This window comes from Alsobacter soli, assembly GCF_003004785.1.
GTDB lineage: Bacteria > Pseudomonadota > Alphaproteobacteria > Rhizobiales > Beijerinckiaceae > Alsobacter > Alsobacter soli.
Genome location: NZ_PVZS01000003.1, coordinates 55,706 through 110,937, shown reverse-complemented (window position 1 = coordinate 110,937; position 55,232 = coordinate 55,706). Strand labels below are relative to the sequence as shown.

At 68.9% G+C, this 55,232-nt stretch carries 53 protein-coding genes (1 of these 53 cut by a window edge); 41 read left to right on the top strand and 12 right to left on the bottom strand.

The genetic code is table 11. The annotated features are described in order from the left end of the window. The first annotated feature begins 50 nt into the window (after window positions 1-50). From SLNSH_RS03530 to kdsA, 4 genes are all read left to right on the top strand, one after another. A complete protein-coding gene (locus SLNSH_RS03530) occupies window positions 51-713 on the top strand; it encodes a tetratricopeptide repeat protein (RefSeq protein ID WP_106335282.1) in 663 nt (220 codons plus the stop codon). A 54-nt stretch (window positions 714-767) separates the two neighbouring features. Continuing rightward, on the top strand, window positions 768-2,147 hold the full coding sequence (gene der / locus SLNSH_RS03525) for a ribosome biogenesis GTPase Der (RefSeq protein ID WP_106335281.1): 1,380 nt from the start codon (window positions 768-770) through the stop codon (window positions 2,145-2,147). Then, entirely contained in the window at window positions 2,148-2,447 is a 300-nt protein-coding gene (locus SLNSH_RS03520; RefSeq protein ID WP_106335280.1) for a c-type cytochrome, read from the top strand. A gap of 111 nt (window positions 2,448-2,558) precedes the next feature. Then, complete coding sequence (kdsA, locus tag SLNSH_RS03515) at window positions 2,559-3,398, top strand: 3-deoxy-8-phosphooctulonate synthase (protein WP_106335279.1); 840 nt, start codon at window positions 2,559-2,561, stop codon at window positions 3,396-3,398. 1,254 nt (window positions 3,399-4,652) lie between these two features. Here the strand turns inward: kdsA and queF are convergent. Beyond that, window positions 4,653-5,102, bottom strand: a complete 450-nt coding sequence (gene queF / locus SLNSH_RS03510; protein WP_106335278.1) for a preQ(1) synthase — start codon at window positions 5,100-5,102, stop codon at window positions 4,653-4,655. Window positions 5,103-5,276: 174 nt separating this feature from the next. Here queF and eno point away from each other — a divergent pair, with 174 nt between their 5' ends. The 11 genes from eno to SLNSH_RS03460 all read left to right on the top strand — a co-directional run bounded on the left by eno (window position 5,277) and on the right by SLNSH_RS03460 (window position 15,798). Continuing rightward, a complete protein-coding gene (eno, locus tag SLNSH_RS03505) occupies window positions 5,277-6,560 on the top strand; it encodes a phosphopyruvate hydratase (RefSeq protein ID WP_106335277.1) in 1,284 nt (427 codons plus the stop codon). A gap of 117 nt (window positions 6,561-6,677) precedes the next feature. Continuing rightward, entirely contained in the window at window positions 6,678-7,610 is a 933-nt protein-coding gene (locus tag SLNSH_RS03500; protein ID WP_106335276.1) for a DMT family transporter, read from the top strand. A 36-nt stretch (window positions 7,611-7,646) separates the two neighbouring features. Further along, the gene (locus tag SLNSH_RS03495; protein WP_106335275.1) at window positions 7,647-7,979 is read left to right on the top strand and encodes an FtsB family cell division protein; all 333 of its coding nucleotides are present in this window, start codon (window positions 7,647-7,649) and stop codon (window positions 7,977-7,979) included. Beyond that, window positions 7,976-8,149, top strand: a complete 174-nt coding sequence (locus SLNSH_RS25200) for a hypothetical protein (protein ID WP_210202475.1) — start codon at window positions 7,976-7,978, stop codon at window positions 8,147-8,149. Before SLNSH_RS03495 ends, SLNSH_RS25200 begins: the two co-directional genes overlap by 4 nt. A gap of 29 nt (window positions 8,150-8,178) precedes the next feature. Beyond that, window positions 8,179-9,240 carry a pyruvate dehydrogenase (acetyl-transferring) E1 component subunit alpha gene (gene pdhA, locus SLNSH_RS03490; RefSeq protein ID WP_106335274.1) on the top strand — a complete coding sequence of 354 codons (1,062 nt, stop codon included), beginning with the start codon at window positions 8,179-8,181 and terminating at the stop codon, window positions 9,238-9,240. Window positions 9,241-9,308: 68 nt separating this feature from the next. Further along, window positions 9,309-10,760 (top strand): pyruvate dehydrogenase complex E1 component subunit beta, encoded by a 1,452-nt coding sequence (locus SLNSH_RS03485; RefSeq protein ID WP_106335273.1) that lies wholly within the window; start codon window positions 9,309-9,311, stop codon window positions 10,758-10,760. Between the two features lie 13 nt (window positions 10,761-10,773). Further along, complete coding sequence (locus SLNSH_RS03480; protein WP_106335272.1) at window positions 10,774-12,210, top strand: pyruvate dehydrogenase complex dihydrolipoamide acetyltransferase; 1,437 nt, start codon at window positions 10,774-10,776, stop codon at window positions 12,208-12,210. A 103-nt stretch (window positions 12,211-12,313) separates the two neighbouring features. Then, window positions 12,314-13,756, top strand: coding sequence for a dihydrolipoyl dehydrogenase (gene lpdA, locus SLNSH_RS03475; protein ID WP_106335271.1), 1,443 nt, complete (start codon window positions 12,314-12,316; stop codon window positions 13,754-13,756). Between the two features lie 27 nt (window positions 13,757-13,783). Further along, a complete protein-coding gene (locus tag SLNSH_RS03470) occupies window positions 13,784-14,074 on the top strand; it encodes a GlsB/YeaQ/YmgE family stress response membrane protein (RefSeq protein ID WP_106335270.1) in 291 nt (96 codons plus the stop codon). Window positions 14,075-14,346: 272 nt separating this feature from the next. Next, window positions 14,347-15,306: a lipoyl synthase gene (gene lipA / locus SLNSH_RS03465; RefSeq protein ID WP_106335269.1), complete on the top strand. Its 960-nt coding sequence runs from the start codon at window positions 14,347-14,349 to the stop codon at window positions 15,304-15,306. A 6-nt stretch (window positions 15,307-15,312) separates the two neighbouring features. Further along, entirely contained in the window at window positions 15,313-15,798 is a 486-nt protein-coding gene (locus SLNSH_RS03460) for a type II toxin-antitoxin system RatA family toxin (RefSeq protein ID WP_106335268.1), read from the top strand. Window positions 15,799-15,945: 147 nt separating this feature from the next. Here SLNSH_RS03460 and SLNSH_RS03455 read toward each other — a convergent pair whose 3' ends face one another. Then, a complete protein-coding gene (locus tag SLNSH_RS03455) occupies window positions 15,946-16,437 on the bottom strand; it encodes a CinA family protein (RefSeq protein WP_106335267.1) in 492 nt (163 codons plus the stop codon). After that, window positions 16,434-17,642, bottom strand: coding sequence for a bifunctional 2-C-methyl-D-erythritol 4-phosphate cytidylyltransferase/2-C-methyl-D-erythritol 2,4-cyclodiphosphate synthase (locus SLNSH_RS03450; RefSeq protein ID WP_106335266.1), 1,209 nt, complete (start codon window positions 17,640-17,642; stop codon window positions 16,434-16,436). The genes SLNSH_RS03455 and SLNSH_RS03450 overlap by 4 nt, the downstream gene beginning before the upstream one ends. Window positions 17,643-17,770: 128 nt before the next feature. On the opposite strand from SLNSH_RS03450, the gene dusB reads away from it, so the two are divergent. From dusB to ntrC, 3 genes are read left to right on the top strand one after another with little or no spacing between them, the layout of a single operon-like run. After that, the gene (gene dusB, locus SLNSH_RS03445; protein WP_106335265.1) at window positions 17,771-18,802 is read left to right on the top strand and encodes a tRNA dihydrouridine synthase DusB; all 1,032 of its coding nucleotides are present in this window, start codon (window positions 17,771-17,773) and stop codon (window positions 18,800-18,802) included. Next, the gene (locus SLNSH_RS03440) at window positions 18,799-19,935 is read left to right on the top strand and encodes a two-component system sensor histidine kinase NtrB (protein WP_106335264.1); all 1,137 of its coding nucleotides are present in this window, start codon (window positions 18,799-18,801) and stop codon (window positions 19,933-19,935) included. The genes dusB and SLNSH_RS03440 overlap by 4 nt, the downstream gene beginning before the upstream one ends. A 19-nt stretch (window positions 19,936-19,954) precedes the next feature. Further along, on the top strand, window positions 19,955-21,412 hold the full coding sequence (gene ntrC / locus SLNSH_RS03435) for a nitrogen regulation protein NR(I) (protein WP_106335263.1): 1,458 nt from the start codon (window positions 19,955-19,957) through the stop codon (window positions 21,410-21,412). A gap of 153 nt (window positions 21,413-21,565) precedes the next feature. On the opposite strand, the gene SLNSH_RS03430 is transcribed toward ntrC, so the two are convergent. Then, the gene (locus SLNSH_RS03430) at window positions 21,566-22,399 is read right to left on the bottom strand and encodes an aldo/keto reductase (RefSeq protein WP_106335262.1); all 834 of its coding nucleotides are present in this window, start codon (window positions 22,397-22,399) and stop codon (window positions 21,566-21,568) included. A 221-nt stretch (window positions 22,400-22,620) separates the two neighbouring features. Between SLNSH_RS03430 and SLNSH_RS03425 the strand changes: the two genes are divergently transcribed. The 4 genes from SLNSH_RS03425 to SLNSH_RS03410 all read left to right on the top strand — a co-directional run bounded on the left by SLNSH_RS03425 (window position 22,621) and on the right by SLNSH_RS03410 (window position 26,998). Further along, a complete protein-coding gene (locus tag SLNSH_RS03425) occupies window positions 22,621-22,878 on the top strand; it encodes a YgaP family membrane protein (RefSeq protein WP_106335261.1) in 258 nt (85 codons plus the stop codon). Window positions 22,879-22,888: 10 nt separating this feature from the next. Next, a complete protein-coding gene (locus SLNSH_RS03420) occupies window positions 22,889-23,353 on the top strand; it encodes a YbhB/YbcL family Raf kinase inhibitor-like protein (protein ID WP_158266661.1) in 465 nt (154 codons plus the stop codon). A gap of 99 nt (window positions 23,354-23,452) precedes the next feature. Next, window positions 23,453-24,436 carry a TAXI family TRAP transporter solute-binding subunit gene (locus SLNSH_RS03415; RefSeq protein ID WP_425352968.1) on the top strand — a complete coding sequence of 328 codons (984 nt, stop codon included), beginning with the start codon at window positions 23,453-23,455 and terminating at the stop codon, window positions 24,434-24,436. A 360-nt stretch (window positions 24,437-24,796) separates the two neighbouring features. Next, window positions 24,797-26,998: a TRAP transporter permease gene (locus SLNSH_RS03410; RefSeq protein WP_425352970.1), complete on the top strand. Its 2,202-nt coding sequence runs from the start codon at window positions 24,797-24,799 to the stop codon at window positions 26,996-26,998. Window positions 26,999-27,069: 71 nt separating this feature from the next. On the opposite strand, the gene SLNSH_RS03405 is transcribed toward SLNSH_RS03410, so the two are convergent. After that, entirely contained in the window at window positions 27,070-27,918 is an 849-nt protein-coding gene (locus SLNSH_RS03405) for a fumarylacetoacetate hydrolase family protein (protein WP_106335257.1), read from the bottom strand. 433 nt (window positions 27,919-28,351) lie between these two features. On the opposite strand from SLNSH_RS03405, the gene SLNSH_RS03400 reads away from it, so the two are divergent. Further along, on the top strand, window positions 28,352-29,728 hold the full coding sequence (locus tag SLNSH_RS03400) for an OmpP1/FadL family transporter (protein ID WP_245422017.1): 1,377 nt from the start codon (window positions 28,352-28,354) through the stop codon (window positions 29,726-29,728). Between the two features lie 102 nt (window positions 29,729-29,830). On the opposite strand, the gene SLNSH_RS03395 is transcribed toward SLNSH_RS03400, so the two are convergent. After that, complete coding sequence (locus SLNSH_RS03395; RefSeq protein WP_106335256.1) at window positions 29,831-31,636, bottom strand: PHA/PHB synthase family protein; 1,806 nt, start codon at window positions 31,634-31,636, stop codon at window positions 29,831-29,833. Window positions 31,637-31,780: 144 nt separating this feature from the next. On the opposite strand from SLNSH_RS03395, the gene SLNSH_RS03390 reads away from it, so the two are divergent. The 7 genes from SLNSH_RS03390 to SLNSH_RS03360 all read left to right on the top strand — a co-directional run bounded on the left by SLNSH_RS03390 (window position 31,781) and on the right by SLNSH_RS03360 (window position 38,416). Next, window positions 31,781-32,206 (top strand): hypothetical protein, encoded by a 426-nt coding sequence (locus tag SLNSH_RS03390; protein ID WP_158266660.1) that lies wholly within the window; start codon window positions 31,781-31,783, stop codon window positions 32,204-32,206. 163 nt (window positions 32,207-32,369) lie between these two features. Continuing rightward, window positions 32,370-33,593 (top strand): LL-diaminopimelate aminotransferase, encoded by a 1,224-nt coding sequence (locus SLNSH_RS03385; RefSeq protein WP_106335254.1) that lies wholly within the window; start codon window positions 32,370-32,372, stop codon window positions 33,591-33,593. Between the two features lie 31 nt (window positions 33,594-33,624). Next, window positions 33,625-34,944 (top strand): homoserine dehydrogenase, encoded by a 1,320-nt coding sequence (locus SLNSH_RS03380; protein WP_106335253.1) that lies wholly within the window; start codon window positions 33,625-33,627, stop codon window positions 34,942-34,944. Window positions 34,945-35,087: 143 nt separating this feature from the next. After that, window positions 35,088-36,095: a class II fructose-bisphosphatase gene (gene glpX, locus SLNSH_RS03375; protein ID WP_280954449.1), complete on the top strand. Its 1,008-nt coding sequence runs from the start codon at window positions 35,088-35,090 to the stop codon at window positions 36,093-36,095. A gap of 30 nt (window positions 36,096-36,125) precedes the next feature. After that, complete coding sequence (locus tag SLNSH_RS03370) at window positions 36,126-37,394, top strand: winged helix-turn-helix domain-containing protein (protein WP_280954448.1); 1,269 nt, start codon at window positions 36,126-36,128, stop codon at window positions 37,392-37,394. A gap of 53 nt (window positions 37,395-37,447) precedes the next feature. Continuing rightward, window positions 37,448-37,945: an MgtC/SapB family protein gene (locus SLNSH_RS03365; RefSeq protein ID WP_106335252.1), complete on the top strand. Its 498-nt coding sequence runs from the start codon at window positions 37,448-37,450 to the stop codon at window positions 37,943-37,945. Between the two features lie 66 nt (window positions 37,946-38,011). Next, window positions 38,012-38,416: an acyl-CoA thioesterase gene (locus SLNSH_RS03360; protein ID WP_106335251.1), complete on the top strand. Its 405-nt coding sequence runs from the start codon at window positions 38,012-38,014 to the stop codon at window positions 38,414-38,416. A gap of 11 nt (window positions 38,417-38,427) precedes the next feature. On the opposite strand, the gene SLNSH_RS03355 is transcribed toward SLNSH_RS03360, so the two are convergent. The 3 genes from SLNSH_RS03355 to SLNSH_RS03345 form a co-directional block, all read right to left on the bottom strand. After that, window positions 38,428-39,135 carry a DsbA family oxidoreductase gene (locus SLNSH_RS03355; RefSeq protein WP_106335250.1) on the bottom strand — a complete coding sequence of 236 codons (708 nt, stop codon included), beginning with the start codon at window positions 39,133-39,135 and terminating at the stop codon, window positions 38,428-38,430. 64 nt (window positions 39,136-39,199) lie between these two features. Then, window positions 39,200-40,465: an AMP-binding protein gene (locus SLNSH_RS03350; protein ID WP_158266659.1), complete on the bottom strand. Its 1,266-nt coding sequence runs from the start codon at window positions 40,463-40,465 to the stop codon at window positions 39,200-39,202. 45 nt (window positions 40,466-40,510) lie between these two features. Beyond that, on the bottom strand, window positions 40,511-42,325 hold the full coding sequence (locus SLNSH_RS03345; RefSeq protein WP_245422015.1) for an extracellular solute-binding protein: 1,815 nt from the start codon (window positions 42,323-42,325) through the stop codon (window positions 40,511-40,513). A gap of 349 nt (window positions 42,326-42,674) precedes the next feature. On the opposite strand from SLNSH_RS03345, the gene SLNSH_RS03340 reads away from it, so the two are divergent. From SLNSH_RS03340 to SLNSH_RS03325, 4 genes are all read left to right on the top strand, one after another. Further along, complete coding sequence (locus SLNSH_RS03340) at window positions 42,675-43,442, top strand: invasion associated locus B family protein (RefSeq protein WP_106335248.1); 768 nt, start codon at window positions 42,675-42,677, stop codon at window positions 43,440-43,442. Window positions 43,443-43,514: 72 nt separating this feature from the next. After that, window positions 43,515-43,931, top strand: a complete 417-nt coding sequence (arsC, locus tag SLNSH_RS03335; protein ID WP_106335247.1) for an arsenate reductase (glutaredoxin) — start codon at window positions 43,515-43,517, stop codon at window positions 43,929-43,931. Window positions 43,932-44,002: 71 nt separating this feature from the next. Then, window positions 44,003-44,626 (top strand): YidB family protein, encoded by a 624-nt coding sequence (locus tag SLNSH_RS03330; protein WP_106335246.1) that lies wholly within the window; start codon window positions 44,003-44,005, stop codon window positions 44,624-44,626. A gap of 35 nt (window positions 44,627-44,661) precedes the next feature. After that, window positions 44,662-44,928, top strand: coding sequence for a GlsB/YeaQ/YmgE family stress response membrane protein (locus tag SLNSH_RS03325; RefSeq protein WP_106335245.1), 267 nt, complete (start codon window positions 44,662-44,664; stop codon window positions 44,926-44,928). Window positions 44,929-44,980: 52 nt separating this feature from the next. On the opposite strand, the gene SLNSH_RS03320 is transcribed toward SLNSH_RS03325, so the two are convergent. Next, on the bottom strand, window positions 44,981-45,346 hold the full coding sequence (locus SLNSH_RS03320) for an antibiotic biosynthesis monooxygenase family protein (RefSeq protein ID WP_106335244.1): 366 nt from the start codon (window positions 45,344-45,346) through the stop codon (window positions 44,981-44,983). 263 nt (window positions 45,347-45,609) lie between these two features. Here SLNSH_RS03320 and SLNSH_RS03315 point away from each other — a divergent pair, with 263 nt between their 5' ends. Then, window positions 45,610-46,071 (top strand): YbhB/YbcL family Raf kinase inhibitor-like protein, encoded by a 462-nt coding sequence (locus SLNSH_RS03315; RefSeq protein ID WP_245422013.1) that lies wholly within the window; start codon window positions 45,610-45,612, stop codon window positions 46,069-46,071. A gap of 27 nt (window positions 46,072-46,098) precedes the next feature. Then, window positions 46,099-47,778 carry an AMP-binding protein gene (locus SLNSH_RS03310; RefSeq protein ID WP_106335243.1) on the top strand — a complete coding sequence of 560 codons (1,680 nt, stop codon included), beginning with the start codon at window positions 46,099-46,101 and terminating at the stop codon, window positions 47,776-47,778. A 22-nt stretch (window positions 47,779-47,800) separates the two neighbouring features. Here SLNSH_RS03310 and SLNSH_RS03305 read toward each other — a convergent pair whose 3' ends face one another. After that, complete coding sequence (locus tag SLNSH_RS03305; RefSeq protein ID WP_106335242.1) at window positions 47,801-48,838, bottom strand: SDR family oxidoreductase; 1,038 nt, start codon at window positions 48,836-48,838, stop codon at window positions 47,801-47,803. Between the two features lie 200 nt (window positions 48,839-49,038). Here SLNSH_RS03305 and SLNSH_RS03300 point away from each other — a divergent pair, with 200 nt between their 5' ends. From SLNSH_RS03300 to SLNSH_RS03280, 5 genes are read left to right on the top strand one after another with little or no spacing between them, the layout of a single operon-like run. Further along, on the top strand, window positions 49,039-50,829 hold the full coding sequence (locus SLNSH_RS03300) for a thiamine pyrophosphate-requiring protein (RefSeq protein WP_106335241.1): 1,791 nt from the start codon (window positions 49,039-49,041) through the stop codon (window positions 50,827-50,829). Continuing rightward, window positions 50,826-51,932 (top strand): enolase C-terminal domain-like protein, encoded by a 1,107-nt coding sequence (locus tag SLNSH_RS03295; RefSeq protein ID WP_106335240.1) that lies wholly within the window; start codon window positions 50,826-50,828, stop codon window positions 51,930-51,932. The genes SLNSH_RS03300 and SLNSH_RS03295 overlap by 4 nt, the downstream gene beginning before the upstream one ends. Then, entirely contained in the window at window positions 51,922-52,890 is a 969-nt protein-coding gene (locus tag SLNSH_RS03290) for a hypothetical protein (RefSeq protein ID WP_245422012.1), read from the top strand. The genes SLNSH_RS03295 and SLNSH_RS03290 overlap by 11 nt, the downstream gene beginning before the upstream one ends. Next, window positions 52,883-53,530 carry a gluconate 2-dehydrogenase subunit 3 family protein gene (locus SLNSH_RS03285; RefSeq protein WP_106335239.1) on the top strand — a complete coding sequence of 216 codons (648 nt, stop codon included), beginning with the start codon at window positions 52,883-52,885 and terminating at the stop codon, window positions 53,528-53,530. Before SLNSH_RS03290 ends, SLNSH_RS03285 begins: the two co-directional genes overlap by 8 nt. 34 nt (window positions 53,531-53,564) lie before the next feature. Further along, window positions 53,565-55,196 carry a GMC family oxidoreductase gene (locus SLNSH_RS03280; RefSeq protein ID WP_106335428.1) on the top strand — a complete coding sequence of 544 codons (1,632 nt, stop codon included), beginning with the start codon at window positions 53,565-53,567 and terminating at the stop codon, window positions 55,194-55,196. 15 nt (window positions 55,197-55,211) lie between these two features. On the opposite strand, the gene SLNSH_RS03275 is transcribed toward SLNSH_RS03280, so the two are convergent. Beyond that, window positions 55,212-55,232 carry the 3' end of a c-type cytochrome gene (locus tag SLNSH_RS03275; RefSeq protein WP_106335238.1) on the bottom strand. Its footprint extends 792 nt past the window's final position, so 21 of the gene's 813 nt are visible here — the last part of the coding sequence; the start codon falls outside the window, past its right edge; it ends in the stop codon at window positions 55,212-55,214.

Genomic DNA, 55,232 nt, shown 5'->3' with positions numbered 1-55,232 from the left:
CGCCATGCGGGCGCATGGGCCGCGCGGCCCCGAGAGGAACGAAGCCGGCCATGGCCGACATTTTCCGCGAGATCGACGAAGACGTCCGGCGCGACAGGGCGATCGAGTTCTGGAAGAAGCACGGCAACAAGCTGATCGGCCTGGCCTTCCTGGCCGTCGCGGCGACCGCCGGCTGGCGCATCTACGACTACAACCAGACCCAGCGCGCGGAGGCCGCCGGAGCCCGCTTCGAGCATGCGATCGAGCTGTCTCGGGCTGGCGATACGGACGAGGCCGAGAAGGAATTCGCGGCCATTGCGAAGGATTCGACGGCTGGCTATGAGAAGCTCGCGCGCTTCCGGGAGGCCGCCGAGCAGGCGAAGCAGTCGCCGGCCGAGGGCATCAAGACCTATGACGCCCTCGCGGGCGATTCCAGCGTGGCGCCGGTGCTCCGCGACCTGGCGCGGCTGCGCGCCGCCATGCTGGCCGTCGACACGAGTTCGATGGATGAGCTCAAGTCCCGCCTGCAGCCGCTTCTCGCCTCGGGCAGCGCCTGGGGCGCGAACGCCCGCGAGTTGCTCGGGCTCGCCGCCCTGAAGGCGGGAGACTACGACGCAGCCGGCAAGGCGTTCGACGAGATCATCACCGACCGCACAGCGCCGCCATCCCTGAAGCAGCGGGCGGACCTGCTGCTCGGCATCGTGCGTTCCGGTCCCATCAAGCCGGCCTCGTAAGCCGGTCCACCGTTTTGCGCGCCGTCGGTGCGGCGCGCCCCTGAGAGGCCTGTCATGACCTTCACGGTCGCCATCATCGGTCGGCCGAACGTCGGCAAGTCGACCCTGTTCAACCGCCTCGTCGGCAAGAAGCTCGCGCTGGTCGACGACCAGCCTGGCGTGACCCGCGACCGGCGCGAGGGCGAAGCGCACCTCGGCGACCTCACCTTCACGGCCATCGATACGGCCGGCCTGGAGGAGGCGGACGACGCCTCGCTTGCCGGCCGCATGCGCCAGCAGACCGAAGCGGCGATCCAGGACGCTGACGCCATCCTTTTCGTGATCGACGCCCGGGCCGGCGTCACCCCCATCGACCGCCACTTCGCCGGCCTGGTGCGCCGCGCCAGCAAGCCCGTTGTGCTGCTCGCCAACAAGGCCGAGAGCAGGGCCGTGGGCCTGCAGACCTACGAGGCCTTCGGCCTGGGCCTGGGCGACCCGGTGCCGATCTCCGCTGAGCACGGCGAGGGACTCTCGGACCTCTACGACGCCCTGCGCGAGGCGCTGCCGGAACATACCGCTGCGCCCGAAGAGGACGAGTTCGAGGAGCCTGAGGGCGAGGAGCGGGACGAGAACGCCGTGCGCCCGCTGCGCATCGCCATCGTCGGCCGGCCCAACGCGGGCAAGTCCACCCTGATCAATCGCATGATCGGCGAGGACCGCCTGCTCACGGGGCCCGAGGCCGGCATCACCCGCGATTCCATCGGCATCGAGTGGGAATGGCGCGGCAAGCCCGTGAAGCTGTTCGACACCGCCGGCATGCGCAAGCGCGCCAAGGTGGAGGACAAGCTGGAGAAGCTGTCCGTCGCCGACGGCCTGCGCGCCGTGCGCTTCGCCGAGGTCGTGGTGCTGCTGCTGGACGCCACCATCCCGTTCGAGAAGCAGGACCTCGCCATCCTGGGGCTGGTCGAGAAGGAGGGCCGCGCCCTGGTGGTGGCGGTCAACAAGTGGGACCTTGTGGCCGGCGAGCCCGGCAAGCTGAAGAAGCTGGTCGAGGACAGCGAGCACCTGCTCTCCAACGTGAAGGGCGCCAAGATCGTGCCCGTCTCGGCGCTCACGGGCGATGGCCTCGACAAGCTGCTGGAGGCCTGCTTCGAGGCCTCGGAGGTCTGGTCCAAGCGGGTCTCCACCGCGGCGCTCAACCGCTGGCTGACCCGGATCGTCGACAATCATCCGCCGCCCGCCGTTTCGGGCCGCCGGATCAAGATCCGCTACATGACCCAGGTCAAGGCGCGGCCGCCGCATTTCGCGATCTTCGGAAACCAGCTCAACGAGCTGCCGGACAGCTACACGCGCTATCTGGTCAATGGACTGCGCGAGACCTTCGAGTTGCCGGGCACGCCCATCCGCCTCAGCCTGCGGACGCCGGAGAACCCGTACGACAAGGACCGCAAATAGATGCGTCGCCTCGGCCTCGCCGTCGCCGTGTTCCTCTCCGCCGGGGCAGCCGCCGCCCAGACCGCGCGGCGGCCGGTGCAACTCGACGCCTGCGCGCCGTGTCATGGCTATGATGGAATAGCGAAGGATGTGGAGGTGCCGCATCTGGCCGGGCAGAACGTGGTCTACCTGCTCAACCAGCTGAAGGCGTTCCGGACAGGCAAGCGCCCCCACAAGGAGATGCGCTACATGTCCCGGCACATGACCGAGCAGGAATTCGAGGCGCTGGCCGAGTACTACGCCGCGTTGCCGCGGTCGTAAGGTCAATGACCGCTGGGCGCCCTGCCGGCCTGTTCCGGCCGTCCCCGGGTTTGCGGCCGTCGGCGTTCCGGGACCCTCGCGAAGCCGCATCCCACGCGTTAAGAGGCAGGCATGACTGACACCCGTCCCAACACGACCGTCTCGGTCGGATCCGTCCGCTTCGGCAACGACCTGCCGCTGGCCCTCATCGCCGGCCCCTGCGCCATGGAGAGCCGGCAGCACGCGCTCGAGATGGCTTCGGCCCTCAAGGAGATCACCGGCAAGCTCGGCCTTCCGTTCGTCTTCAAGACGTCCTTCGACAAGGCGAACCGGACATCGCTGTCGGGAGCCCGGGGCGTCGGCCTGGACGCCGCCCTCAAGGTCTTCGCCGAGATCAAGGAGAGCCTCGGCCTGCCCGTCCTGACCGATGTGCACGACGCGGCCCAGTGCGCCCCAGTGGCCGAGGTCGTCGACGTCCTGCAGATTCCGGCCTTCCTGTGCCGCCAAACGGATCTGCTGGTCGCTGCGGCGCAGACCGGGGCGGTCGTGAACGTGAAGAAAGGCCAGTTCCTGGCGCCCTGGGACATGGCGAACGTGGTCGCCAAGGTGACCGGGGCTGGCAACGCCAACGTCATGGTCACCGAGCGCGGCGTGTCCTTCGGCTACAACACGCTGGTCACCGACATGCGGGCGCTGCCGATCATGGCCCGCACCGGCGCGCCGGTGATCTTTGACGCGACCCATTCGGTGCAGCAGCCGGGAGGGCAGGGGACGTCCTCGGGCGGCCAGCGCGAGTTCGTGCCCGTCCTGTCGCGCGCCGCGGTCGCGGTGGGCGTCGCCGGCGTGTTCATCGAGACCCATGAGAAACCGGAGAACGCCCTGTCGGACGGGCCCAACATGGTTCCGCTGAAGGAGATGCCGGCGCTGCTGGAGACGCTGATGGCGTTCGACCGGCTCGCCAAGGGGCGCTGATCGGGGTTTCAAAGAGCAGCCCCGGAGCGCCCAGGCTTCCGTCCTTGCGAGGAGCGAAGCGACGAAGCAATCCAGGGGCAAGGCGCGCGTGTGTCTCCGTTGGTGATGAGGATGGCGCCCTGTCCCCCTGGATTGCTTCGTCGCCCTTTGGGCTCCTCGCAATGACGGTGGTGGACAATGGGTCGCTTTCTCTCCGTCCTTGCGAGGAGCGCAGCGAAGAAGGAATCCAGGGGCCAGGCGGTGTGTCTCCGTTGATGATGAGGATGGCGCCCAGTCCCCCTGGGTTGCTTCGTCGCCCTTTGGGCTCCTCGCAATGACGGTGGTGGACAATGGGTCGCCTTCTCTCCGTCCTTGCGAGGAGCGCAGCGACGAAGCAACCCAGGGGCAAGGCGCGTGTGTCTCTCCGTTGCTGATGAGGATGGCGCCCAGTCCCCCTGGATTGGTTCGTCGCCCTGCGGGCTCCTCGCAATGACGGGGGAGGCCTTCAGGCATGGGCGATCGTTCTCCGGCTGGCGCGCGGAGGTAAGGCGGAGGGGACGCCGGGGGGCGCCGGTCCATCAATGCTTTTACGCGTGAGATTCGGATGGACCGACGCCCCGCGACCGGCGATTTTTCGACCCTTCCCGACCCACTCTCCGGCCCCCGCCGCCCTATCCCTCATCGGGCCTCGGACGGCGCGAGCCTTACGGTGTCCTCAAGTCCACGGCCCCGCCGTAGTACGGGGCGGGCGGGATTGCGCTGCGCCGGCGGGGCTTCCGGGGCTCACGCCCCCTGGTCCCCGACATCGCCGCTCCGGGAAGGCCTCCCGGGAGGATCGTTCCGGTGCACGATCCCCGCAGGCGCCGCGCCTCGACCCCGCAACGGACCGCTCCGGATGCGCTCCCCTCCCGGGTCGAGAGTGGGGACCATGGTGCACACAATAGGAATAATGTCAAGTTCCACTGAAGCGCCTCCGCCGTCATCCCCGGCGCGCCGCAGGCGCGGGAAGGGGATCCAGGGGCCACGGAACACCTCCCCTCCCACTCGCGTCGCGTGGGGGCGCCACGGCTGGGCGGCTTCCCACCCTCCCCTGGACGGGGAGGGTCGGCCCGCAAGGCCGGGGTGGGGTGAAGGGCCGGGCGTATCGCGCGTTGGCCCCGGATCGCCTTCCCGGCCTGCTTGCGAAGGCCGCCGGGGATGACGCCGGGAAGGACGCGTTGGGTGCGCTGACGAATTCGGGGCGTGGCCCCGGATCCATGCTGGCCTTGGAAAGGCTTACCGCGCCCGGTAGGGCGGAACGCCCTGGTCGGGGAGCCACAGGCTCTTCGGGGGCTCGCCGGTCTGCCAGAAAACGTCGATCGGGATGCCGCCGCGGGGAAACCAGTAGCCGCCGATGCGCAGCCATTGCGGCTCGAGCAACTCCACCAGGCGCTTGCCGATGCCGACGGTGCAGTCCTCGTGAAAGGCGCCGTGGTTGCGGAAGCTGTTGAGGTAGAGCTTCAGCGACTTCGATTCCACCAGCCAGCCCTTGGGCGCGTAGTCGATCACCAGGATGCCGAAATCGGGCTGTCCGGTCACCGGGCAGATCGAAGTGAATTCCGGCGCCGTGAAGCGGGCGAGGTAGAGGGTGTCCGGGTGCGGGTTCGGCACCCGGTCGAGGACGGCTTCCTCCGGCGAGGCGGGGAGGGCGCTCGGCTTGCCGAGCTGGGTGGTTTCGATGGCCATGGGGCCTCCGTCAGGGGGAGCGCAGGGCGCGTTTGGGCGTGGGCTTACCCGTTTTCATCCGAAGGGTCGAGGCGAGCGTCGCCGCAGCTTCTTGCTTCGCGGCGATGATGGCTTAAAAGCCGCGGCGAGCCCTCAAGCCTGCCAGGCTCGGGACCGGACTTCAGGAGGACCCAAATGACCGCCATCATTGACATCACCGCGCGAGAAATCCTGGACAGCCGCGGGAATCCGACGGTCGAGGTGGATGTCATCCTCGAAGACGGGTCCATGGGTCGCGCCGCGGTCCCGTCCGGGGCATCGACAGGCGCCCACGAGGCCGTCGAGCTGCGCGACGGCGACAAGAGCCGCTACCTCGGCAAGGGCGTGCGCAAGGCCGTGGACGCCGTCAACACGGAGATCTTCGACGCCATCGGCGGCATGGACGCCGAGGACCAGGTGAAGATCGACGAGATCATGATCGACCTCGACGGCACGCCCAACAAGGCCCGTCTCGGCGCCAACGCCATCCTGGGCGTTTCGCTCGCGGTGGCCAAGGCGGCCGCGGACGCCAGCGCGCTGCCGCTGTATCGTTATGTCGGCGGCACGTCGGCCCGCGTCCTGCCGGTGCCGATGATGAACATCGTCAATGGCGGCGCCCACGCGGACAACCCGATCGACTTCCAGGAATTCATGGTGATGCCGGTCGGCGCCTCCTCCCTGGCCGAGGCGGTTCGCATGGGCGCGGAGGTATTCCACACCCTCAAGGGCGCGCTCAAGAAAGCCGGCCACAACACCAACGTCGGCGACGAGGGCGGCTTCGCGCCGAACCTGCCGTCGGCGGAAGCCGCGCTCGACTTCGTGATGAAGTCCATCGAGCAGGCGGGCTTCAAGCCCGGCCAGGACATGTTCATCGCCCTGGACTGCGCCTCGACCGAGTTCTTCAAGAACGGCGCCTACCACTACGAGGGCGAGGGCAAGACCCGCTCCATCCAGGAGCAGGCCGAGTACCTGGCCAAGCTCGTCGGCGCCTACCCTATCGTCTCCATCGAGGACGGCATGTCCGAGGACGACTGGGAGGGCTGGAAGATCGTCACCGACCTGATCGGCTCCAAGTGCCAGCTGGTGGGCGACGACCTGTTCGTCACCAATGTGAAGCGCCTGTCGGATGGCATCGCCAGGGGCGTGGCCAACTCCATCCTGGTCAAGGTGAACCAGATCGGCTCGCTGACCGAGACGCTGGCCGCCGTCGAGATGGCGCAGCGCGCCGGCTACACGGCCGTGATGTCCCACCGCTCGGGCGAGACGGAGGACGCCACCATCGCGGACCTGGCGGTCGCCACCAACTGCGGGCAGATCAAGACCGGCTCGCTCGCCCGTTCCGACCGGTTGGCGAAGTACAACCAGCTCATTCGCATCGAGGAGGAGCTCGGCGCCCAGGCCCGCTACGCCGGCCGCAGCGCGCTCAAGGCGCTTCGCTGAGCCTCTTCCGGCTGAGCTGTCTTCCAGGGGGAGCCTCGCGGCTCCCCCTTTTTCGTGCAGCCCTGCCGCGCGGCGGCGCCAGTGGACCCGACCCGCCCGCGCCGCGAAGCTGCGACCATGGTCGAATCCTCGCTGCCGGCCGCAGGCCGCTCCCCCGCGTCACTCGCCGACAGCAAGAACCTCGCGCTGGCTGCGCTGGGCTTCAGCGTCTTCATCTTCGGCGGACAGTTCGTCGGCGTCCGCATGGGCGTGACGTCCTCCTTCACCGCCTTCGACATCGCTTCGCTGCGCTTCATCTTCGCGGGCGTGATCATGCTTCCGGTGTTCATCCGGTTGGGATGGCGCGACTGCTGCGGGCTCGGATGGGGCAAGGGCATCGCGCTGGCCGCCACGGGCGGCGCGCCGATGATCGTCACCTCCAATATCGGCCTGACGCTCGCGCCGGCGCTGCACGGCACGTGCATCCAGCCGGGCAGCGTGCCGATCTTCACCGCCCTGTTCGCGGCCATGGCCATGCGGGCCCTGCCGCCGCGACCGGTGCTGCTCGGCCTGCCGGTGGTGTTCGCCGGGCTCGTGATCCTGGCGCTCGGCGGCTCCGCCCAGCCCGCCCAGGCGGGCGCCTCGACGCTGGCCGGCGACATCGTCTTCCTCGGGGCGGGCGCGCTGTGGGCCGGCATGACCTTCCTGGGTCATCGCTGGCGCGTCCAGCCGCTCGTGGCGGCCGCGGTGATCGCGGTGCTGTCGCTGGCCTACGTGCCGGTCCACCTGCTGTTCCTTCCCAGCAAGCTGGGTACCGCCCCGGTGGGGATGATCCTGTTCCAGGGCTTCTACCAGGGCGTGCTGGTGCTCATCCTGGGGCAGCTGATCTGGTCCTGGGGCCTGCGCAGGCTCGGCGCCGAGGTGACGGCGCGGTTCTCGTCGCTGACCCCGGTGGCGGGCTTCCTGCTGGCGATTCCGGTGCTCGGCGAGTGGCCTACGGTCCTGCAGTGGACGGGCATGCTGGTGGTGGTGCTCGGGCTTCTCGGCGTCTCGCTTCTGCGGCGGCGTTAACCCGCGCTCAACCATCGCGGTCCCACTGTGGCGCCCATGGTCGTCCGTCATCGCCTCCGCGCTGTCCTGATTCCGCTCGCGCTCTACGCGGTCTCGGCGGCGGTCGTTTCGTACTTCGTCTACCACGCCCAGCACGGCAACCGCGGCATCGAGAGCAAGGTGGCGCTCAAGATGCAGATCCGGGCGCTCGAGTCCGAGCTGGAGCAGCAGCAGCAGGAAAAGACCGACTGGGAGCGCCGCGTGTCCATGTTGCGCCCGGCCACCATGGACCGGGATCTTCTGGAGGAGCGCGCGCGTCTGGCTCTCAACCGGCTGCACAAGCATGACGTGGTGATCATCACGGGCGCGGGGCAGACTGCTGCGCAATGATGCGCCGCAGCATGGAGCGGGCGCCGAAAAAAGTGAATGAACCGAACTTTGGTTCATTCTCATTTGTTGTGGAATTGCAGCAACTTGCTTTGATGGCGAGGCTGAGCTTCCGCCTTTTTCGGCTCTCGATTCCGGCCTTGGGTTCCGCTAATGTGGCGCCGATTATTTGAGCCCCGTTGGGGGCGAGAAGGAGGAGCCCATGGCGGTCGCCGCCCGGAAGAGCCCCACTGCGCCGAAAGCAAGCGCAAACAAGAGCCAAGCCGTCGCCCGTTCCGCCCGAGGCAAGACGCCCGAGATCGCCGAACTCACCCGTGAGCAGGACCTCGCGGCCTACCGCGAGATGCTCCTGATCCGCCGCTTCGAGGAGAAGGCGGGCCAGATGTACGGCATGGGCCTCATCGGCGGCTTCTGCCATCTCTACATCGGCCAGGAGGCCGTGGTGGTCGGCATGCAGATGGCCACCAAGGAAGGCGACCAGGTCATCACCGGCTACCGCGACCACGGGCATATGCTGGCCTGCGGCATGGACGCCAAGGGCGTGATGGCCGAGCTGACCGGGCGCCGGGGCGGCCTGTCCAAGGGCAAGGGCGGCTCCATGCACATGTTCAGCAAGGAGAAGCACTTCTATGGCGGCCACGGCATCGTGGGCGCGCAGGTGTCGCTGGGCACGGGCCTGGCCTTCGCCAACCGCTACCGCGGCAACGACAATGTCTCGCTGACCTATTTTGGCGACGGCGCGGCCAACCAGGGTCAGGTCTACGAGAGCTTCAACATGGCGGAGCTCTGGAAGCTCCCCGTGATCTACGTGATCGAGAACAATCGCTACGCCATGGGCACCGCGGTGTCCCGCGCCTCGGCGCAGACGGATTTCTCCAAGCGCGGCATCTCCTTCAACATCCCGGGCGAGCAGGTTGACGGCATGGACGTCCGCGCTGTCTACGCCGCCGCGCAGCGCGCCGTGCAGTGGTGCCGGGACGGCAAGGGCCCATACATCCTCGAGATGCAGACCTACCGCTACCGCGGCCACTCCATGTCCGACCCGGCGAAGTACCGGTCCAAGGATGAAGTGCAGAAGATGCGCGAGGAGCGGGACCCCATCGAACAGGTCCGGAAGCGGCTGCTCGAGCAGTGGAAGGTCTCCGAGGACGAGCTCAAGGCCGTGGACGGCAAGGTCCGCGAGATCGTCAACGCGGCGGCAGAGTTCGCCACGAACGATCCCGAGCCGGACGCCTCCGAGCTCTGGACCGATATCCTGAACTGATCGCGACGCCGGCCGCTTCCCCGCGGCCGCCGCGATCCGCCGACCCTTTCTCACGGGATTTCCCGCCCATGCCGATCGATATCCTCATGCCGGCCCTGTCTCCGACAATGGAGAAGGGCAATCTCGCCAAGTGGCTCAAGAACGAGGGCGACAAGGTGAAGCCCGGCGACGTGATCGCCGAAATCGAGACCGACAAGGCCACCATGGAGGTGGAGGCGGTCGACGAGGGCGTGCTCGCCAAGATTCTGGTGCCGGCCGGCTCGGCCGACGTGCCCGTGAACGAGAAGATCGCCATCCTGGCCGCCGACGGCGAGGACGTCGCGGCCGCGGCCGCGGGCGGCGGGGCTTCCCCGGCAAGCGCGCCGGCCAATGTCGCGGCCGACAACGTGGCCGTGGACGCCGGCGCCGCGCAGACGCCGCCTCCGCCCAAGGAGGAGCGCCAACCCGAGGCGAGCGCTCCCGCGACCGTGCCGGCTGCTCCTGCGTCGCCGACCCAGGGCGCCTATGACAGCTCCGTCGAGATCCCGGCCGGGACCGAGATGGTCACCATCACCATGCGCGAGGCGCTCCGCGACGCCATGGCGGAGGAGATGCGTCGCGACGAGACGGTGTTCGTGATGGGCGAGGAGGTCGCCGAATACCAGGGCGCCTACAAAATCACGCAAGGCTTGCTGCAGGAGTTCAGCGCGCGGCGCGTCATCGACACCCCGATCACGGAACACGGCTTCGCCGGCGTCGCCGTCGGGGCGGCCATGACGGGCCTGCGGCCCGTGCTGGAGTTCATGACCTTCAACTTCGCCATGCAGGCGATCGACCAGATCATCAACTCCGCGGCCAAGACCCTCTACATGTCGGGTGGCCAGATGGGCTGCCCCATCGTGTTCCGCGGCCCGAACGGCGCCGCCGCCCGCGTCGCCGCCCAGCACAGCCAGGACTACACCGCCTGGTACTCCCAGGTGCCCGGCCTCAAGGTCATCGCCCCGTCCAACGCGGCCGACGCCAAGGGCCTGCTCAAGGCGGCGATCCGGGATCCGAACCCGGTGATCTTCCTCGAGAACGAGATCCTCTACGGGCAGTCTTCCCCCGTGCCCAAGATGGACGAGTTCGTCCTGCCAATCGGCAAGGCGCGCATCGCCCGCCCGGGCAAGGACGTGACGATCGTGTCGTTCTCCATCGGCATGACCTACGCCCTGAAGGCGGCCGAGGAGCTCGCCAAGAAGCACATCTACGCCGAGGTGATCGACCTGCGGACGATCCGTCCCATGGACATCGACACGGTCGTGGCCTCCGTGATGAAGACCGGCCGTTGCGTGACGGTGGAAGAGGGCTGGCCGCAGTCCGGCGTCGGCGCCGAGATCGCGGCGCAGATCATGGAGCGGGCCTTCGACTACCTCGACGCCCCCGTGAAGCGCGTCACCGGCAAGGACGTGCCCATGCCGTACGCGGCGAACCTCGAGAAACTCGCCCTGCCGAGCGTCGCCGAGGTGATCGACGCCTGCCGCGCCGTGACCTACCGCTGAGCGGAGAGCGCCCATGCCCATCAACATCCTGATGCCGGCCCTCTCCCCCACCATGGAGAAGGGCAACCTCGCCAAGTGGCTCAAGAAGGAAGGCGACGCCATCAAGGCCGGCGACGTCATCGCCGAGATCGAGACCGACAAGGCCACCATGGAGGTGGAGGCGGTCGACGAGGGCGTCCTCGCCAAGATCGTGGTGCCCGAGGGCACGGCTGACGTGCCGGTGAACGAGCTCATCGCTCTGATCGCCGGCGACGGCGAAGACCCCAAGGCGGTCGCCGCCGGCGGGGCTGCTTCCGCCCCCGGCGCGAAGTCTCCCCAGAACGCGCCTGACGTAGTGACGGCGGCGGCGCCGCCCGCCGCCGCCCAGGCGGCTGCCGCGCCCCAGTCCGAAGCCGCTGCGGCGGCGCCCGAGTCCCACTCGGCCGCCTCCTTCACGGCTGCCGCTCCGGCGGCGGGCGCTCCCGCAGCCCCGTCCCCGCAGACGGCGGAAGGCGCGCGCGTCTTCGCCTCGCCCTTGGCCAAGCGCATCGCCAAGGAGGCCGGGCTCGACCTCGGGCGGATCCAGGGCTCCGGCCCGCACGGCCGCATCGTGGAGCGCGACGTTCGCGCCGCCATGGAGGGCGGGGCTGCCAAGGCCGCGCCGGCGGCCCAGCCCACGGCGGCTCCGGCCGCTGCGCCTGCGGCCCGTGCGCCTGCGCCGACTCCGGCCTCGGACGAGGCCGTGAAGAAGCTCTTCGAGCCCGGCAGCTACGAGGAGATCCCGCACGACAACATGCGCAAGACCATCGCGCGCCGCCTCACGGAGGCGCGGCAGACGGTCCCGCAGTTCTACCTCACGGTGGACTGCGAGATCGACGCGCTGTTGAAGCTGCGCGAGCAGGTCAACGGCTCCGCGCCCAAGGGCAAGGACGGCGCGCCGGCCTGGAAGGTCTCCGTCAACGACATGGTGATCAAGGCGCTCGCCATGGCGCTGATGCGCGTGCCGGACGCCAACGTCACCTGGACCGAAGGCGCGATGCTGAAGCACAAGCACGCCGATGTCGGCGTCGCGGTGGCGCTGCCCGGCAACGGCCTGATCACGCCGATCATCCGCAAGGCCGAGGAGAAGACCCTCTCGGCCATCGCCAAGGCGATGAAGGACTTCGCGGTCCGCGCCAAGGACCGCAAGCTGAAGCCGGAGGAATACCAGGGCGGCACCACCGCCGTGTCCAACCTGGGCATGTTCGGCATCAAGGACTTCACGGCCGTGATCAACCCGCCGCACTCGACCATCCTGGCCGTGGGCGCGGGCGAGCAGCGCGCCGTCGTCCGCAAGGGCGAGCTGGCCGTCGCCACGGTCATGAGCATCACCATGTCCTGCGACCACCGCTCGGTGGACGGGGCTCTGGGCGCCCAGCTGATCTCGGCGGTCAAGGAGTTCATCGAGAACCCCATGAGCATGCTGGTCTAGCCACCTGTTCGTCATGGCCGGGCTGTCCCGGCCATCCACGCTTTCGTGTGGCCCGGCCTCTTGTGGATGCCCGGGTCAAGCCCGGGCATGACGGGAGAGCCAAATGGCCGAAACCTATGACGTGATCATCATCGGCGGCGGGCCGGGCGGGTATGTGACCGCCATCCGCGCGGCGCAGCTCGGGTTCAAGACGGCCGTGGTGGAGCGCGAGCACCTCGGCGGCATCTGCCTGAACTGGGGCTGCATTCCCACCAAGGCGCTGCTGCGCTCGGCCGAGATCTACCACTACATGCAGCATCCGCAGGCCTATGGCCTGACCCTGCAGGGCCAGCCGGGGTTCGATCCCGCCGCCGTGGTGAAGCGCTCGCGCAACGTTTCGGCGCAGCTCAACCAGGGCGTGGGCTTCCTGCTGAAGAAGAACAAGGTCGACGTGATCTGGGGCGAGGCCTTCATCACGAAGCCCGGCGAGGTGAAGGTCTCGGCGCCCAAGAAGCCGGCCGTTCAGCCGCAGAACCCCGTGCCGAAGGGCGTGAAGGGGGAGGGGACCTACGCGGCCAAGCACATCATCGTGGCGACCGGCGCGCGCCCGCGTGTGCTGCCCGGCATTGAGCCGGACGGCAAGCTGATCTGGACCTATTTCGAGGCCATGAAGCCGGATGCGTTCCCGAAGTCGCTGATCGTGATCGGCTCGGGCGCCATCGGCATCGAGTTCGCCTCGTTCTATCGCACCATGGGCGCCGAGGTGACCGTGGTCGAGGTGCTGCCGCAGATCCTGCCGGTTGAGGACGCCGAGATCGCGGCGCTCGCCCGCAAGCGCTTCGAGAAGCAGGGGATGAAGATCCTCTCCGGGGCCAAGGTGACCAAGGTCGAGAAGGGCGCCAACTCCGTCACCGCCACCATCCAGGACGAGAAGGGCGCCACGCAGACGCTCACGGCCGAGCGGCTCATCTCCGCGGTGGGCGTGGTCTGCAACACGGAAAACCTGGGCCTCGAGGGCCTTGGCGTGAAGATGGACCGGGGCAGCATCGTCACGGACGGGCTCGGACGCACCAACGTGCCCGGGATCTACGCCATCGGCGACGTCGCGGGCCCGCCCATGCTGGCGCACAAGGCCGAGCACGAGGGCGTGATCTGTATCGAGACCATCAAGGGCTTGCATACGCACGCGATGGACAAGCTCAAGATCCCGGGCTGCACCTACTGCAACCCGCAGGTCGCAAGCGTCGGCCTGACCGAGGCGAAGGCCAAGGAGCAGGGCTACCAGGTGAAGGTCGGCCGCTTCCCCTTCGTGGGCAACGGCAAGGCCATCGCGCTCGGCGAGCCGGACGGGCTGGTGAAGACGATCTTCGACGCCAAGACCGGCAAGCTGCTCGGGGCCCACATGGTCGGCGCGGAAGTCACCGAGCTCATCCAGGGCTACGTTGTCGCCATGAACCTGGAGACAACGGAGGAAGAGCTGATCCACGCGGTGTTCCCGCACCCGACGCTCTCCGAAATGATGCACGAGAGCGTGCTGGACGCGTATGGGCGGGTGATCCACGTCTAGGCCAGAACGACGCCCAGGAGGCACCTGATGGACGAACAGACCTACGGCGCCCTCGGCAACCCAGGCATGGGGTTCTTCGCCATGCTGGTGGTCGGCGTGCTGGCCGGCTGGATCGCCGAGAAGATCACCGAGTCCCGCCACGGGCTGTTCACCAACCTGCTTGTCGGCATCGCCGGCAGCTTCGTGGGCGGCAAGCTGGCGGAGCTCCTGAACGTCCCCGTGTTCGGCTTCTTCCGCACGCTGGTGGCGGCCGTGATCGGCGCGGTGCTGGTGCTGTGGATCTGGCGGCAGGTTCGCGGCCGGCCTCCGGGTTACTAAGCGCCGTCATCCCCTGCGGCCTGCGCAGCAGGCCGGGAAGGGGATCCAGGGAACTGGGTTCGCTTCCTGGGCGATTCCGAGGGCAATGCGTGGCGCGCGCTGCCCCTGGATCCCCTTCCCCTCCGCGGCTTCGCCGCTCCGGCCGGGGATGACGGCGAGTAGATGCAGTCCGCCCATGCGACCATGGCGCCGTAGTCCTCCGCCTTGCCGCGGCGCCCAAAACTGACTACCTCCCGTTGAGCGCGGCCCTCGGCCGCGAGGAGCTTGAAGCAATGGCCGTTCTCCTGGACACGCTGAACAAGGACACGCGTCCCCGCCATCCGGAGAAGGCGCATCGGCCGGACCAGCCAGTGCAGCGCAAGCCCGAGTGGATCCGCGTCAAAGCGCCGGGCTCGCCCCGATGGGCCGAGACCAACCGCATCGTCCGCGAGAACAACCTCGTCACCGTGTGCGAGGAGGCGGGTTGCCCCAATCTCGGCGAATGCTGGGACAAGAAGCACGCCACCTTCATGATCATGGGCGACACCTGCACGCGGGCCTGCGCCTTCTGCAACGTGAAGACCGGCCTGCCGGGCGCGCTCGATCCGCTTGAGCCGGCGCACATCGCCGAGGCGGTCGCCAAGCTCGGGCTGGAGCACGTCGTCATCACCTCCGTGGACCGGGACGACCTCGCCGACGGCGGCGCCGAGCACTTCGCCCAGGTGATCCGCGCCATCCGGGCTACGAGCCCGAAAACCACGATCGAGGTGCTGACGCCCGACTTCCTGCGCAAGGACGGGGCGCTGGAGGTGGTGGTCGCGGCGCGGCCGGACGTGTTCAACCACAATCTTGAGACGGTGCCGTCCAAGTACCTCAAGGTGCGGCCCGGCGCGCGCTACTTCCATTCCATCCGCCTGCTGCAGCGGGTGAAGGAGCTCGACCCGACCATCTTCACCAAGTCCGGCATCATGGTAGGGCTCGGCGAGGAACGGAACGAGGTGCTGCAGCTCATGGACGACCTGCGCTCGGCCGACGTGGATTTCCTCACCATCGGGCAGTACCTGCAGCCGACCAAGAAGCACCATCCGGTGATCCGCTTCGTCACACCGGACGAGTTCAAGAGCTTCGAGACCATCGCCCAGACCAAGGGCTTCCTGCTGGTGTCGTCCTCGCCGCTCACCCGCTCGTCCCACCACGCCGGCGAGGACTTCGCCAAGCTGAAGGCGGCGCGCCTCGCCCGGCAGGGCGCCTGAGCCGGCATGCCCTCCTTCCGCACCACGCGGCGGGTGAAGCACACCCCCGCCGACATGTTCGACCTCGTCGCAGACGTGGAGAAGTACCCACTGTTCCTGCCGCTGTGCGAGGGACTCAAGGTGCGCCGCCGGTCGCAGAGCGGGGAGGGCGTGGAGGTGCTCGTGGCCGACATGACGGTCGGCTACAAGGCGATCCACGAGACGTTCACCAGCCGGGTCACGCTGGACCGGCCGCGGCTCAAGATCCTGGTCGAGTACGTGGACGGGCCGTTCCGGCATCTGGAGAACCGCTGGTCGTTCCAGGCGGATCCCGCCGGGTGCGTGATCGAGTTCTACATCAACTACGAATTCCGCAGCCGCACCCTCGGGCTGCTGATGGGCGCCATGTTCGAGCGCGCCTTCCGGAAGTTCGCCGAAGCCTTCGAGGAGCGGGCCAACGTGGTCTACGGCGTCGGGCGGCGGTTTGGGGCCCAGGCCGAGGGGCCGGCGTAGGGTCGGGCAGGCCCTTCCCCCTCATTGCGAGCGCAGCGAAGCAATCCAGGGGGATGGGCGCGAACCTGAGGGTTGGAGGCCGTGGCCCCTGGATTGCTTCGTCGCTGCGCTCCTCGCAAAGACTGGGCTGGGAGCCTGACCGCCCGGTCAGGCGCTGACGCGCTCCAGCAGGTCCAGGGCGTCGCGCACGGCGGCTTCGCGGATGCCGGCGCGGCCGAGGTCGCCGTAGCGGCGCTCCAGGTGGATCGTCGTCCCGCCGCGGCGGGCGGCGGCGAAGTGGACGAGGCCGACCGGCTTCAGGTCCGAGCCGCCGCCGGGGCCGGCGACCCCGGTGATGGCGACGGAGACGTCCGCGGGCGAATGGGCGAGGGCGCCTTCGGCCATGGCGCGGGCCACCGGTTCGCTGACGGCGCCATGGGCCCTGATCACGTCCGGGGGGACCCCGACCAATTCCACCTTGGCCTCATTGGAGTAGGTCACGAAGCCACGCTCCACGACGTCGGAGGAGCCGGGGACGGCGGTGAGGGCGCCCGACACCAGCCCGCCGGTGCAAGACTCCACCGTGGCGGCCTTCATGCCCCGGGTGCGCAGGTGAGCCAGCACGGCGGCCGCGCGGTTCTCGATGTCGTGCGGGATCATGCTTCCGGCTCCGGCGGCAGGCGCAGGGTGGCGATGGCCTGGGCCACGATGCCCTCGCCCCGGCCGGTGAAGCCCATGCGCTCGGAGGTGGTCGCCTTCACGGCGACGCGCCCCGGCGCGATGGCGCAGATGTCCGCGATGCGCGCCCGCATGGCGTCGCGGTGCGGGCCGACCTTGGGCGCCTCGCACACGATCGTCACGTCGACATGGTCGATGCGCCCGCCGCGGGCCCGGACAAGGTCCACCGCATGGGCGAGGAAGCGGTCGGACGACGCGCCCTTCCACTGCATGTCGGAGGGCGGAAAATGCGAGCCGATGTCGCCGTCGGCGAGGGCGCCGAGCACGGCGTCCGTGACCGCGTGCAGGGCCACGTCGCCATCCGAATGCGCGGTGACGCCCTGGCTGTGCGGAATGGCGACGCCGCCCAGCATCACATGGTCTCCGGGACCGAAGGCGTGCACGTCGTAGCCGAAGCCGACGCGGGTCTCCAGCGGCCGGCTCAGCCGGGCTTCGGCCTCGGCGAAATCCTCGGGGCGGGTGAGCTTCACGTTGCGCACATCTCCCTCTACCACGCGGACGGTCGAGCCCGCCCATTCCGCGACGGCGGCGTCGTCGGTCAGGTCAGCAACGCCGGCGTCGGCCGCACGGCGATGCGCCGCGAGCAAAGGCTCGAACGCGAAGGCCTGCGGGGTCTGGACCGCCCGGAGTTCGCTGCGGGCGGGCGTTTCGATGATCGCGCCGGCTGCGTCCACTCGCTTGATCGTGTCTACGACAGGTACGCCCGGAACGGCGGCGCCGGTTTCGGCGGCTGCGGCCGCGACCCGCTGAACAAGCGATGCGGAGGCGAACGGCCGCGCGGCATCGTGGATAAGGACGTGCGTCGGCGGCGTGGCGAGCCGGGACAGCGACTCCAGCCCGTTGCGCACGGAGGCTTGCCGCGTGGGGCCTCCGATGACGGGCGGCAGCAGGCGGCGCGCGAGTTCGGGCGGCAATTCATCCAGCATCGCGGCATAGCGCGGGCCGTCCTCGGGGCCCGTCGCACATAGGATTTGCGCCTCGGGCAGGGCTTCGCCCAGCGCCAGGATGCTGCGCGCGAGGACGCTGATCCCGGCCACTGGCCGGTATTGCTTGGGAAGGCCTAGGCCGGCCCGCTCGCCACGTCCCGCGGCGACGACCAACACGGCCCAGACGGGCTGCTTTGACATGGCTCTCGTTTGACGCGGAACGAGGCCACCGTCAAACCGTCGCCGCCAGGCGACAGGCGGAGCGATCGAGAGGATGGAGCGCCCGAGCCCCTTGTTGCAGCGCAAAAGATGTCTAGAATGCAGGCGCCATGGTAGACTGCACAAAAAAGGGGCAGGGCTCCCTTCCCCCAGTCAGGATTGGTGCGCTGGTCTTGGACGGCTGCACGGCGCTCGCCCCTATGTCGGGGGTGACCGATGTCGGCTTGAGGCGCATCGCCAGACGGTTCGGCACTTCGCTCGTGGTGTCCGAGATGGTCGCGTCAGACGAGTTTGTTCGGGGCTCCGCCGAGGCGCAGCTGCGGGCGGAGGGGACGGGCGTCGATCCGCACGTGGTCCAGATCGCCGGGCGCGAGCCGTATTGGATGGGCGAGGCCGCAAAGGTGGCGGAGGCCTCAGGCGCAGCGGCGGTCGACATCAACATGGGATGCCCGGCCAAGAAGGTTACGGGCGGGCTTGCCGGCTCCGCCCTCATGCGCGACCTGGATCACGCGCTCTCGCTCATCGAGGCCACCGTCGCAGCCGTCTCGATCCCGGTCACGGTGAAAATGCGGCTGGGCTGGGACGACACGGCGCGGAACGCGCCGGATCTGGCGCGTCGTGCGGAGGAGGCGGGCGTCCAGCTCGTCACGGTTCATGGGCGCACGCGCTGCCAGTTCTACAAGGGGCAGGCGGATTGGGCGGCGATCCGCGCCGTCAAGGACGCCGTCTCGATCCCGGTGATCGCCAATGGCGACTGCGCCAGCGTCGAGGACGCGCGCGCCATGCTGGCGCGCTCCGGCGCGGACGGCGTCATGGTGGGCCGCGCGGCCGTGGGGCGGCCCTGGTTGCCGGGCGTCATCGCCAAGGCCCTTGCCGGCGAGCCGGCGAAGGCGCCGAGCATCGAGGAACGCCGACTGGCCGCGCTCGAACATTACGACAGCCTCCTCTCGGCCTATGGCGTCCATGTGGGGCTGCGCCATGCGCGCAAGCACCTCGCCGCCTACGCCGAAGACCTCGTTCGCCAGGGCCATGCGGTTCCCCAGGACCTGCGCCAGGCGCTCGTGACCCAGGACTCTCCTACCGCAGTCATCGCGGCGCTCAACGCCGCCTTCGACAGCCCCCTGCTGGACGCCGCCGCATGAACTTCACGCTCAACCTGAACCGCCGACGCGAGCCGGCCGCCACGCCAGGCGGCCGGGGCGAGGCCATCCTCAACGTGCTGCCGCTGCCCGTGCTGCTGATCGACACGGACGGCAAGGTGGCGGAGGCCAATGCGGCGGCCGAGTTCTTCTTCGAGATGAGCCGGCCGATGCTGAAGCGGCATCAACTCGCGGATTTGCTGCCGTTCGGCTCGCCCATCCTGAACCTGGTGGACGAGGCCCGACGCCGCGAAGGCAGCATGAACGAGTACCGCGTGGACATCGGCAGCCCGCGGCTCGGCAGCGAGCGCATCGTCGACGTGTTCGTCGCGCCGGCGGGCGAGGGCGACCCTCATGTCGTGCTGATGCTGCAAGAACGGACAATTGCCGAAAAAATAGACAGGCAGTTGACCCATCGCGGCGCGGCGCGTTCGATTTCCGCGCTCGGCTCCATGCTGGCGCACGAGATCAAGAACCCGCTGTCCGGGATTCGTGGGGCAGCCCAGTTGCTGGAGATGTCGGCCTCCGACGACGACCGGCGGCTCACCCGCCTGATCTGCGACGAAACGGATCGGATCGTGAAGCTCGTGGACCGGTTCGAGGATTTCGCGGACGGCCGTCCCGTCGAACGCGAGCCGGTGAACATCCACGCCGTGCTTGAGCACGTGAAGCGGCTCGCCGCTTCCGGATTCGCGCGGCATATCCGGTTCATCGAGACCTACGATCCCTCGCTGCCGCCGGTCATGGGCAACCGCGACCAGCTCATCCAGGTCTTTCTCAACCTGGTGAAGAATGCAGCGGAGGCGATTGGCCCGGACGCGGTGGACGGGGAAATCGAGCTCACCACCGCGTTTCGTCCCGGCGTGCGCATCACGGCCCCGGGCTCGCGCGAACGCGTGAGCCTCCCGCTGGAATTCTGCGTGCGCGACAACGGCCCCGGCGTGCCGGACGACCTCATCCGGCACCTCTTCGACCCCTTCGTCACTACCAAGCAGAGCGGGAGTGGCCTCGGTCTTGCTTTGGTAGCAAAGATCGTCGGGGACCACGGAGGCGTGATCGAGTGCGACTCCCTGCCCCGGAGAACCACCTTCCGCGTGCTCATGCCCATGCATGTGGCGCGCGATGGTCGGGCCTGACAACTATGAAGGGTGATCGATGCCGAGTGGCACTATCCTCGTCGCAGACGACGATGCCGCAATCCGGACCGTTTTGAATCAGGCGCTTGCGCGCGCCGGTTATGAAGTCAGGTCAACGGGCACCGCTTCCGGCCTGTGGCGCTGGGTGGCGGCCGGCGAGGGCGACCTCGTGGTCACCGATGTCGTGATGCCGGACGAGAACGCGTTCGACGTGCTGCCGCGCATCAAGAAGCTGCGGCCCGATCTCCCGATCATCGTCATGAGCGCCCAGAACACGTTCATGACCGCCATCAAGGCGTCCGAGCGGGGCGCCTACGAGTACCTGCCCAAGCCCTTCGACCTGAAGGAGCTCATGGCCATCGTCTCCCGCGCGCTGTCGCGGCCCAAGGGCGCGCCCAGCGCGGAAGAGCCGGATCATCCCGAGGACATCCCGCTGGTCGGCCGCTCTCCGGCCATGCAGGAGATCTACCGGGCGCTTGCGCGGCTCATGCAGACCGACCTCACGGTGATGATCACCGGCGAGTCCGGCACGGGCAAGGAGCTGGTGGCCCGGGCCCTGCACGACTACGGCAAGCGGCGGAAGGGGCCGTTCGTGGCCGTCAACATGGCGGCCATTCCGCGGGACCTGATCGAGAGCGAGCTTTTCGGCCACGAGAAGGGCGCCTTCACGGGAGCGTTGCAGCGGGCGTCCGGGCGCTTCGAGCAGGCCGAGGGCGGCACGCTGTTCCTGGACGAGATCGGCGACATGCCCATGGAGGCGCAGACGCGGCTCCTGCGCGTGCTGCAGCAGGGCGAGTACACCACCGTCGGCGGGCGCACGCCCATCAAGACCAACGTCCGCATCGTGGCGGCCACCAACAAGGACCTGCGGATCTCCATCCAGCAGGGCCTGTTCCGCGAGGACCTGTTCTTCCGGCTCAACGTCGTGCCTCTGCGGCTGCCGCCGCTGCGCGAGCGCTCGGAGGATATCGCGGACCTCGTGCGGCACTTCTTCACCTTGGTGGAGCGCGAGGGACTGCCACGCAAGCAGATCGACGCCGCGGCGCTCGACCGGATGAAGCGCTACCGCTGGCCCGGCAACGTGCGCGAGCTGGAGAACCTCGTCCGGCGCCTCGCCGCCCTGTACCCGCAGGAGACTATCACGGAGCCGCTGATCGAGGCGGAGCTGGCGGAGCCGAGCCTGGCGTCTCCGTCCACGGTTACGAAGCCCGGCGAGGCTGCGCCGGAGGACGACACCCTGATGGCCTCGGTGGAACGGCACCTCGGCAAGTACTTCGCCCAGTTCAAGGGCGACCTGCCGCCGCCCGGGCTCTATCACCGGGTGTTGAGGGACCTGGAGGAGCCGCTGATCGGCGCCGCTCTGGCCGCGACCCGCGGCAACCAGATCAAGGCGGCGGAGCTGCTGGGGCTCAACCGAAACACGCTCCGCAAGAAGATCCGGGACCTCGACATCCAGGTGATCCGCACCACGCGATAGCGCTCCAGATGACGGAGCGCCGCCTGCTGGCCGCGCTCCTTGCGGCCGGTCGGGCGGAGCGGATCTTCCGCCAGAAGACTGCGGCTTGGCCGCGAAGGGGAGGGATCCAGGGTCATAGCTCCGCCCTGGGTCCCTTTCGCCTTGTTGGGCGCCTCAGAGCATGTCGAGCGGGCGCTTGCGGCGTGGCGGCGGGTAGTCGCGGTCGAGCTGGGCGAAATCCTCGGCATCCAGCGCGAGGTCGGCGGCGGCGCGGTTCTCGCGTACGTGCTGCACGGTCCCAGCTTTGGGAATCGCGATCACGTCATCCCGGCGCAGCACCCAGGCGAGGGCGACCTGGTAGGGCGTGACGCCATGCTTCTTGGCGACCGCCGTGAGCGCGTTCGTGTGCGGCAGGGCGCCCTGTTCGATGGGCGAATAGGCCATGGTGGGCATGCTGCGGCCCTGAAGCCATGGCATCAGCTCGAACTCCGGCCCGCGGCGGACGAGGTTGTAGAGGATCTGGTTCGTCTGGCAGGCCTCGCCGCCGGCGGCCAGCAGGTCCTGCATGTCCGAGGTGTCGAAGTTGCTGACTCCCCAGGCGCGGATCTTGCCGGCTCCGCGCAGGTCCTCGAAGCCGGCGATCGTCTCCTCCAGGGGCACGCTGCCCGGCCAGTGGAGGAGGTAGAGGTCCAGGTAGTCCGTCCCGAGCCGGCGTAGGCTCGCCTCGCAGGCGCGCTTCATGGCGGCACGCCCGGCGTTGTGCGGGTAGACCTTGCTGACCAGGAAGACATCCTTGCGCAGACCCTGCAGGGCCTGTGACAGCAATTGCTCGGTGCGCCCGTCGCCGTACATTTCGGCCGTGTCGACCAGCGTCATGCCGAGCTCCACGCCGAGCTGGACGGACTCGATTTCGGAACGCCGCCGCTCCATTCGCTCGCCCATCTTCCAGGTTCCCATGCCGAGGTTCGGAACGCTCGTTCCGTCCGGGAGCATGAGATTGCGGATCATGGGGAGACCTCCGTTGGGCGCGCCGCCGCTGCGCACGTTTTCCAGCTGGTCAACTCGGGGCCTCAGGCCAAGGTTGCCGCATCGCTCCAAGCCTCCCGAGTCATGTGTCGGAACTGTGGAGGCTCAGCGCGGCATGTGCGTGATCCTCCGCATTTTTGCGCCGGAAAGGAACGACGCGGCGCGTGTCCGGTTTGCAGTCGCAGCTTCTGGGAGACCACATTATGAGCGACATCGCGCATTCCTTCGGCAATCCGGGCGGAGCCTCCACTAATGTCGGCGGGACGGAGCGGGCGCTCTCCACCATCGGGGGAGCCCTGATCACCATCGACGGCCTGCGCAGCGGCACCACCTGGGGCGCCCTGCGGGCGCTCGTCGGCGCGCTCCTGATCGCCCGCGGCGTGACCGGCCACTGCCCGGGCTACACGGCGCTGGGCATCGACACGGCCCATGGCGAACGGTCTGACGGCGGCATGGCGTGAGGGCGGCCCGATGAGCTTCTTTCTCACGAGCCCGCTCTTCACCAATGGGCAGGCCATCCCGAAGCGGTTCACGCGGTTCGGCGAGAACATATCGCCGCCACTCATCATCCAGGGCGCGCCGGAGGGGACACGCTGCTACGCCCTGCTGGTGGAAGACACCGACGCAAGCAATTTCGTCCACTGGGGCGCCTTCGACTTCACCGCCGAGCATCTGCCCGAGGGCGCGGGCTCGGACCCGGCGCTGGCGCCCGCCGGCCTTCGGCAGGTGATGAACGGATTTGGCCGTGTGGGCTATGACGGTCCCCAGCCTCCCGGCGAGGCCAGCGTTCACAACTACTATTTCCGCCTGCTGGCGCTTCCCGAGCCGCTCGGTTTCGAGGATGGCTGCGACCCCGCCACGATGTGGACCCAGGCGCGGGCGCGCCGTATCGCCGAGGTGGACCTGATCGGCCTCTACATGGGTACGCCGTTGTAGCGGCTGCGAGTTCCCGGGCCGAAGGGCATGGACGCCGCATGACAACCCTGTAATCTCGGCCGGCGCGCCCGCCAGGCGCGCCAAAAGAGAGACAGGGAGTTGAAGATGACGGAATTCACCCGGCGCGACCTCGCGGGGCTGGCCGCGGGATTGTCCATCGCCGCCATGGGGGCAAGCCGCGCGTCGGCGCAGGGCCCCACCTTCTTTCGCATCGGCACTGGCGGCACGGCCGGCACCTACTATCCGGTAGGCGGCATGATCGCCAACGCCGTCTCCAATCCGCCGAACCTGATCCTGACCGCGCAGGCGTCCAACGGCTCCGTCGCGAACATCAACGGCATCGTGAGCGGACAGCTTGAGTCCGGCTTCACCCAGGCCGACGTGGCCGCCTGGGCCTATACGGGCACGGGCCTGTTCGAGGGCAAGCCCAAGGCCGAGGACCTGCGCCTCATCGCCAACCTCTACCCGGAGAGCATCCACTTCGTGGCGGCCAAGAGCGCCAACGTGAAGTCGGTGGCGGACCTCAAGGGGAAGCGCGTGTCGCTGGACGAGCCGGGCTCGGGCACGCTGGTGGACGCCCGCATCATCATGAAGGCGTTCGGCCTGACCGAGAACGACATCAAGCCCGAATACGTGAAGCCGAACCAGGCGGCGGACAAGCTGCGGGATGGTTCCCTTGACGCCTTCGTGTTCGTTGGCGGCTATCCGACCAGCGCCATCTCCGAGCTCGCGGCCACGGGCGGCGGCATCGACATCGTGCCCATCACGGGGCCGCAGGTGGACGCGTTGCTGAAGCAGTATCCGTTCTTCGCCGCTGACGAGATCCCGGCTGGGACCTACAAGGGCGCGGACGCCGCGAAGACGCTGGCGGTCGGCGCCCAGTGGGTGACCTCGGCCAAGGTTTCGGCCGACACGGTGTACGCGATCACGAAGGCCCTGTGGTCCGACAAGGCCCGGGCGACGCTCGACGCCGGGCACGCCAAGGGCAAGATGATCCGCAAGGAGACGGCGCTCGCCGGCGCCGGCATACCGGTTCACCCGGGAGCCGAGCGTTTCTACAAGGAAGCGGGCGTGCTCAAGTAGGGCTAGTCTGAGGCGGGGCAGGCGTCGAGCGGCGCCGGCGCCCCGCCGTGAGGCAGGCAGCCGGCCTGACCCAGGCTGAACGCGGCGACGGTTCTCGGCGTCATCCCCGGCGGCCTGCCCAGCAGGCCGGGAAGGGGATCCAGGGGGCTTGGCGCTCATGCTGGTCGTCGGCGAGCGCGGCAGGGCCGTCATCCGCGGCCTGCGCGAGCTGGCCCAAGGCCGGCGCGCGCGGCCCCTGGATCCCCTTCCCCTGCGCGGCTGCGCCGCTCCGGCCGGGGATGACGGTGGAGAGGTCCGCGCCCTTAAGGCGTCTGGATGGGTGAGTGACACACGGGCGAATACAGGTCCGCAGGCGAGGGAATCACGTTGACGGAAAAGCGCGCCGGCGGCCATGCGGCCGTTCTCGAAGCCGACCCGCTCAAGCTCGAAGAGCAGTTCGATCCGGAGATCCATTTCCGGCCGCTGCTGCCGGCCACCGCCTGGATCGTGGCCGGCCTGCTCTTCGCCCTGTCCTGCTTCCACTACTACACCGCGGGCTTCGGGCTCCTGCCCGAGACGACGCACCGCGGCGTCCACATGGCCTTCGTGCTGGGCCTCATCTTCCTCGTGTTCGCCGGGCGCGCGCGCGACCAGAACCGGGTCGCGCCCCACGCCTGGTGGCGGCCCGGCGGCATCCTGCTGGTCGACTGGGCCCTGGCGGTCGCGGCCGCCGTGGCGAGCCTCTACGTGCCGTGGATCTTCCAGGACCTCGCGTTCCGCGTGGGGAACCCGAACACCACCGACGTCGTCATGGGCACGATCCTGATCGTGGTGCTGCTGGAGGCCACGCGTCGCTCTGTCGGCATCGCGTTGCCGCTGATCGCGGTGGGGCTGATGGCCTACGCCTATTTCGGCCCGTCCATGCCGGGCATCTTCACGCACCCGGGCGCCACCTGGAGCGGGGTGGTCAATCACCTCTACCTCACCAGTCAGGGAATCTACGGCGTCGCGCTCGGCGTGGTGGCGACCTACGTCTTCCACTACGTTCTGTTCGGGGTGCTCGCGACCCGCATCGGGCTCGGCAAACTGTTCATCGACCTCGCGTCCTGGGTGGCGGGGTGCTACGCGGGCGGGCCCGCCAAGGTGGCCATCTTCGGCTCGGCTCTGTTCGGCATGATCTCGGGCTCGTCCATCGCAAACACGGTGACGGTGGGCTCGCTGACGATCCCGGCGATGATCCGGCTCGGCTATCCCAAGCACTTCGCCGCCGCGGTGGAGTCCACGGCCTCCACCGGGGGCCAGATCACGCCGCCCATCATGGGGGCGGCCGCCTTCCTGATGATCGAGTTCCTGGGCGTGTCCTACTCGACGATCATCCTGGCCGCGATCGTGCCGGCGTTCATGCATTTCTTCGGCGTGTTCTGCCAGGTTCACTTCGAGGCCAGGAAGAAGGGCATGCGCGGACTCACCCGCGAGGAACTGCCCGATCCGATGCAGACCATCCGGGAGGGGTGGCAGACGGTCATTCCGCTCGCGGTGCTGCTGCTCGTGCTGTTCAGCGGCTACACGCCGTACCTGGCCGCGTTCTGGGGCATCACCTCTTGCATCATCGTCGGCGTCGGCCGTTCGCCGGTCCTGTCCGTGGCCGCGTTCGCGGCGCTGGTGGGCGCAGTCGCGCTGGGGCTGCTGACCAAGTGGGTGTTCATCCTCCCCATGGCGGCCATACTCGTCGGTCTGCTCGCCTGGTCCTGGCTGTCCAGCCCCGAAGGCCGGGCCCGCGTGGCGGATATCGGCGACGCCTTCGTGGTCGGGGCGAAATACGCAATCTCCGTGGGCGCGGCGGCGGCCACGGTCGGCATCATCGTCGGGGTGATCACGCTCACGGGCGTGGGCTTCAAGATCTCCTGGATGGTGACGCAACTCGCCAGCCAGATGGGCGGGGCCGTGCTGGCCGTCCTGCCGGCCGGCGTGTTCACGCCCCAAGGCGCCACGCTGTTCTTCACGCTGCTGTTGACCGCGATCGTCTGCATCCTGCTGGGCTGCGGCGTGCCGACCACGGCGACCTACATCATCATGGTGACGGTCGCGGCGCCGACGCTCGGCATGCTCGGCGTAGCGCCCATCGTGGCGCATTTCTTCGTGTTCTATTACGGCGTGCTCGCCGACGTGACGCCGCCGGTGGCGTTGGCCGCCTATGCGGGCGCCAGCATGGCCGGGGCCGACCCGTTCCGAACGGGCAACACGGCGTTCCGGCTGGCGCTGGGCAAGGCGTTGGTGCCGTTCGTGTTCACCTATGGGCCGGCCATGCTGATCGTCACCCAGGGCTTCACCTGGACGGATTTCCTGGTCACCACCTTCGGGTGCATGGCCGGCATCGTGATGCTGTCGGCGGCGTTCAGCGCCTACATGCTGGCGCCCTTGCGCGGGTGGGAGCGAGCGGTGCTGATCGTCGCCGCCCTGCCAACGGTCGCGCCGGGGCTGCCATCCACGTTGGTCGGCATCGCCATGGCCAGCCCGGTGCTGCTGCTCCAGCTGCGCCGGCGCCGCGCTAGTCCGGCCGTGGCGGCCGTTTCTCTTCCCTGAACGGCGCGACGCGCCAAATGAAAACGGCCGGGCAGGGGCCCGGCCGTTCCGTGATGCTTCGGTGAGGCCGCTCAGCCCTGGTAGGGCACGACCTTCTGCTGCTGAACGCCGAGGCCTTCGATGCCGACGCGCATCACCTCGCCGGCCTTCAGGAAGCGCTGCGGCTTCATCCCGAGACCCACGCCGGGGGGCGTGCCGGTGGTGATGATGTCGCCCGGATCGAGCTGCATGAACTGCGAGATGTAGGAGACGAGGCGCCGGATGCCGAAGATCATGGTCTTCGAGGAGCCGTCCTGCATGCGCTTTCCATCCACCTCGAGCCACATGGCGAGGTTCTGGACGTCCTTGATCTCGTCCGGGGTGACCAGCCAGGGGCCGAGCGGGCCGAAGGTGGGCGAGCCCTTGCCCTTCATCCACTGGCCGGAGCGCTCGGTCTGGAAGGCGCGCTCGGACATGTCGTTGCAGATGCAGTAGCCGGCGACGTAGTCGATGGCGTTCTCCTCGGAGACGTAGAGGGCGGTCTTGCCGATCACGAAGGCGAGTTCGACCTCCCAGTCGAGCTTGGTGGAGCCCTTCGGGATCATCACGTCGTCATTGGGGCCGACGACGCAGTTCGGGGCCTTGTTGAAGAGGATCGGCTCTTCCGGGATGGGCGCGCCGGTTTCGGCCGCATGGTCGGCGAAGTTCAGGCCGACGGCGACGAAGTTGCCCGGACGGGCGACGCAGGAGCCGAGGCGAACGCCGGACGGGGCGGCCGGCAGGCTCTTCGGGTCGAGCGCGGCGACGCGGGCGAGCGTCTGCTTGTCCAGTGCGGCGCCCGCCCAGTCGGCCACATGGGCGGAGACGTCGCGGATCACGCCATCGGCGTCCACGATGCCGGGCTTTTCGGCGCCGGGCTGGCCGAAACGAACGAGCTTCATTGGGCTTTCCTCGATTGAACCGTTTTGATTGAGCGATGCGAAATCGTCGCGGCGACCTTGCAGGAGGCGGCCGGAGAGGGCAAGCGCCACGGCCGCGGCCCAGCCGTGCGGGCGACGAAACTGTTGCAGGCGGGCAACGAAGACCGGCAATCAGAACGGATTAGGCCGAAGGAGTCGCTCCAATTCGCCCACCGATCCGCGCGGGATCTTCGCGTTTATGACGGTTTCGATGTGAACAATGCCTTTCCGCACGAAAAGCATTCCAATTCGAGGCCTTTTGCCCCGATTTGACCGCTCCTAGGCTGGAGACGTCGAAAAGAGGGCGGAAATCCGGCCCGATTGCCACAATTCGCGAATACGGGCATGACTGGGACACGAGCGCTTCGGACAGAATCCGATGCAGCATCAATCAAGAAGTGTGTTGGGGAAACGCATGTCCCATTCCGCGCTGAAGACGGTTCTCGCCTCCGCCGCATCGGCCACCATCCTCATGATCGCCGCCCAGGGCTCGGCCCAGGCTGGCGCCTTCGGCCTGCGGGAGCAGAGCACCATCGGAGCCGGCATGGCGTTCGCCGGCGTGGCGGCGGGATCTGCGAGCCTCGGCTCGATGTTCTGGAACCCGGCGACGGTCACCGACCTGCCGGGCATGCGCAGCGAGCAGAACTTCACGTATGTGGCGCCGTACGCGAAGCTCACGACCGAGCCGGGCTCCTCGCCGGGCTACGCGGCGCTGGGCGGGCGCTCCTCGGGCGACATCGGCCAGGACGGCTTCCTGCCCGCGGGCTACAGCAGCTACCAGGTGAACGACCGGCTCTGGCTGGGCCTCTCCAGCGGCGCGCCCTTCGGGCTCGCCACCAAGCCTGACGCGGACTGGGCTGGCCGCGCCTACGGCAGCTCGACCAAGGTGAGCTCGGTCGAGGTGACGCCCTCGGTGGCGTACAAGATCAACGACTGGCTGTCCGTCGGCGCCGGCCTGCGCGTGCTGTATTTCCACGCGCGCTACACTTCCGCGGTTCCGGCTCTTGCTGCCCCGCAGGCGTGGAACGTCGCCGGCCTGGAAGGGGACGACACCAACGTGGGCTTCACGCTGGGCGCCACGCTGAAGCCCTGGGCCGGCGGCGAAATCGGCATCGGCTACCGCTCCATGGTGCGCGAAACGCTGGACGGCAACTTCTTCGGCGGGCAGGCGCTGGCGCCGCCTCCGTTCGGGGCGATGCTGAACCACAACTTCAAGGCCACAGTGAACCTGCCCGAGACCGTGACGGTCGGCATCCGGCAGGAGATCAACCCGGCGTTGACGCTGTCCGGTACGGTGGAGTGGACCAACTGGAGCCGCGCCGGCTTCCCGCGCATCGTCGACCAGACCACGGGGACCCTGCACGCGGCCACGCCGTTCCTGCCGCTCGACTACAAGGACGGCTGGTTCTTCTCCGTCGGCGCCGACTACAGGATCAACCCGGCCTGGACCGTGCGCGCGGGCCTTGGCTACGAGATCTCGCCGATCCGCGACTCCAGCCGCTCGACCCGCCTGCCGGATTCGGATCGCATTTGGACCTCGCTGGGCGCGACCTACGATTGGGACGAGAAGCTCGCGTTCAACCTCGGCTACACGCACATCTTCGCCAAGAGCGGCGACGTGCGGATCAACGCCGCGAACCCGAACTACAACCCGCGCCTGGCGCCCGTGTTCGACACGCTCAACGCCGACGGCAAGGCGCACGTGGACATCGTGTCGCTCGGCCTGAGCTACCGTTGGGACGACGTGCGCCAGACGATTCCGGTCAGCCAGCCGATCGTCCGCAAGTACTGAGCGGGGCAGGCCCCCAAGCGCAAAGGCCGGCGGAAACGCCGGCCTTTTTCATTCAAGTGGGTCAAGTTGATGCTTGGCGGGCGCGGGGCTTGAACGCCCGTGTCACGCCCGGATCTTCACATAGTCGCCCGGAGCGTCGCCCAGCGGCTCCAGCTTGCCGCCGCCAGGCTTCCGCGCCTCCACCTTCTCGGGCGCCTGGGCGGCGATCCACTGAATCCAATGCGGCCACCAGGAGCCGGGGTGCTCCGTGGCGTTGTCGATCCATTCGTTGAGCTCGCCTTCCGGCTTGCCGCCCGTCCAGAACTGGTATTTCGGCTTTTCGGCCGGGTTCACGACGCCGGCGATGTGGCCGGAGCCGGCCAGCACGTAGGTGACCTCGCCGCCGAAGCGCTGGGAGCCCAGGAACACGGACTTGGCCGGGGCGATGTGGTCCTCGCGGGCCGCGAGGTTGTAGATCGGGATGCTCACCCTCTTGAGGTCGAGCTCGATCCCGCCAACCTCCATCTGACCTTTGGAGAGCTTGTTCTCCAGGTAGCAGTTGCGCAAGTAGAAGGAGTGGTTCGCCGCCGGCATGCGGGTGGAATCGGAATTCCAGTAGAGCAGGTCGAATGGAAAGGGCTCCTGGCCCTTCAGGTAGACGTTCACCACGTAGGGCCAGATGAGGTCGTTCGGCCGCAGCATGTTGAAGGCCGAGGCCATGCTGGAGCCCTCCAGGTAGCCGCGGGCATACATCCGGTCCTCGATGTTGCGCACCTGGTCCTCGTCGACGAACACCGAGAGGTCGCCCGCATGGGTGAAATCGACCTGGGTGGTGAACAGGGTCGCGCTCTCGATGCGCTCGTCCCCGACCGCGGCCATGTAGGCCAGCGCCACGGAGAGCAGGGTGCCGCCCACGCAGTAGCCGATGGCGGTGACCTTCTTCTCGCCCGTTGCCTGCTCCACGACGTCGAGGGCGGTGAAGATGCCCTCGCGCATGTAGTCCTCGAAGCTCTTCGTCGCCTGGCGCTCGTCCGGGTTCACCCAGGAGATCGTGAACACGGTCAGGCCCTGGGATACCGCCCAGCGGATGAAAGACTTATCCGGGTTGAGGTCGAGGATGTAGAATTTGTTGATCCAGGGCGGCACGATGAGGAGCGGGCGCTTGTAGACCTGCTCCGTCACGGGCTCGTACTGGATCACCTCCATCAGGTCGTTGCGGAAGATGACCTTGCCGGGCGTGGTCGCCATGTTGACGCCCACGGCGAAGTTGCCGGACGTGGTCTGGCGCAGCTTGAGCGTGCCCTTGCCGGCCTCGATGTCCTCCGCCAGCATCTTCATGCCGCGCACGAGGTTCTCGCCGTTCTCCTTCAGGGTCTCGCGGATCAGCTCGGGGTTGGTGGCGACGAAGTTCGTGGGCGCGAGGGCGCTCGAGATCTGCCGCACGTAGAACTCGGCCTTGTGCTTCGTGTGCGGATCGAGCCCGTCCGACTGCTTGACCAAGTCCTCGGCCCAGCGCGAAGTGATCAGGTAAGCCTGCTTGATGAAGTCGAAGACCGGGTTCTCGGACCATTCCGGGTCCTTGAACCGCTTGTCGCCGGGATCGGGCTCGGCCACCGGTGGGACGGGCTCGCCCTGGATGCGCTTCATGGAGCCGGCCCAGAGGTCCAGGAAGCCTTTGGTCAGGGAGGTCTGGGCCATGATCAGGCGCTGCGGGTCGGCGGCCCAGTGCTCGGCGATCTGGCCGAACGTCTTGACCACGTCGCTGACTTCGCTGCTCACGCCCGGCTTGACGTGCCCCTGCTCCACGGGCTTCAGCGCGGCGGCGGTGGCCTTCCCCAGTTCCTCCATGAGCTTGGCGGAATTGGCCGCCAGGGCCTCCGCGTTCGGCACGGGGATCTGGGTCTGCTGTTTCGACTCGCCGCCCTGCATGTCCTACGTTCCCTCCATGTCGCCGGCGTCCCTTGCCGGGGCGCTCGTTGCCGACATAATAACGGCCACGATGGCCTTGAAGGTCAGAATTTTTACTGAAGCCTCTAGGCGTTTGGTCCAACGCCCAATGACGGAGAAGAATCGGTGATCATCGGGCGCCTTCGGAGGATCAACACACGGCCTTTGGGGGCGATGATCGCCGTTGCGGGCATCGCCTTTGGAGGGGCGGGCTGTTCGGCCCAGACGAGCGGGAGCTCGGGCCTCAAGCCGATCACCGACAAGCTTAACATCACCACCACCGTGCCGCCCGCCGCCGACTTCGTCGAGAAAAGCAGGCCGCAGTCCATGGACTACATGCCCGTCGGGGTGGTCCCGCCGGCGCGCAGCGTGAAGCCGCGCACGCCCGACCAGGTTAAGGCGCTCGAGGCCGAGATGGAGGGGACCCGCAAACGCCACGACGCGCTCGGCGGACGCAAGCCGCCTGCGACAGCCGCCGCGAAGGCCAAGCCCAAGTCTCCCGACAGCAAGTCCTCAGACAAAAAGACCACGGCTCCCGCGCAGCCGATGTGAACGAATGCGTGCGGGCGCGCCGGCCTGATGGTACACAGGCGCGCTGCTTCGCGACGCGCGGCGGCGATCCCGGCGCGTCGTTGCGTGGCGTGGCCGGGGTCCACCAGGAACGCCCCTTGCCGGCGCGGCCGGGGAGGGGCCCGATCAACGGGACCCGAACGCCATGTCAACCGATTTCCACCGCATCAAGCGACTGCCGCCCTACGTCTTCGAGCAGGTGAATCGGATCAAGGCCGCCGCACGCAACGCTGGCGCCGACATCATCGATCTCGGCATGGGCAACCCGGACCTGGCGGCCCCCAAGCACGTGATCGAGAAGCTGGTGGAGACCGCCGGCAAGCCGCGCACCGACCGCTATTCCGCCTCCAAGGGCATCGCCGGCCTGCGCCGCGCCCAGGCGGGCTATTACGAGCGCCGCTTCGGCGTGAAGCTCAACCCCGACACGCAGGTCATCGCGACCCTGGGCTCCAAGGAAGGCTTCGCCAACATGGCGCAGGCCATCACGGCGCCGGGCGATGTCGTGCTCGTGCCGAACCCGAGCTATCCCATCCACGCCTTCGGCTTCCTGATGGCTGGCGGCGTGATCCGCTCCGTGCCGGCCGAGCCGAACGAGGAGATGTTCCGTGCGCTTGAGCGCTCGGTGATCCACTCGATCCCGAAGCCCATCGCGCTGGTGACGTGCTACCCGGCGAACCCGACCGCCTATGTGGCGTCGCTCGACTTCTACAAGGACCTCGTGGCCTTCGCGAAGAAGCACGAGCTGATCCTCCTGTCGGACCTCGCCTATGCGGAGGTCTATTTCGACGACAAGAACCCGCCGCCGTCCGTTCTCCAGGTGCCCGGCGCCATGGACGTGACGGTGGAGTTCACTTCGCTCTCCAAGACCTTCTCCATGGCCGGCTGGCGCATGGGCTTCGCCGTCGGCAACGAGAAGCTGCTGGCCGCGCTTGCGCGCGTGAAGAGCTACCTGGACTACGGCGCCTACACGCCCGTGCAGGTGGCCGCGGCGGCGGCGCTGAACGGGCCGGACGACTGCATCCGCGAGATGCGGGAGATCTACAAGAAGCGGCGCGACGCGCTGGTGGAGTCCTTCTCACGCGCCGGCTGGGAATTTCCCGCGCCGCAGGCCTCCATGTTCGCCTGGGTGAAGATCCCCGAGCCGTTCCGCGAGATGGGCAGCCTGGAGTTCTCCAAGCTGCTGGTCGAGAAGGCCTCCGTGGCGGTTGCGCCCGGCATCGGCTTCGGCGAGCACGGCGACGAGTACGTCCGCATCGCCATGGTGGAGAACGAGCAGCGCATCCGGCAGGCGGCCCGCAACGTCCGGCGGTTCCTTGAAACCGCTGACAAAACATTGCACAACGTCGTCCCGATGGCGGCGCGCGGGTGATCCGCGCGCCTTTTTGACAGGATCTGCTTCGATGGCTGAGCCGCTTCGCGTCGGCGTCGCCGGGCTGGGCACGGTGGGCGCGTCGGTCCTCCGCTTGCTGGACCGCAACGCCGCTTCCCTGGCCGCCCGCTGCGGCCGGCCCGTGGTCGTCACGGCCGTTTCGGCCCGCGACCGCACGCGCGACCGCGGCGTGGACATCACGCGCTACGAATGGTTCGACGACCCGGTGGCGCTGGCGCGCGCGCCGGGGGTCGACTGCGTGGTGGAGCTGATGGGCGGATCGGACGGTCCTGCCAAGGCGGTGGTGGAGGCGGCGCTCGCGGCGGGTCGGCCGGTGGTGACCGCGAACAAGGCCCTGCTGGCGCGGCACGGCGCTGCGCTGGCGCGGCTCGCCGAGGAGCGTGGCGCGTCCATCGGCTTTGAGGCGGCGGTGGCCGGCGGCATCCCGATCGTCAAGGCGTTGCGCGAGACGCTGGCGGGCAACGCCGTTCACCGTGTGTCGGGAATCCTGAACGGCACCTGCAACTACATCCTGTCGCGCATGGAGCTGGAAGGCCTCAGCTTCGACGCGGTGCTCGCGGACGCCCAGAAGCTGGGCTACGCGGAGGCCGACCCGACTTTCGACGTGGGCGGCTTCGACACCGCCCACAAGCTCGCCATCCTGACGAGCCTCGCCTTCGGCACCGAGATCGACGCCGACGCCATCCACGTGGAAGGCATCTCGGCCATCACGCCGTTGGACCTGAAGATGGCGGACGACCTCGGCTACCGGATCAAGCTGCTCGGCGTGGCCGAGCGCACGCCCACCGGCATCGAGCAGCGCGTCCATCCCACGATGACGCCGAAGAGTTGGCCAATCGCCCAGGTCATGGGCGTGACCAACGCGGTGAACGTCATGGCCGAGCCCGTGGGCGAGCTGACGCTCGTCGGCCCGGGCGCCGGCGGGGACGCCACGGCCTCCTCCGTGCTCGCCGACTTGGTGGACGTCGCCCGCGGCCTGCAGGTGTCGCCCTTCGGGCAGCGCGCCGAGACTCTCGAAGCGGCCGAACGCCTGCCCATGCAGCGCCACGAGGGCGGCTACTACGTCCGCCTGTCCGTGGCCGACCGGCCCGGCGCGGCGGCGGCGATCGCGACCCGCATGGCCGAGCGGCAGATCTCGCTGGAGAGCATCGTGCAACGCAGGAGCGGGCCGCGGCCGACGGACACGTCCGGCCGGTCCGGCGAGCCCGTGCCCGTGGTGCTGATCACCTACGCCACCACGGAAACGGCCATCCGCAGCGCCATCGACGCGATGCTGGCGGACGGCTATGTTTCCGAACCGCCCCAGGTGATCCGCATCGAGCGGGCTTAACCCTTTGGCCGGGTTCCGTTCGTAACCAGCGGACGGTACGCACAAAACGTGCAACCTTTAGCGGAGCTGTGCGTCTTCGCCCCGAATGCGCCCAGGCGTTTCGCAACCTCTCACTACCCACCACATGCCGGGGGACAACGGCCGTGACCGACCATACCCATGACATCAACGTCCAGCCGAAGGACGTGATCGAGCGCATCCTGTCGATGGAGCTCGTGCGCGTGACCGAGCGCGCCGCGGTCTCCGCCGCGCGCCTCCGCGGGCATGGCAACGAGAAGGCCGCCGACCAGGCCGCCGTGGACGCGATGCGCCGAGAGCTGAACAAGCTCCCCATTGACGGCACCATCGTGATCGGCGAGGGCGAGCGCGACGAGGCGCCCATGCTGTTCATCGGCGAGAAGGTGGGCAACGGGAAGGGCCCGCGCGTCGACATCGCCGTGGACCCGCTCGAAGGCACGACGCTGTGCGCCAAGGACATGCCCGGCGCGATCGCCGTAATGGCGATGGCCCAGGCGGGCTCGCTTCTCTATGCGCCCGACGTCTACATGGACAAGATCGCCATCGGCCCCGGCTACCCGCAGGGCGTGGTGGACTTGGACGCCACGCCGGCCGACAACGTCAACGCGCTGGCCAAGGCCAAGGGCGTGAAGCCGCACGAGATCTCGGTCCTGATCATGGACCGCCCGCGCCACGCGGACCTGATCGCCGCCGTGCGCAAGACGGGCGCCTCCATCCGCCTGATCACGGACGGCGACGTGGCGGGCGTGATCTTCACGGCCATGCAGCATGAGACCGGCATCGACCTCTATCTCGGCATCGGCGGCGCGCCGGAGGGCGTGCTGGCGGCAGCGGCGCTGCGCTGCGTCGGCGGGCAGATGCAGGGCCGTCTCATCCTCGACACCCCCGAGAAGGTCGAACGCGCCCGCGGGATGGGCGTCGCGGACCCCAAGCGCAAGTACGGCATGACCGAGCTCGCCAACGGCGACGTGATCGTGTCGGCTACCGGCGTCACCGACGGCGCGCTGCTCCAGGGCGTTCGCTTCGGCAAGGAAGTGATCCACACCGAGACCATCGTGTACCGGTCGATCACGGGCACCGTGCGCAAGATCCAGGCGGAGCACCGCGAGTTCGAGAAGTTCCGCCTCGACTGAGGCGGAACAAGAAGGGCGGGGGGCGCGGATGTGAGCTCGATCCTCATCGACGCATCCCCCGACGTCCCCGAGCCGTCGCCTGCTCCAGTGGCGGCGCTCACCGTCACGCAGGCCCGCCGCATCGCCCTGGCCGCCCAGGGCTTCGCGCGGGCGCGCCCCGAGCCGGCCGAACGGCGTCACTTCGACGCCATGAGCGACCGGCTGGGATTGCTGCAGATCGACTCCGTCAATGTCCTGCAGCGCGCGCATTACATGCCGGGCTTCGCGCGCCTGGGCCCCTACGACACGGATTGGCTCGAGCAGGCGGCCTATGGCGGACGCCGGCGCAAGCTTTTCGAGTACTGGGGCCATGAGGCGTCGCTGATCCGGTGCAAGCACCAGCCCCTCCTGCGCTGGCGCATGGCGCGGGCCGAGCGCGGCGAAGGCATCTACAAGAACCTGGCCCGCTTCGGTCGAGAGCATGCGGACGCCGTGAAGGCGGTCTACCGGGAGGTCGAGCGGCGCGGCCCGGTAGCCGCCCGCGATCTCGCGCCCGAAACGGCCGAAGGCGACGAGAAGCCCAGGGCCGGGACGTCCTGGTGGGGGTGGAGCGACACGAAGCGCGCGCTGGAATGGCTCTTCTGGGCGGGGATGATCACGACCGCGTCTCGCCGGGGCAATTTCGAGCGCGTGTACGACCTCACCGATCGCGTGCTGCCCCGCAAGGTCCTGGACACGCCGACGCCGAGCGAAGCCGATTCACACCGCGCCCTGCTGCGCATCGCCGCGGAGGCGCTGGGCGTCGCGACCTCGCAGGACCTGCGCGACTATTTCCGCCTGGGGCCGGCCGCCGCCGCGCGCCTGCCCGAGTTGGTGGAAGAGGGCGCGCTCGTCCCTGTTGAAGTCCGCGGCTGGAAGCAGCCGGCCTACCTGTGGGCGGAAGCGCGGCGCCCGCGCAAGGTGGAGGCATGCGCCATCGTGTCCCCGTTCGACCCGCTGCTGTGGTCGCGGGAACGGGCCGAGCGGCTCTTCGGGATCCGTTACCGCATCGAGATCTACACGCCGGCGCACAAGCGCGAGCACGGCTACTACGTGTTGCCCTTCCTCCTCGGCGACCGGATCGCGGCGCGGTTCGACCTGAAGGCCGACAGGCAGGGCCGGGAGCTCGTGGTCCAGGCCGCGCACCTTGAACCTGGCCGGGATCCGGCCCCGGTTGGGGAGGCGGCCTCGGCGGAACTTCAGCGCCTGGCCTCCTGGCTTGGGCTGGAGACCGTCACGGCGCGCGACCGCGGCGACCTGGCTCCCTTTCTCCGGCCCTGAACGCCCAGGCAACTTCCAGCCCACCGCCTCGGTTTTCTATCCGAGGAGGACGCATGGACGGCTTTCTGGGCGGCGCGAACGCCATCCCGTGGGGAGACCTGATCTGGCGGCTTGGCCTCGCCGCCGCCTTCGGGCTGGTGCTGGGCCTGGACCGCGAGGCGCGCGGCAAATCCGCCGGCATCCGCACGCACATGCTGGTGGCGCTCAGTTCCGCCACGACCATGCTGATCGCCCTGGAGCTCTATGAAGAGTTGGCCGGCGCCGGCAAGAGCACGCCGGACCCGACGCGCGTGATCCAGGGCCTCGCCCAGGCCATCGGCTTCATCTGCGCGGGCGTGATCTTCGTCGCGCGTGGCAATGTCCACGGGCTGACCACGGCCGCGAGCCTATGGATGGCGAGTTCGGTCGGCATGGCGGCGGGCGCCGGCATGCAGCGAATCGCCATCACGGCGGTCGTTTTCGCCATCGTCGTCCTCACCGTGCTCTGGTTTCTGACCCGCTGGCTGGAGCCCGCCCGCAAGCCCGGAGCCGGCGGGGACCGAGCCGACTAGCGTCGCCTTGACCCGGCGGCGCCGGGCGGGTCTCCTGCGTCAACGAAGCAGGCGAGGGGGACGCGCATGGAAGACCGGCCGGAGGCGATCAGCGTGGAGCAGCCGCGAGGCGAACTGACCGTGCGCACCATTGCGATGCCGAGCGACACGAACGCGAACGGCGATATCTTCGGCGGCTGGGTGATGTCCCAGATGGACCAGGCCGGCGGCATCGCCGGCGTGGAGCGGGCCCAGGGCCGCGTCGTCACGGTCGCGGTGGAGGCGATGACCTTTATCCGCCCGGTCGCGGTCGGCGACGTGCTGTGCGTCTACACCGCCGTGGACAGCGTCGGACGCACGTCGATGAAAATCCACATCGAGGCTTGGGCGCGCCGGTTCCAGACGCGCATCCGGGAGAAGGTGACCGACGCCACCTTCACCTTCGTGGCCATCGATGACGATGGACGACCTCGGCCTGTTCCGCCTCTCTAGAGGCGCGGCGTTCAGTCCTCGTCGTCCTCGTCTTCATCCTTGTCCTCGCCTACGACCTGTGCGGGCTCCATTCCCGCGGCCTGGTCGAGGGCGTCCGCCAGGACCTCCGCGGGCTGGGCGCCCGACGCCGCGAGCCGGCCAGCGAAGATGAAGAAGGGGACCCCCTGGACGCCGATGTCCTGGGCCTGCCGGATCTCGCGCTGGACCTCGGGCGCAGCCTCGTCCGACCGGAGGAAGGCGGCTGCCTCTTCCCGGTCGATGCCGACGAGGGCGGCCCTGTCAGCGAGCGCCTCGATGTCGCCCACGTCCACGCCCTCGGTAAAGTAGGCGCTGAAGAGCGAGTCCACGAGCGCGTCCTGCACGCCCCAGGTCCAGGACCAGCGGATCAGGCGATGGGCGTCCAGCGTATTGGGCGAGCGCTGGATGGCGTCGAAGGCGAAGGGAATGCCTTCTTCCTCCCCGATGGCGATCAGCCTCTGATGGACCTCGCCCACCCGATCCCCGAATTTGCGGGCCATGTAGGCCTTCCGGTCGTAGCCGCCGGCCGGAATTGTCGGGTCGAGCTGGTAAGGCCGCCAACGGACGACGACGGGCTGCTCGGGGCGCATCTCGAGAGCCTTGGCCAGCCGCTTCTTGCCCACGTAGCACCAGGGGCAGACCACGTCGGAGATGACGTCGACGGTGACCGGCGCAGGCGCGGCCTCGGTGGCTTCGGTCATGACGGGTCCTCCGCTCCGGTTGTCTCAGGGAAGTCTAGGGCAGGGTCGCCCGTTTGCGAGGTTGTCAGCGCGCCGAAGCCGAAGGCTCCACCGCGACCAGCCTGTCGCCATCGAGCCGGGCGGTGAGCTGCGCGTCGGCCCAGTTCAGCGCGGTCGAGCCGGGCGGGCGGCCGCTGACGCCCTCGCCCCGCAACAGCAGCCGCCCCTGATCGAGTTTCATCTCGAGCACCAGGGCGCCGTCGACGGAATCGGGCACCCTTAAGGGCGCGCAACTGAGGTCGGGGACGCCTCGCGCGTCCCGCTGGCCGATCGCGAGGCCTTTTTCGCCGAGAGCCAGCAGGTCGATAACGGGCGAGTCCAGGCGCCGAGCTCTCTCGCGCTGGTCCATGCGAGCTGGCGGACGATGCAGCAGCAGGGTGGAACTCACCGCCGGCCCGCCCAGGAGGTCGGCTTGCAGCAGCGCCCGTTCCAGCGCCGCAGGGGCCACGAGGTGCGGCTTCGACATCATAGCCAACTGGTCGAGCAGCTTCGCCGACTCGAACACGCCGTGCAGGTGCAACGTTGCTCCGGTCAGCAGGGCGGGGACCAGCCCGGTGGCCAGGGCCGCTGCGGAAAGCGGGGCGAGGGTCGACAGAATGGCCTCCGCTGACCCCAGGTTGGCCCGCGTCACGACGCCGAGCCCGCGCGCGATGAGCGCCTCCTGATCATGCTCGATCCAGAGCGGCCCGGTCGGGCCGCGGCTGAGGGTGAGCACGGGGGTGGGCCTGGATCGGGACGCGTCGAAGACGTTGAAGAAATCGGACGAGCCGCCCTGGGCCATGGCGTCGGACAGGGGAACCACCCCCGCCGGCAGTCGATCCCCGAAGGCCAGGATGAAGCGCGGGCCGTCATCCATCGCACAGGCGGCGCGCATGATCTCGGCCGGCTTGAGGGCGCCGAGGGCGGCGACCGTGACCACAGCCTCCGCGCCGCTGTCCCCCAGCGCCTTCGAAAGGTCGCCAGCAGGCAGCCAGGGCGGGAGAAGGCATGGGACCATTCCGGCCTTCAGCACGGCGAGCAGAGCGAGGGGCGATTCGACGGATCCGCCCATCGCCAGCGCGATGCGGCTGCCGGGGTCGAGCCCGATTTCCTCGATTCGCTGCAGCAGGTTGTCGACCGTCTCGGCGGCCTCGGCGTAGGTCCGGCGAGTCACCCGGCCGCCGCTGGTCAGGGGCTCGGCGAAGGCGAGCGCCTGGCCGTTCAGGTTCGCCGTCGACACGAACAGGTCGACCAGAGTCACGCCCGACCATGGCGCCGGCGCTGCGCTCTCGATCTCGACGGCTTGCCTCAAGGTGGTGTCCCGCGAATCCCTGCTCAACTTAGCATTGCGAGCGAGTCAGTGCGATTCCCGCCACAGCGTCTCCGGGAGAAAGCCGAACAGGGCCGTCCTGGCGGGACGCTTCACCGCGGCTGCGTGGGCGATCCACTGTTCCGGCTGATTGAACAGGGGGACGACGTAGAACCCCGACAGCAACAGCCTGTCGAGCGCGCGCACCGAGTCCACGAAGTCGTCATGAGCGCGCGCCGCCAGCATCGCCTCGATGGCCGCGTCGATCGCCGCAGACCGCGCGCCGGCGTAGTTCAGCGAGCCGGCGCGGTCGGCCGAGGCGCTGCCCCAACGGCCGTATTGCTCGTTTCCGGGCGACGGGGAGGCGCCCCACGCGTACTGGATCATGTCGTAGTCGAAATCCGACAGACGGCGCCAATACTGCACGTCGTCGACGAGGCGCACCTTCATGGTCACGCCGATGCGCTTGAGCGAGTTGGCGAAGTTCAGGGCCAACCGCTCCTGCACCCGGCTCGAGGCCAGGAACTCGAAGGCGAATGGCTGCCCCGTGGCGGCGTTCTGCAACACGCCGTCCTGCAGGACGTACCCGGCTTCGGTCAGGAGGTGCAGCGCGCGCCGCGCCTGCTCGCGGTCGCGACCGCTTCCGTCCGAATTCGAAGGGCGCCACTCGCCCTCCAGGATGTCGGGCCGGACCGCGCCGGGATATGGGGCCAGCAGTTTCCGTTCCAGAGCGGATGCGGGGCGCCCCGTGGAGGCCAGTTCGGAGCCTTCGAAATAGCTCTCCGTGCGCCGGTACACGCTCGAGAACAGGGTGCGATTGACCCAGGTGAAATCGAAGAGAAGCCCCAGCGCTTCCCGCACCCGAACATCGGCGAAGAGCGGCCGCCGCGTGTTGAAGACCAGGGCGTTCATGCCCTTGGCCGTCTCAACAGGCACGGGATCCTTCACGACGCGTCCGTCCCGGACTGCGGCGAAATCGTAGCCGTTCACCCAGCGCGTCGGGTTGTCCTCGGAGCGAACTTCGTAGAGCCCGCCCTTGAAGGCCTCGAACAGCGAGGCCCCGTCCCGATAATAGTCGAAGCGGATCTCATCCGGGTTGTAGAGTCCCCGCGAGATCGGCAGGTCCTTGGCCCAGTAGTCCGGGTTCTTGCGGTATGTGACGCTTTCGCCGGGCTTCACGGCCGCGACCACGTAGGGGCCTGACCCGACCGGCGGGACGAGGCTCGTCTGCTCGAAAGCATCCGGGTCCGTGGCGTGCCTCGGCAGCACCGGCATCAGGGCGAGGATGAGCGGCAACTCGCGGTCCTCGGATCCGGACAGGTCGAAATGGACGGTGAGCGCGTCCGGGGCCTCGGCCTTCTTCACCTTGGCGTACCAGCTACGCAGGTTGGGCTTCCCCTTGCGCTTCAGCAGGTCCCACGTGAACAGGATGTCCTCGGCGGTGACGGGGCGCCCATCGGAGAACCGCGCCTTCGGGTTCAGGCGGAAGGTGACCCAGCTCCGGTCGTCCGGCGTGTCGATGGTCTCGGCGATGAGCCCATAGAGGGAAAACGGCTCGTCGAAGGAACGCGCCATCAGGCTCTGGAACACGAGGCCCGTCGGCGGCGCGATCGCCTGGGCCGCCAGGCCTCGCACGGCATAGGGGTTCAGCGTGTCGAACGTGCCCTGGACGCCAAAGACGATGCGCCCGCCCCGGGGGGCGTCGGCCCGGACATAGGGCAGGGACTGGAAGTCCGGCGGGAGGGCCGGGTCGCCGTGCATGGCGATCCCGTGGCGCGGCTCGGCTCGCGCGGGACCGAGCGCCGCAAGCACCACAAGGAGCGCCAGGAACGCGCCCAGCAGATCGATTCGAAAGCACCTCACCCCGGGACCTTACCAGTCCCGGGCGACGCCGGCACATCGACTGGCTCTATGCCGGTCGGGCTCCCGCGAGAGCGCCGCTGGCTTCCACCGCCGCCATAAGAGGGCGCCAAACCCCGCCTTTTTCGGCTGGAAACCTTGTGGGGAAAGGGATATGAGGCGTTCGGCTTGGCCATCCTCACGCCTCATTCCGCGTCGATGCAGCGACCGGGATCGTAGGGACGGCCGCGGCCTTCCTGGTGTGCCTGGCCCATCCGGGCTGGAAGTCCTTCGTGGGACCGCGTGGGCGCGCTTTCTCGGTTCTTGTCGGCGCCCCGCCGTCGTCCCAGTCAATCGAAGAGGAATTCTCCTGATGTCCTTCGACCGGTGGTCCGCTCTGCGCCCCAGCCGATTGGCGCTCGTCGCCTCCGCCTGCCTGGCGGTCGCCTCGCCCGCGCTCGCCCAGACCAAGCCCGCCCCGGCGAAGCCGGCGGCCCCGGCCCAGCCCGCCGCGCCCCAGGGGCAGCAGCAGGCTCCCCAGGGTCCGACCGTCGTGCAGGTCAAGCCCGAGCCGTCCCAGTCCGACTGGGTCAAGGTTTGCGGCAAGGACCCGCAGGCCGGCAAGGAGATCTGCTACACGACCCGCGACTTCGTGTCGGACCAGGGCCAGCCGGTGCTCGCCGTGGCCGTCTATGACGTGAAGGGCGACCCGAACAAGATCGTGCGCTTCCTCATGCCGCTCGGCCTGCTGCTGCAGCCCGGCATCCGCTACTCGGCCGACACGGGCGCCGCCCAGGCCGGCAAGTACGCGATCTGCTTCCCCAACGGCTGCTTCGCCGAGGGGCCGGTGAAGGAGGACGTGGTCAACTCGTTCAAGAAGGCCACGAACCTCAACATCAGCGTTCAGAACCAGTTCACCCGCGAGGTGACGTTCCAGGTTCCGATGGCCGGCTTCGGCAAGGCCTATGACGGCCCGCCGATCGACCCGGCGGTCCTCGAGCAGCAGCAAAAGCAGCTCCAGGAGCAGATGCAGAAGCAGGCCGAGGAGATGCGCAAGAAGCTCGAGGGTCAGGGCGGCGCCGCCGCTCCGGGCGCTGCGCCGGCCCCGGGCGCGGCCGCCCCGGCTGCTCCGAAGCCGTGATCGTCGTCGCAAGATAAGCGATGCTTCGGGCGGGCCCTCGGGTCCGCCCGTTTTTGTTCCGGAGCCTCCATCATGACCGTGACCATCTTTCACAATCCGGCCTGCGGAACCTCGCGCAATGTCCTCGCCATGATCCGGCAAAGCGGCGAGGAGCCGGTCGTGGTCGAGTACCTGAAGACGCCGCCCAGCCGTGAACGGCTGGTCGAACTGCTCGTCAGGATGGGCATGAGCCCGCGCCAGCTCCTGCGCGAAAAGGGAGCGCCCTACGCCGAGCTCGGCCTGGCGGACCCGGCCCTGAGCGACGACGCGCTGATCGACGCCATGATGGCCCATCCGATCCTGATCAACCGGCCGATCGTCGAGACGCCCCTCGGCGCCCGCCTGTGCCGGCCTTCGGAAGCGGTGCTTGAAATCCTGCCCCGGCCGGCCATCGGCCGCTTCGTCAAGGAAGACGGGGAGGTCGTGGAGGCGCCCGAACGCTCCGCCTGACCGCGCGCACGCGCCCGGCGGAAACCTTCCCGCCCAACCCGGGTTGTTGCCTCCGACAGGAGGACAAACCCATGGGCCTGCTCGACAACATTCTCGGCAACCTGACGGGGGGCGGCGCACAGGCTGGCGCCGGCTCCTCTAGCTCGACATCCCCGCTCACCAAGGCGCTGTTGCTGCTCCTCGCAGCCAAGGCGTACCAGCACTACACGAGCCAGAACCAGACGTCGGCGCCCCAAGGCGGTCCCGCAGGAGGATCGCTGTCGCCGGGAAGCGTCTCGCAGGGCGGCTTCGGCGGCGGGCTCGGCGACATGCTCCGCGGCGGCGCGGGAGGCGGCCTTCTGGGCGGGCTGGCCGGGGGAGGGCTCGGCGGAATCCTCGGCAGCCTGGTCGGCGGCGGCGGACTGAACGACATCGTCGACCGTCTCCGGAACAGCGGACACGGGCAGGCGGTGGATTCCTGGATCGGCCGTGGCCAGAACCAGCCGATCCCACCTGCCCAACTCGGGCAGGCGCTGGGTCCTGACACGGTTCAGGAGCTTTCCCAACAATCCGGCATGAGCCACGACGACGTCTTGCGCGAACTCGCGCAGGAACTGCCCTCGGCCGTCGACCAGGTCACGCCCGAAGGCCGTCTGCCTGCTCCCGAGGAGGTGCAGGGCCAATCAGGCCAGGGGCAAGGGGGACAGTGGGTTTGAGCGGCGATCCAGCAGCAGCGACGGAGAACTGAGCCATGGGCATCTTGTGGACCATCATCATCGGATTCATCGCCGGCGTGATCGCCAAGTTCATCCATCCCGGCGACAATGAGCCAGCCGGCTTCATTATGACGGCCATCCTCGGCATCGTCGGCGCTTTCGTCGCCACTTGGCTGGGACAGGCGCTCGGCTGGTATCATGCCGGCGAGGGCGCGGGACTGATCGGCGCGGTCGTCGGCGCCGTGATTGTCCTCGTCATCTGGGGCATGTTCACCCGCCGGAGCACGACCACCACGATGTGAGCTTCGCGGAGGCGGGCGCTTCGGCTCCAGCCTCCGCAATCGCTCTGGACGGCTAGGACGGCGCGCGGTCCTGGGCATCGTGCGCCGCGCGGCTGTCGCTCGGCGCTTGCTCGCGATCGGTCATTCCGTAATCGCGCATCGTCTGCGCCACCCGCAGCCGATAATCCCTGAACACGCCATTCCGTCCCATGGCCTGGGTGTTGCGATGCCGTTCAAAGGCGCGCCAGGCGGCCACGGCCTCTTCATCCCGCCAGAATGACAGTGACAGCAGCTTGCCCGGATCGGTCAGGCTGGCGAAGCGCTCGACGGAGATGAACCCGTCGATCCGCTCGAGGTCGGCGCGCAGCGAGGCGGCCATCGCCAGGTAATCGTCCTTCCGCCCTTCCGCAGGCCAGACCTCGAAAACGACCACGATCATGAGTTCCGCTCCGCTTGTGGGCCGCATAGGGGCTCGTTAAGCCCCGACGCCCCTGGTCCTGTCCTGGCGGAGCATATCGCCGGCGCCACACGGAGGCGACCCGGCCGAAACTGATCCGAAGCAGCCAGCCGTTCCCCGCGACAGCGCAGAGTGTCCCCATGAACCAGCGCCCGCTGGGCCTGAGACCGACGGGGCTTCTTATGGAACGTCATGTCCCGGCCGCGGCTGCCGGCTCTCGAACCTGAGAGGGGTAGGGGACAGCGATGACGACGGTGCTGCGCCTGGAATCGCCCGCCTTCAGACCGGGGGCCGCCATTCCCCGCCGTTATACGTGCGACGGCGAGAACGTGTCTCCGGCCCTCGAGTGGAGCGGAGCGCCGGAGGGCGCGCTGAGCTTCGCAATCCTGTGCGACGACCCGGACGCGCCCGGCGGCGTTTGGCGCCACTGGGCGGTTTACGATCTACCACCCACGCTGCGCCGCCTCCCGGAGGGCGCTGGCGCGGAGGGCGTCTCGCGGCAGGCCGTCAACGACTTCGGACATCCCGGATACGGCGGCCCCTGTCCGCCTCGGGGCCATGGCGCGCACCGCTACCGGTTCCGCCTGCTCGCGCTCTCGACAGACATCCTGCACGTTCCATCGACGGCTTCCTGCCGCATGGTCGAGCAGGAGGCGCGCAAGCACCTCCTCGCGGAGGCCGTGCTGGAAGGCGTCTACGGCCGCTGAGACCGCGCCGCGCATCGGACTGCTTCCATGATCCCCATCGTCGGCGTCCCGGCTCCCGTCTACCCGCCGACCGTAGATTGGGCGGCGCCCATCTCGCCGGGCCGCGTGGAGGACCTGCTCGAAGCAGCTTGCAGCCGCTTCGCCGACCATGTCGCCTGCTGGTCGGAACGCGGAGCGGTCACCTATGCAGATCTGGCCAGCAAGGCGGACCGCATCTGCGGCGGGCTGCAAGGGGAAGGCCTCCAGCCGGGCGACCGGGTCGGTCTGATGCTCCCGAACAGCGTCGCTGCCGTCGCGGCCTTTTTTGGCGTGCTCAAGGCCGGCGGCGTCGTGGTCAACTTCAATCCCCTGCTGGCCATTCCCGAGATCACGCGGCAGGCGCGGGACTCCGGAGCGGACACCCTTGTCGTGCTCAATCTCGCCGCGCACCTCGCCGTCGCCGAGCACCTGATGGAGGAAGGCGCGATCGATCGCTGCCTCGTGGCCGATGTAGGCGAGATGCTGGGAGGGCTGCGCAGGCTGATCTTCGGCTGGAGCCCGTTTGGGGGCAGGGGAAAGATCCCGGCGAACGATCCGCGATATCGCCGGCTGGAGAGCCTTGGCGGGGAGCCAACGACCACGGGAAGGGATCCGGGCGACATCGCCGTTCTGCAATATACCGGGGGCACGACAGGACTTCCTAAGGGCGTGGTCCTCACGCATCGCGCCCTGCACGCGAACGCGGTGCAGCTTGCGCGCTGGTTCACCCAGGCGGAGGCGGGGGCGGACAAGATCGTCGCCGTGCTTCCGTTCTTCCACGCCTTCGGCATGACGGGCGCGATGCTGTTTGGCGTGGCGCTTGGCGCCGAACTGGTCCTGCTGCCGCGCTTCGACGCCGATGGGTTGATCTCGGTGATGGAGAGTCGGCGCGCCACCATGCTGCTCGGCGTTCCGGCCATGTTCCGGGCGTTGCTGATGCGTCCCAAGCTCGCCAAGGCCGATCTCAGCAGTCTCAAGGTTTGCATCTCGGGAGGCGACCCCCTCGATCCAGCGCTGGCGGACGCCTTCCGGGCTGCGACCGGCGTCCGCGTGCTGCAGGGATATGGACTGACAGAGTGCGGGCCCGTGGTGACCTGTGGATCCCTCGACGTGCCTGCCAAGCCCGCCTCGGCGGGCCTGCCCCTCCCGGGGACACGCCTTCGCATCGTGGATCCGAGCGCGCCCGAGATCGTTATGGCCGCCGGGCAGGTCGGGGAGATCTGCGTGGCGGGGCCCCAGGTGATGGCCGGTTATTGGAATGCGCCCGGGGAGACCGCAGCCGTTTTTCGCGACGGTTGGTTGCGAACGGGAGACCTCGGCTCGCTGGACGACGACGGCTACCTGTTCGTGGTCGATCGCCTGAAGGACCTGGTCTCGGTCCATGGGCGCCATGTCTTCCCCCGGGTCGTCGAGGACGCAATCCGCGCGCACCCGTCCGTAGCCGACGCCGCTGTGATCGGACCGACGGCAGGCGCCCAGGAAGGGCGCCTGGCCGCCTTCGTCGTGCTGCGGCCGGACGGCCGGCTGACGGAGCAGGAACTGAAGCAGTTTCTCGAAGGCCGGCTCGCCGCGTTCGAGCGCCCGGGACATGTCAGGTTCATGGGCGCGCTGCCCAAGACAGCGCTAGGCAAGACAATCAAGGCGCAACTCGTCGCCATGCTGGACGAGAACGGTCCGGCCGCTTCATAGGGACTGCCGCGGAAGCGCTGGCTCAGGAGCCACGGCGCCCTGCGGCCCACGCCGCAAGCCCGACCCCAACCGCACCGAGCAGCAGGCCGGCGCGGGCCACCGCGGGGGACAAGGCGGCGACCCGTCCGGCGCTGCGTCCGTCGAAGCGGCCATGGGCGCCGGGATCGCTGTCCACGGGCGCGAACAGGTTGCCATCGGGGGAGCCATCGGCAGGTTCCGGAGTCATCTGGCCATCCCAGGCCATCCGGCCGAGATAGTGGTCCAGCAGGCCGGGGGCGGCCATCGTGCCGGCGATCGCCTCCATGGTGGACCCGCCGATCCAGAGCTCGCGCGGTGCGGTGAGGGCGGCGCGGACGATCTCTTCCGCAACCGGTTCTGGCTGGTGGATCGGAGGAACGGGCTGGAGGCGGCGGCCCAGGCGGTTGCGGGCCCAGTCGAACTGGGGCGTGTTCACGGCAGGCAATTGGACCATCGTGAGTCGGATCGGGCTGCCCTCGTGGGCCAACTCGCACCGAAGCGAGTCCGTGAAGCCGCGCACCGCCGCCTTGGCGGCGCAATAGGCGGACTGGAGCGGAATGGAGCGGTAGGCGAGGGCCGAGCCGACCTGGACGATGGTTCCGCTTCCGCGCTGGCGCATGTGGCGGAGCGCCGCCAGGGTCCCGTGCACCTGTCCCAGGTAGGTGACCTCGGTCACTCGCCGGAACTCGTCGGCCGTGACGTCGTCCACGCGGCCGAACACCGTGGCCATGGCGTTGTTGATCCAAACGTCGATCGCGCCCCACTGGCGAGCGATCTTTTCGGCCGCGTCCCGCACGGCCTGGGCGTCGGCCACGTCGAGCGGCAGGGCGAGCGCCTCGCCCCCGGTCGCCTCGACATCCCGGGCGGCGCTGGCCAGTCCCCGCTCGCCCCGCGCGATCAGCCCCACGCGCCAGCCCCGGCGCGCGAAGGCGAGCGCGGTGGCCCGGCCTACTCCGGCCGACGCGCCGGTGATGACGCAAACCGGCGCGGGCCGGCGTGTTCCGGCGGCAGCGTCGGGAAAGCCGCCTGTGCGTTCGTCCATGTTTTTCCGATCCTGTTGGTCTTCGCCTTTGAGAACGGAACGAGGGCTTGGGTCGTTGCGGCCGAGCCGTCTCGCGAATCTGTGTCCCGCGCCGAACAGAAATTCGGGCCTGCCCCATGCCGCATTCCCGGTCCACGGCGTTGCCCTCCCGACGCGCATGCCGCTCCGCGCGGCGCCAACGCTGTTTTCAGGACATCGTGATGAGCAAGACGGTCGGCGATTTCTTTTGGGAGCGCATGAGCGCCTGGGGCGTGAAGCTGGTCTTCGGTTACCCCGGCGACGGCATCAACGGGTTGCTCGGCGCCATGAACCGCGACAGCCACGGCATCGAGTTCATCCAGGCGCGGCATGAGGAGATGGCGGCCTTCATGGCCTCCGCCTACGCCAAGTTCACCGGCGAGCTCGGAGTCTGCATGGCGACCTCCGGACCGGGCGGCTCCCACCTGGTGACCGGCATGTACGACGCCCGGCTCGACCATCAACCCGTGCTGGCCATCGCGGGCCAGCAGGCCACGACCGCTCTCGGCGGCCACTACCAGCAGGAGGTCGAGCTCCAAAGCCTGTACAAGGATGTGGCCGGAGCCTTCGTGCAGCAGGCCTCCGCCCCGGCGCAGACCCGCCACCTCGTCGACAGGGCCATCCGCATCGCGATCGGCGAACGCAAGGTGACGGCGATCATCTTCCCAAACGACCTGCAGGAGATGCCCTACGAGGAACCGCCCCGCAAGCACGGCACGATTCACTCGGGCGTGGGTTACGCAGCGCCCAAGGTGACGCCCTACGAGGCGGACCTGCGCCGCGCGGCGGAAGTCCTCAACGCCGGGAAGAAGGTCGCCATCCTGGTCGGAGCCGGCGCGCTGCGCGCGACGGATGAGGTGATCGCCGTGGCGGACAGGCTCCAGGCCGGGGCGGCCAAGGCGCTGCTCGGCAAGGCCGCGCTGCCGGATGACCTGCCCTGGGTCACGGGCTCCATCGGGATCCTCGGCACGAAGCCGTCCTGGGACATGATGACCGAGTGCGACACGCTGCTGATGATCGGCTCGGGCTTCCCCTATGCCGAGTTCCTGCCGAAGGAGGGCCAGGCGCGAGGCGTGCAGATCGACATCAAGCCCGACATGCTGAGCATCCGCTATCCGATGGAGGTCAACCTCGTAGGCGACTCCGCCGAGACGCTCCGGCTGCTCCTGCCGATGCTTCAGCAGAAGACAGACGACTCCTGGCGCAAGCGGATCGCGTCCGGGATGGACGATTGGTGGATAACCATGAAGGACCGGGCCATGGCGGCCGCAAGCCCGGTCAATCCCCAGCGGGTCGCCTGGGAGCTGTCGCCGCGCCTGCCGGACCGCGCCATCATCACCTCGGACTCGGGCTCCTGCGCCAACTGGTACGCCCGCGACGTGCGTATCCGCCGCGGCATGATGTGCTCGCTGTCCGGCGGGCTCGCCTCCATGGGAGCCGCCGTGCCCTACGCCATCGCGGCGAAGTTCGCCCACCCGGACCGGCCGGTGGTGGCTCTCGTCGGCGACGGGGCCATGCAGATGAACAACATGGCCGAGCTCATCACGGTGGCCAAATACTGGAAGCGCTGGTCCAACAGGACCTGGGTCTGCTGCGTCTGGAACAACGAGGACCTGAACCAGGTCACCTGGGAGCAGCGGGCCATGGAGGGGGACCCGAAATTCGAGGCGTCCCAAGACATCCCGAACGTGCCCTACCACAAGTTCGCGGAGCTGATCGGCCTGAAAGGCCTCTACGTGGACGACCCCGAGAAGCTGGGCCCAGCCTGGGAGGAGGCCCTGAGCGCCGGCATGCCGTGCGTCCTGGAGGTGAAGACCGACCCGAACGTGCCGCCGCTGCCGTCCCACATCTCGCTGGACCAGGCGCGCAAGTTCGCGTCCTCCCTGATCAAGGGCGACCCGGACGAGGGCAACGTCATCATCGACACCGCCAGGCAGGTGCTCAGCAGCGTCCTTCCCTCGGACAAGTCATGAAACAGGTCCCGACAGCGCCGGTCGGGGCTGTCCGGGCCCGGGCCTACAAGATCCCGACGGACGCGCCAGAGGCGGACGGCACCTTCGCGTGGCGCTCCACCACGCTCGTCGCCGTCGAGGTGGACGGCGGGGGCCAGACCGGCCTTGGCTACACCTACACGAGCGAGGCGGCCGTGCCGCTGATCGCCGGGCCACTGGCGCAGACAGTCCAGAGCATGGACGCCATGGACCCGCCGGCCGCGTGGCGCGCCATGACGGTCGCGGTGCGCAACATCGGCCGCAGCGGGCTCGCGGCCACCGCCATCTCGGCGGTGGATACGGCGCTCTGGGACCTCAAGGCGCGGCTCCTGGGACTGCCGCTGGCGCTGCTGTTCGGGCGGGCCCGGGACGCTGCGCCCATCTACGGCTCGGGCGGCTTCACGACCTATGACGACGCCCGGCTGGCGGCGCAGCTCGCCGGCTGGGTGGAGCGCGAGGGCTGCCGCTGGGTCAAGATGAAGATTGGCTCCGAGCCGGAGCGCGACCCGGAACGGGTCCGAGCCGCCAAGCGCGCGATCGGCGACGCCGCCCTGTTCGTGGACGCCAACGGCGCCTTCTCGCCAAGGCAGGCGCTGGGCCTGGCGGAGGTCTTCGCCAGCGAGGCGGACGTGCGCTGGTTCGAGGAACCCGTCTCGTCGGACGACTGGCCGGGTCTCGCCCAGGTCCGCGCGAGGGCGCCGGGCCGCATGGACATCGCGGCCGGGGAATACGGCTACGCCCTCGACGACTTCCGCCACTGGCTCCAGGCCGGGTGCGTGGACGTGCTCCAGGCGGATGTGACCCGCTGCGGCGGCTACACGGCCTTCCTCCAGGCCGGGGCCCTGGCGGAGGCGTTCCATGTCGACCTCTCGGGCCATTGCGGGCCGGCTCTCCACCTGCCGGTCGCCTGCGCCGTTCCGAGGCTGCGGCATCTGGAGTGGTTCCACGACCACGCGCGGATCGAGGGCATGCTGTTCGACGGCGCGCCGGCGCCGCACGAGGGCGCCATCCGTCCCGACCTCAGCCGTGCCGGCCACGGTCTCACGCTCAAGGCCTCCGACGCGGAGCAATGGCGTGTCGCGTGAACTGATGACCTCGGGCCGGCAAGTGGGGTGGGGCCAGATCGGGCTGGGCCTGGGCGCGGCAGGACTCGGCGTGGCCGCGGCCGCTCTCCTGGCCCGCACCACGACCTCTTCGGGACCGCCGCGGGCGCCGGGCGAGCCGCCGACCGTCCGGGCCGGGCGGCGCCTGAACCGCGCAGCCGGCGTGCTGGCCGCCGCCGTGCTGGCCGACAGCGCCATGGAGCACGATCGGGGAGACTTCAAGAACCCCGCCATGTTCGCGCCCCTCGCGGTGTCCGCGCTGACGCTCGTCGTCAGCGCGCACGGGCTGGGGGACCCGCATCGCGGGCGCCATCGCGTGCGCCACGCCACCTATGTTGTGGCCGCCGCGACGGGCGGCGTCGGAACGGGCTTCCACCTCTACAACGTACTCAAGCGGACGGGCGGCCTGGACTGGCAGAACCTCTTCTATGGCGCCCCGCTCGGCGCGCCGACGGCCATCGCCCTTTCGGGCCTGCTGGGCGCGGCCGCCGAACGGGTTCGCGGCACGCCTCCCGGGAGGACCCCGACGGTGTTGGGCCGTCCGGCGGCGCGTCTCCTGGCGGCGCTCGCCGCGGTCGGCCTTGTGGGCACGACCGGCGAAGCGGGGCTGCTGCATTTCCGCGGCGCGTTCCACAACCCTTTCATGCTCCTGCCCGTCAGCCTCCCGCCGGTCGCGGCGGCGCTCACCGCGCGGGCGGCGTTCAGCCCCTCGCGCAGCCGCAGCCGCCTGGCCCGCCTGTGGCTGCGGCTGACCGCCCTGATGGGTTTCGTCGGGCCGGCGTTCCACGCCTACGGCGTTCACCGCAACATGGGCGGCTGGAGCAACTGGCGGCAGAACCTGCTGAACGGGCCGCCCCTGCCGGCGCCGCCCAGCTTCACTGGCCTGGCGCTCGCAGGCCTGGCCGCGCTCGACCTCCTCAAGGACCACCCCGATGCGTGACGTCTTTCCCGGCTATGACGTGCTGAACAAGCGCGACACCCCGTCCTGGAACGAACAGACCCGGGCCGTGATCGAACGGCGCCTCGCCATCACGGACGAGCCGCGCTTCTTCGACGCCCGGGAATGGGCGGTCCTGAAGGCGCTCTGCGCCCGCATCGTGCCTCAACCTGAAGGCCGGGCATCGCCGGTTCCGGTCGCCGCGATGGTTGACCACAAGGCGCTGGAGGACGCCCGCGACGGCTTTCGTCACATCGACCTTCCGGCCCTTGGCGAAGCCTGGCGGCGCGGGCTCGCGGCGCTCGACGCGGAAGCGCAGTCGGCGGACGGCGCCTCCTTCGACGCGCTCGCGCCGGAGCGGCAGGACGCCCTGATCCGGGCCATGGAGGGCGGCTCTCTGAAGCATGCCGCCTGGGGCGGGATGCCCTGCGACCTTTTCTTCCGCATGCGCGTCATCCCTGACGTGGTGAAGAGCTACTACGCCCACCCGACAGCCTGGAGCGAGATCGGGTTTGGTGGTCCCGCGAGCCCACGCGGCTACGTGCGAATGGACTTCGACGCGCGCGATCCCTGGGAGGCCGCCGAGGCGAAGCCTGGGCAGGAAAACGAAGCGCTCCGGGAGAACCTCCGTGTGGGACGGTGAGCCGCGGGCGAACCGGGCGGCGCCGGACGACCCCATGCGCGCGCCGCGGGCCAGGAACGGCCGGGCGCCGGACGTGTTCCGGCTCGGCGCCTGGACGCCCATGCGGGAGTATCCTGAGTCCGAGCCGGTGGACTTCGCCATCGTGGGCACGGGCGCCGGGGGAGGGACCCTGGCCTGCCGCCTGGCCGAGGCGGGATTTTCCGTGGTGGCCTTCGATGCCGGGCCGTACTGGCGGCCCCTGGAGGACTTCGCCTCCGACGAGCAGGAACAGACCAAGCTGTTTTGGACCGACGAGCGGATCGTCGACGGCGAGAACCCGCTCCAGCTCGGGGCCAACAACTCCGGCAAGTCGGTCGGCGGCTCCACCGTGCACTTCGCCATGGTGTCGCTCCGGTTCCGGCCGGAGTGGTTCAAGTCCCGCACTCTGCTGGGCTATGGGGCCGACTGGCCGCTCGATTGGCGGGAGATGTGGGACTACTACACGGAAGTCGAGCAGGCGCTGAAGATCGCCGGCCCGGTCACCTATCCGTGGGGTCCGAAGCGGCCGCGCTATCCCTACCGGGAGCACGAGCTCAACGCCGCCGCCAAGGTGCTGGCGCGCGGCGCCGAGGCGCTCGGGATCTCCTGGGCGCCGACGCCGCTCGCCACGGTCTCGGCGCCGCGCGGCGCCTCGCCGCCCTGCGTCTATCGGGGCTTCTGCACGCTCGGCTGCTCCACCAACGCCAAGCAGAGCGTACTCGTCACCTGGCTGCCGCGGGCGCTGCGGGCCGGCGCGGAAGTCCGGGATCTCGCCATGGTGGGCCGCATCGAGACGGATGCGGCCGGGCTCGCCAGCGGCGTCCACTACCACCGCGAGGGCCAGTGGCGTTTCCAGAAGGCGCGCAACGTGGTCGTGGCGGGCTACGCCATCGAGACCCCGCGGCTGCTGCTGATGTCGGCGAACGAGCGCTATCCGGGCGGGCTCGCGAACTCGTCGGGCCTGGTCGGCCGCTACCTCACAGTCCAGGGCAACCAGGCCTGCTGGGGCGTCATGGACGAGGAGATCCGCTCCTACAAGGGGCCGCCCTCCCTGGCGATCACGGAGCACTGGAATTACGAGGACCGCGGCAAGGACTTCTTCGGCGGCTACAGCTACATGAGCCAGGGCCCGCTGCCGGTGCTCTGGGCCGGTGTCCAGGCGGGCGCGCGCGGCCTTTGGGGCGAGGCGCTCATGGACGAGATGCAGCGCTACAACCACAGCGTCGGCCTCAAGGTGGTCAGCGAGTACATGCCGCAGGAGCGCAACCGCGTGACCCTGGCCGACGAGAAGGACGCGCTGGGGCTCCCCATCGCCCGCGTCACCTACTCCTGGTGCGACAACGACAAGCGGGTGAACCGTCACGCGCTCGGCTTCATGCGCAAGGCGCTCGAAGCCGCGGGCGCCCGCGAGATCTGGGACCAGGAGGACGACACCTGCCATCTCAACGGCACGGCGCGCATGGGCGACGATCCCCGGACCAGCGTGGTCAACGGCGACTGCCGCTCCTGGGACATTCCCAACCTGTGGATCTGCGACGGGTCGGTGTTCCCGACCGTGGGCGGCGCGAACCCGTCCCTGACCATCCAGGCGATCGCGTGCCGAACCGCCGATCGCATCAGGGCGCTGGCTCGGCGCGGCGACTTGTAGGCGGCGCCAGCGTCGTCAGTTCGTATGGATCAGCGT

What these genes read in the sequence shown, in the direction of transcription:
- SLNSH_RS03400 (WP_245422017.1), top strand. Translation starts at nt 28,352, where the DNA reads ATGTCCCATTCCGCGCTGAAGACGGTTCTCGCCTCCGCCGCATCGGCC.
- SLNSH_RS03295 (WP_106335240.1), top strand. Translation starts at nt 50,826, where the DNA reads ATGAAACAGGTCCCGACAGCGCCGGTCGGGGCTGTCCGGGCCCGGGCC.
- SLNSH_RS03285 (WP_106335239.1), top strand. Translation starts at nt 52,883, where the DNA reads ATGCGTGACGTCTTTCCCGGCTATGACGTGCTGAACAAGCGCGACACC.
- dusB (WP_106335265.1), top strand. Translation starts at nt 17,771, where the DNA reads ATGGTAGACTGCACAAAAAAGGGGCAGGGCTCCCTTCCCCCAGTCAGG.
- SLNSH_RS03450 (WP_106335266.1), bottom strand. Translation starts at nt 17,642, where the DNA reads ATGTCAAAGCAGCCCGTCTGGGCCGTGTTGGTCGTCGCCGCGGGACGT.
- SLNSH_RS03310 (WP_106335243.1), top strand. Translation starts at nt 46,099, where the DNA reads ATGATCCCCATCGTCGGCGTCCCGGCTCCCGTCTACCCGCCGACCGTA.
- SLNSH_RS03460 (WP_106335268.1), top strand. Translation starts at nt 15,313, where the DNA reads ATGCCCTCCTTCCGCACCACGCGGCGGGTGAAGCACACCCCCGCCGAC.
- eno (WP_106335277.1), top strand. Translation starts at nt 5,277, where the DNA reads ATGACCGCCATCATTGACATCACCGCGCGAGAAATCCTGGACAGCCGC.
- SLNSH_RS03480 (WP_106335272.1), top strand. Translation starts at nt 10,774, where the DNA reads ATGCCCATCAACATCCTGATGCCGGCCCTCTCCCCCACCATGGAGAAG.
- queF (WP_106335278.1), bottom strand. Translation starts at nt 5,102, where the DNA reads ATGGCCATCGAAACCACCCAGCTCGGCAAGCCGAGCGCCCTCCCCGCC.
- SLNSH_RS03365 (WP_106335252.1), top strand. Translation starts at nt 37,448, where the DNA reads ATGGACGGCTTTCTGGGCGGCGCGAACGCCATCCCGTGGGGAGACCTG.
- SLNSH_RS03430 (WP_106335262.1), bottom strand. Translation starts at nt 22,399, where the DNA reads ATGATCCGCAATCTCATGCTCCCGGACGGAACGAGCGTTCCGAACCTC.
- SLNSH_RS03320 (WP_106335244.1), bottom strand. Translation starts at nt 45,346, where the DNA reads ATGATCGTGGTCGTTTTCGAGGTCTGGCCTGCGGAAGGGCGGAAGGAC.
- SLNSH_RS03280 (WP_106335428.1), top strand. Translation starts at nt 53,565, where the DNA reads ATGCGCGCGCCGCGGGCCAGGAACGGCCGGGCGCCGGACGTGTTCCGG.
- SLNSH_RS03395 (WP_106335256.1), bottom strand. Translation starts at nt 31,636, where the DNA reads ATGCAGGGCGGCGAGTCGAAACAGCAGACCCAGATCCCCGTGCCGAAC.
- SLNSH_RS03340 (WP_106335248.1), top strand. Translation starts at nt 42,675, where the DNA reads ATGTCCTTCGACCGGTGGTCCGCTCTGCGCCCCAGCCGATTGGCGCTC.
- SLNSH_RS03485 (WP_106335273.1), top strand. Translation starts at nt 9,309, where the DNA reads ATGCCGATCGATATCCTCATGCCGGCCCTGTCTCCGACAATGGAGAAG.
- SLNSH_RS03330 (WP_106335246.1), top strand. Translation starts at nt 44,003, where the DNA reads ATGGGCCTGCTCGACAACATTCTCGGCAACCTGACGGGGGGCGGCGCA.
- SLNSH_RS03315 (WP_245422013.1), top strand. Translation starts at nt 45,610, where the DNA reads ATGACGACGGTGCTGCGCCTGGAATCGCCCGCCTTCAGACCGGGGGCC.
- SLNSH_RS03455 (WP_106335267.1), bottom strand. Translation starts at nt 16,437, where the DNA reads ATGATCCCGCACGACATCGAGAACCGCGCGGCCGCCGTGCTGGCTCAC.
- SLNSH_RS03520 (WP_106335280.1), top strand. Translation starts at nt 2,148, where the DNA reads ATGCGTCGCCTCGGCCTCGCCGTCGCCGTGTTCCTCTCCGCCGGGGCA.
- SLNSH_RS03495 (WP_106335275.1), top strand. Translation starts at nt 7,647, where the DNA reads ATGGTCGTCCGTCATCGCCTCCGCGCTGTCCTGATTCCGCTCGCGCTC.
- lpdA (WP_106335271.1), top strand. Translation starts at nt 12,314, where the DNA reads ATGGCCGAAACCTATGACGTGATCATCATCGGCGGCGGGCCGGGCGGG.
- SLNSH_RS03360 (WP_106335251.1), top strand. Translation starts at nt 38,012, where the DNA reads ATGGAAGACCGGCCGGAGGCGATCAGCGTGGAGCAGCCGCGAGGCGAA.
- SLNSH_RS03305 (WP_106335242.1), bottom strand. Translation starts at nt 48,838, where the DNA reads ATGGACGAACGCACAGGCGGCTTTCCCGACGCTGCCGCCGGAACACGC.
- SLNSH_RS03420 (WP_158266661.1), top strand. Translation starts at nt 22,889, where the DNA reads ATGAGCTTCTTTCTCACGAGCCCGCTCTTCACCAATGGGCAGGCCATC.
- SLNSH_RS03530 (WP_106335282.1), top strand. Translation starts at nt 51, where the DNA reads ATGGCCGACATTTTCCGCGAGATCGACGAAGACGTCCGGCGCGACAGG.
- arsC (WP_106335247.1), top strand. Translation starts at nt 43,515, where the DNA reads ATGACCGTGACCATCTTTCACAATCCGGCCTGCGGAACCTCGCGCAAT.
- SLNSH_RS03385 (WP_106335254.1), top strand. Translation starts at nt 32,370, where the DNA reads ATGTCAACCGATTTCCACCGCATCAAGCGACTGCCGCCCTACGTCTTC.
- SLNSH_RS03300 (WP_106335241.1), top strand. Translation starts at nt 49,039, where the DNA reads ATGAGCAAGACGGTCGGCGATTTCTTTTGGGAGCGCATGAGCGCCTGG.
- SLNSH_RS03440 (WP_106335264.1), top strand. Translation starts at nt 18,799, where the DNA reads ATGAACTTCACGCTCAACCTGAACCGCCGACGCGAGCCGGCCGCCACG.
- kdsA (WP_106335279.1), top strand. Translation starts at nt 2,559, where the DNA reads ATGACTGACACCCGTCCCAACACGACCGTCTCGGTCGGATCCGTCCGC.
- SLNSH_RS25200 (WP_210202475.1), top strand. Translation starts at nt 7,976, where the DNA reads ATGATGCGCCGCAGCATGGAGCGGGCGCCGAAAAAAGTGAATGAACCG.
- SLNSH_RS03425 (WP_106335261.1), top strand. Translation starts at nt 22,621, where the DNA reads ATGAGCGACATCGCGCATTCCTTCGGCAATCCGGGCGGAGCCTCCACT.
- SLNSH_RS03355 (WP_106335250.1), bottom strand. Translation starts at nt 39,135, where the DNA reads ATGACCGAAGCCACCGAGGCCGCGCCTGCGCCGGTCACCGTCGACGTC.
- SLNSH_RS03380 (WP_106335253.1), top strand. Translation starts at nt 33,625, where the DNA reads ATGGCTGAGCCGCTTCGCGTCGGCGTCGCCGGGCTGGGCACGGTGGGC.
- lipA (WP_106335269.1), top strand. Translation starts at nt 14,347, where the DNA reads ATGGCCGTTCTCCTGGACACGCTGAACAAGGACACGCGTCCCCGCCAT.
- SLNSH_RS03500 (WP_106335276.1), top strand. Translation starts at nt 6,678, where the DNA reads ATGGTCGAATCCTCGCTGCCGGCCGCAGGCCGCTCCCCCGCGTCACTC.
- SLNSH_RS03325 (WP_106335245.1), top strand. Translation starts at nt 44,662, where the DNA reads ATGGGCATCTTGTGGACCATCATCATCGGATTCATCGCCGGCGTGATC.
- der (WP_106335281.1), top strand. Translation starts at nt 768, where the DNA reads ATGACCTTCACGGTCGCCATCATCGGTCGGCCGAACGTCGGCAAGTCG.
- ntrC (WP_106335263.1), top strand. Translation starts at nt 19,955, where the DNA reads ATGCCGAGTGGCACTATCCTCGTCGCAGACGACGATGCCGCAATCCGG.
- SLNSH_RS03470 (WP_106335270.1), top strand. Translation starts at nt 13,784, where the DNA reads ATGGACGAACAGACCTACGGCGCCCTCGGCAACCCAGGCATGGGGTTC.
- pdhA (WP_106335274.1), top strand. Translation starts at nt 8,179, where the DNA reads ATGGCGGTCGCCGCCCGGAAGAGCCCCACTGCGCCGAAAGCAAGCGCA.
- SLNSH_RS03405 (WP_106335257.1), bottom strand. Translation starts at nt 27,918, where the DNA reads ATGAAGCTCGTTCGTTTCGGCCAGCCCGGCGCCGAAAAGCCCGGCATC.